The 51,728-nt window shown below is 36.9% G+C and carries 40 protein-coding genes and 1 pseudogene; 31 read left to right on the forward strand and 10 right to left on the reverse strand.

Annotated elements, in window-relative coordinates:
• Positions 1-44: 44 nt before the first annotated feature.
• Together lgt and yidD are read right to left on the reverse strand one after the other, a co-directional pair.
• On the reverse strand, positions 45-911 hold the full coding sequence (gene lgt / locus QWT87_RS16445; protein ID WP_116098081.1) for a prolipoprotein diacylglyceryl transferase: 867 nt from the start codon (positions 909-911) through the stop codon (positions 45-47).
• Between the two features lie 435 nt (positions 912-1,346).
• A complete protein-coding gene (yidD, locus tag QWT87_RS16450; protein WP_076393366.1) occupies positions 1,347-1,589 on the reverse strand; it encodes a membrane protein insertion efficiency factor YidD in 243 nt (80 codons plus the stop codon).
• 188 nt (positions 1,590-1,777) lie between these two features.
• Here yidD and QWT87_RS16455 point away from each other — a divergent pair, with 188 nt between their 5' ends.
• A complete protein-coding gene (locus QWT87_RS16455; protein WP_302717327.1) occupies positions 1,778-3,055 on the forward strand; it encodes a replication-associated recombination protein A in 1,278 nt (425 codons plus the stop codon).
• Positions 3,056-3,467: 412 nt separating this feature from the next.
• On the opposite strand, the gene QWT87_RS16460 is transcribed toward QWT87_RS16455, so the two are convergent.
• The 5 genes from QWT87_RS16460 to QWT87_RS16480 form a co-directional block, all read right to left on the reverse strand.
• Positions 3,468-3,908 (reverse strand): hypothetical protein, encoded by a 441-nt coding sequence (locus tag QWT87_RS16460; RefSeq protein ID WP_302717329.1) that lies wholly within the window; start codon positions 3,906-3,908, stop codon positions 3,468-3,470.
• Positions 3,909-4,025: 117 nt separating this feature from the next.
• A complete protein-coding gene (locus tag QWT87_RS16465; protein ID WP_302717331.1) occupies positions 4,026-6,224 on the reverse strand; it encodes a DUF2339 domain-containing protein in 2,199 nt (732 codons plus the stop codon).
• Positions 6,225-6,341: 117 nt separating this feature from the next.
• The gene (locus QWT87_RS16470) at positions 6,342-7,076 is read right to left on the reverse strand and encodes a hypothetical protein (protein WP_288461806.1); all 735 of its coding nucleotides are present in this window, start codon (positions 7,074-7,076) and stop codon (positions 6,342-6,344) included.
• 325 nt (positions 7,077-7,401) lie between these two features.
• On the reverse strand, positions 7,402-8,250 hold the full coding sequence (pheA, locus tag QWT87_RS16475; RefSeq protein ID WP_302717333.1) for a prephenate dehydratase: 849 nt from the start codon (positions 8,248-8,250) through the stop codon (positions 7,402-7,404).
• Between the two features lie 112 nt (positions 8,251-8,362).
• Entirely contained in the window at positions 8,363-8,773 is a 411-nt protein-coding gene (locus QWT87_RS16480; RefSeq protein ID WP_076393392.1) for an acyl-CoA thioesterase, read from the reverse strand.
• Positions 8,774-8,911: 138 nt separating this feature from the next.
• Here QWT87_RS16480 and dnaA point away from each other — a divergent pair, with 138 nt between their 5' ends.
• The 4 genes from dnaA to QWT87_RS16500 all read left to right on the forward strand — a co-directional run bounded on the left by dnaA (position 8,912) and on the right by QWT87_RS16500 (position 12,119).
• The gene (gene dnaA, locus QWT87_RS16485; protein ID WP_076393394.1) at positions 8,912-10,366 is read left to right on the forward strand and encodes a chromosomal replication initiator protein DnaA; all 1,455 of its coding nucleotides are present in this window, start codon (positions 8,912-8,914) and stop codon (positions 10,364-10,366) included.
• Positions 10,367-10,463: 97 nt separating this feature from the next.
• A complete protein-coding gene (locus tag QWT87_RS16490; protein ID WP_185205927.1) occupies positions 10,464-10,913 on the forward strand; it encodes a low molecular weight protein-tyrosine-phosphatase in 450 nt (149 codons plus the stop codon).
• 2 nt (positions 10,914-10,915) lie between these two features.
• Positions 10,916-11,416, forward strand: a complete 501-nt coding sequence (locus QWT87_RS16495) for a Cif family virulence factor (protein WP_302717334.1) — start codon at positions 10,916-10,918, stop codon at positions 11,414-11,416.
• Positions 11,417-11,420: 4 nt separating this feature from the next.
• Positions 11,421-12,119 carry an SAM-dependent methyltransferase gene (locus QWT87_RS16500; RefSeq protein ID WP_108411035.1) on the forward strand — a complete coding sequence of 233 codons (699 nt, stop codon included), beginning with the start codon at positions 11,421-11,423 and terminating at the stop codon, positions 12,117-12,119.
• Between the two features lie 95 nt (positions 12,120-12,214).
• Here the strand turns inward: QWT87_RS16500 and QWT87_RS16505 are convergent.
• A pseudogene (locus QWT87_RS16505) lies at positions 12,215-12,355 on the reverse strand (GxxExxY protein); the annotation flags it as partial.
• 178 nt (positions 12,356-12,533) lie between these two features.
• Between QWT87_RS16505 and QWT87_RS16510 the strand changes: the two are divergent.
• On the forward strand, positions 12,534-13,601 hold the full coding sequence (locus QWT87_RS16510; RefSeq protein ID WP_302717335.1) for a DUF2891 domain-containing protein: 1,068 nt from the start codon (positions 12,534-12,536) through the stop codon (positions 13,599-13,601).
• A gap of 182 nt (positions 13,602-13,783) precedes the next feature.
• On the opposite strand, the gene QWT87_RS16515 is transcribed toward QWT87_RS16510, so the two are convergent.
• On the reverse strand, positions 13,784-14,257 hold the full coding sequence (locus tag QWT87_RS16515; protein ID WP_087710910.1) for an Mpo1 family 2-hydroxy fatty acid dioxygenase: 474 nt from the start codon (positions 14,255-14,257) through the stop codon (positions 13,784-13,786).
• A 70-nt stretch (positions 14,258-14,327) separates the two neighbouring features.
• On the opposite strand from QWT87_RS16515, the gene QWT87_RS16520 reads away from it, so the two are divergent.
• The 5 genes from QWT87_RS16520 (at position 14,328) to QWT87_RS16540 (ending at position 20,501) form a co-directional block, all read left to right on the forward strand.
• Complete coding sequence (locus tag QWT87_RS16520; protein WP_302717336.1) at positions 14,328-15,173, forward strand: helix-turn-helix domain-containing protein; 846 nt, start codon at positions 14,328-14,330, stop codon at positions 15,171-15,173.
• Between the two features lie 89 nt (positions 15,174-15,262).
• Positions 15,263-16,573 carry a TolC family protein gene (locus QWT87_RS16525; RefSeq protein ID WP_302717337.1) on the forward strand — a complete coding sequence of 437 codons (1,311 nt, stop codon included), beginning with the start codon at positions 15,263-15,265 and terminating at the stop codon, positions 16,571-16,573.
• 22 nt (positions 16,574-16,595) lie between these two features.
• Positions 16,596-17,711, forward strand: coding sequence for an HlyD family secretion protein (locus QWT87_RS16530; RefSeq protein ID WP_302717338.1), 1,116 nt, complete (start codon positions 16,596-16,598; stop codon positions 17,709-17,711).
• A 91-nt stretch (positions 17,712-17,802) separates the two neighbouring features.
• Complete coding sequence (locus QWT87_RS16535; protein ID WP_302717339.1) at positions 17,803-19,395, forward strand: MFS transporter; 1,593 nt, start codon at positions 17,803-17,805, stop codon at positions 19,393-19,395.
• A gap of 401 nt (positions 19,396-19,796) precedes the next feature.
• Positions 19,797-20,501: a class I SAM-dependent methyltransferase gene (locus QWT87_RS16540; RefSeq protein WP_302717340.1), complete on the forward strand. Its 705-nt coding sequence runs from the start codon at positions 19,797-19,799 to the stop codon at positions 20,499-20,501.
• A gap of 247 nt (positions 20,502-20,748) precedes the next feature.
• On the opposite strand, the gene metG is transcribed toward QWT87_RS16540, so the two are convergent.
• Complete coding sequence (gene metG / locus QWT87_RS16545) at positions 20,749-22,785, reverse strand: methionine--tRNA ligase (protein WP_302717341.1); 2,037 nt, start codon at positions 22,783-22,785, stop codon at positions 20,749-20,751.
• Between the two features lie 332 nt (positions 22,786-23,117).
• Between metG and QWT87_RS16550 the strand changes: the two genes are divergently transcribed.
• From QWT87_RS16550 to purD, 20 genes are all read left to right on the forward strand, one after another.
• The gene (locus QWT87_RS16550) at positions 23,118-25,886 is read left to right on the forward strand and encodes a SusC/RagA family TonB-linked outer membrane protein (RefSeq protein ID WP_302717342.1); all 2,769 of its coding nucleotides are present in this window, start codon (positions 23,118-23,120) and stop codon (positions 25,884-25,886) included.
• A 5-nt stretch (positions 25,887-25,891) separates the two neighbouring features.
• Positions 25,892-27,472 carry a RagB/SusD family nutrient uptake outer membrane protein gene (locus QWT87_RS16555; RefSeq protein ID WP_271246875.1) on the forward strand — a complete coding sequence of 527 codons (1,581 nt, stop codon included), beginning with the start codon at positions 25,892-25,894 and terminating at the stop codon, positions 27,470-27,472.
• A 19-nt stretch (positions 27,473-27,491) separates the two neighbouring features.
• A complete protein-coding gene (locus tag QWT87_RS16560) occupies positions 27,492-28,571 on the forward strand; it encodes a SusE domain-containing protein (protein ID WP_116098171.1) in 1,080 nt (359 codons plus the stop codon).
• Between the two features lie 102 nt (positions 28,572-28,673).
• Positions 28,674-30,833 carry a glycoside hydrolase family 97 protein gene (locus QWT87_RS16565; protein ID WP_302717343.1) on the forward strand — a complete coding sequence of 720 codons (2,160 nt, stop codon included), beginning with the start codon at positions 28,674-28,676 and terminating at the stop codon, positions 30,831-30,833.
• A 164-nt stretch (positions 30,834-30,997) separates the two neighbouring features.
• The gene (locus QWT87_RS16570) at positions 30,998-32,041 is read left to right on the forward strand and encodes a succinylglutamate desuccinylase/aspartoacylase family protein (RefSeq protein ID WP_302717344.1); all 1,044 of its coding nucleotides are present in this window, start codon (positions 30,998-31,000) and stop codon (positions 32,039-32,041) included.
• A 45-nt stretch (positions 32,042-32,086) separates the two neighbouring features.
• The gene (locus tag QWT87_RS16575; protein WP_302717345.1) at positions 32,087-33,943 is read left to right on the forward strand and encodes a glycoside hydrolase family 13 protein; all 1,857 of its coding nucleotides are present in this window, start codon (positions 32,087-32,089) and stop codon (positions 33,941-33,943) included.
• Between the two features lie 99 nt (positions 33,944-34,042).
• Entirely contained in the window at positions 34,043-34,555 is a 513-nt protein-coding gene (locus QWT87_RS16580; RefSeq protein WP_302717346.1) for a nuclear transport factor 2 family protein, read from the forward strand.
• Positions 34,555-35,973, forward strand: coding sequence for an MFS transporter (locus QWT87_RS16585; protein WP_302717347.1), 1,419 nt, complete (start codon positions 34,555-34,557; stop codon positions 35,971-35,973). The genes QWT87_RS16580 and QWT87_RS16585 overlap by 1 nt, the downstream gene beginning before the upstream one ends.
• Before the next feature lie 825 nt (positions 35,974-36,798).
• On the forward strand, positions 36,799-37,701 hold the full coding sequence (locus tag QWT87_RS16590; protein ID WP_302717348.1) for a branched-chain amino acid transaminase: 903 nt from the start codon (positions 36,799-36,801) through the stop codon (positions 37,699-37,701).
• Complete coding sequence (gene ilvD, locus QWT87_RS16595) at positions 37,694-39,379, forward strand: dihydroxy-acid dehydratase (RefSeq protein WP_302717349.1); 1,686 nt, start codon at positions 37,694-37,696, stop codon at positions 39,377-39,379. Before QWT87_RS16590 ends, ilvD begins: the two co-directional genes overlap by 8 nt.
• A gap of 22 nt (positions 39,380-39,401) precedes the next feature.
• Positions 39,402-41,141 carry a biosynthetic-type acetolactate synthase large subunit gene (gene ilvB / locus QWT87_RS16600; RefSeq protein WP_302717350.1) on the forward strand — a complete coding sequence of 580 codons (1,740 nt, stop codon included), beginning with the start codon at positions 39,402-39,404 and terminating at the stop codon, positions 41,139-41,141.
• Positions 41,142-41,151: 10 nt separating this feature from the next.
• Positions 41,152-41,742, forward strand: a complete 591-nt coding sequence (gene ilvN, locus QWT87_RS16605; RefSeq protein WP_076393459.1) for an acetolactate synthase small subunit — start codon at positions 41,152-41,154, stop codon at positions 41,740-41,742.
• A gap of 153 nt (positions 41,743-41,895) precedes the next feature.
• Positions 41,896-43,377, forward strand: coding sequence for a ketol-acid reductoisomerase (ilvC, locus tag QWT87_RS16610; RefSeq protein WP_302717351.1), 1,482 nt, complete (start codon positions 41,896-41,898; stop codon positions 43,375-43,377).
• A 142-nt stretch (positions 43,378-43,519) separates the two neighbouring features.
• Positions 43,520-44,782: a threonine ammonia-lyase IlvA gene (gene ilvA, locus QWT87_RS16615; RefSeq protein ID WP_302717352.1), complete on the forward strand. Its 1,263-nt coding sequence runs from the start codon at positions 43,520-43,522 to the stop codon at positions 44,780-44,782.
• Between the two features lie 112 nt (positions 44,783-44,894).
• A complete protein-coding gene (locus QWT87_RS16620; RefSeq protein WP_302717353.1) occupies positions 44,895-45,623 on the forward strand; it encodes a pirin family protein in 729 nt (242 codons plus the stop codon).
• 232 nt (positions 45,624-45,855) lie between these two features.
• Positions 45,856-46,407, forward strand: a complete 552-nt coding sequence (locus tag QWT87_RS16625) for an NADPH-dependent FMN reductase (protein WP_302717354.1) — start codon at positions 45,856-45,858, stop codon at positions 46,405-46,407.
• A gap of 281 nt (positions 46,408-46,688) precedes the next feature.
• Positions 46,689-47,687, forward strand: a complete 999-nt coding sequence (gene purM / locus QWT87_RS16630; protein WP_302717355.1) for a phosphoribosylformylglycinamidine cyclo-ligase — start codon at positions 46,689-46,691, stop codon at positions 47,685-47,687.
• Positions 47,688-47,734: 47 nt separating this feature from the next.
• The gene (gene purN / locus QWT87_RS16635; RefSeq protein WP_302717356.1) at positions 47,735-48,301 is read left to right on the forward strand and encodes a phosphoribosylglycinamide formyltransferase; all 567 of its coding nucleotides are present in this window, start codon (positions 47,735-47,737) and stop codon (positions 48,299-48,301) included.
• Positions 48,302-48,715: 414 nt separating this feature from the next.
• Positions 48,716-50,233, forward strand: a complete 1,518-nt coding sequence (gene purH, locus QWT87_RS16640; RefSeq protein WP_076393472.1) for a bifunctional phosphoribosylaminoimidazolecarboxamide formyltransferase/IMP cyclohydrolase — start codon at positions 48,716-48,718, stop codon at positions 50,231-50,233.
• Between the two features lie 117 nt (positions 50,234-50,350).
• Positions 50,351-51,589: a phosphoribosylamine--glycine ligase gene (purD, locus tag QWT87_RS16645; RefSeq protein ID WP_288458936.1), complete on the forward strand. Its 1,239-nt coding sequence runs from the start codon at positions 50,351-50,353 to the stop codon at positions 51,587-51,589.
• Positions 51,590-51,728: the final 139 nt, after the last annotated feature.

Genomic DNA, 51,728 nt, shown 5'->3' on the forward strand with positions numbered 1-51,728 from the left:
CAACACAGTACCTTTTGTGGTTAATTCTGAAATTATTTAAAAGCTTATTCAGGTTTTTCGTTTTCAGCCTGAGTAATTTTGAACTTTTTAGAAACGATCATAATAATTACTCCTGCAATCATGAACGGAATAGATAAAACCTGACCGGTGTTTAATCCTCCAAACTGGATAAATTCGTCACCTTGCGGCTCTTTCAGGAATTCTACAAAGAATCTGATTGCCCAAAGAATAATAAAGAACAATCCGAATAACCATCCCTGCTGATATTTTTTGTTGGTTTTTCTGTACAGAATCCACAGTAAAACGAAAAGGCAAACATATCCGAAAGCTTCAAATAACTGTGAAGGATAGCGCGGAACTGTTACACCATATTCACTGCTCTGCTGTGGGAAAAGCAATGCAAAAGGAGAGTTGGGATCAACTGGTTTTCCGATGATTTCAGAGTTGAAAAAATTTCCCATTCTCACAAAAGCACCTCCCAAAGCAACCACAATTCCCAATCTGTCGTACACCCAGAAAGGATTTTTTCTGATGATTTTAAATGAATAATATAGAGTGGTGAAAATTAGAGCGATCGTTGCACCGTGACTCGCCAGTCCTGAAAATCCGGTGAACTTCAAACCGTTTTTAGTACTGATTGGTAAAAATACACTCCAGAAATCTTCTTTGAAAAGTTCGGGCTGATAAAAAATAACGTGCCCCATTCTTGCTCCCAAAATGGTTCCCAATAAAGTCCATGTGAAAAGCGGTTCTAAATATTTCTGGTTTACATTATCGATTTTAAAGATTCTGTTCATTAAAATATATCCGAAACCGAATGCAAAAATGAACATCAGACTGTAAAAATGAAGCGTAACAGGTCCCAACTGAATTCCCTTTGTGGGATCCCAGATCTTAAAAGGAGTTTCCAGACTGATGTTGTCTGATTCTGTAAGAGGTTTTGCTGTTTTTACTGCATATTTAAAGCTTCCGAGATTTTCTTTGGTTGCCGCCGCATCAATCACTTTAAAATTCTTGTCTAAAAGCTGATAATGAACAAGTTTATATTTCGTCAGTGTCGCAATACTGTAATTTACATAAACAGGTTCGAAATTAGACTCATTCAGAATAACAAGCACATTTTCTTTGATGGGTTTGTCGGCAAATTCATTCAGATCCTGAATTTCAGTGGTCGAATAAATTTTTACCGGAACATCCGTAGAGTTTACTTTTAAAGTTCCGTCGGACATTCCGTCCGGATAATTCTGCGCAACAAGACACTGGGTAATGAACGCAAAAATGACGAGATACATTCTGAAAAAAATATTACTCATTGTTATTTTTTTAGTAGTTGTTTATTTTAAATTTTACTTTTTTGGCGGTACAGGATCATATCCGCTTCCTCCCCACGGATGACATCTTGAAATTCTCTTCGCACCCAGCCAGAATCCTTTAAAAATACCATGCACCTGAAGCGCTTTCACCATGTAATGCGAACAGGTAGGCTCATAACGGCAGTTTTTGGGAAGCAGGGGCGAAATAAACCACTGGTAAAATCTGATGAGAATTACCAAAGGAAAAGTGATGATTTTATTGAATGTAAGTTTCAAAACAATGCAAAAATAGGGTAAAAAATTGAAAATTAGTTTAAATTTGTTAGAAGTTTCGGGACGGTAAAAGTCTGTTCGGAGGATTGTTTTTTAATCTCTGCCGAATTTCTGTTCTTTATTCATTCTATTAAAAATGATTATCGTTCCGGAAGATTTACATTAATATTTTACTTTTTAAATCTGAAATTTTGAACCAAAATATTCCATTAGCTGAAAAATTAAGACCCAAAACACTGGACGATGTTCTCGGGCAGGAACATTTAACCGGAGAGAAAGGCACGATCCGCAAAATGCTGGAAAACAATTCCCTGAATTCTCTGATTTTCTGGGGACCTCCCGGAACCGGAAAAACCACTTTGGCGGAAATTATTTCCGAAAAGTCGGGAAGGAAATTCTATAAGCTTTCTGCCGTTTCTTCGGGAGTGAAAGATGTTCGTGATGTAATTGAAGATGCCAAAAAGCAGAATCTCTTTTCCGGAAAATCGCCGATTTTGTTTATTGATGAAATTCACCGTTTCAATAAATCTCAGCAGGATTCTCTTCTTCATGCTGTAGAAAAAGGCTGGATTGTTCTGATTGGTGCGACAACCGAAAACCCGAGCTTTGAAGTGGTTTCGGCTTTGCTTTCCAGAAGTCAGGTCTACGTTTTAAAAGCATTAACTTATGAAAAACTGGAAGAACTGATTGATACAGCTTCCGAAAAATTCAATCAGGATGAAAAAACATCGTTCAAAATCATTGAAAAAGAAGCTTTTATCCAATATTCGGGAGGTGATGCAAGAAAGCTGATTAATTCTGTGGAATTGGTTTTAAATCAATATAAAAATTCCAAAAAATCAGAAATTAAAAATGAAGATGTGCTTGAAGTTTTGCAGGAAACAATGGCGCTTTACGATAAAAACGGAGAACAGCATTACGATATTATTTCGGCTTTCATTAAATCCATGCGCGGAAGCGATCCGAACGGTGCGGTGTATTGGCTGGCAAGAATGATTGCAGGAGGAGAAGATATTAAATTTATTGCAAGGAGAATGCTGATTCTGGCTTCCGAAGATATCGGTCTTGCCAATCCGAATGCATTGGTGATCGCCAACAACTGTTTTCAAGCAGTGAACGTGATCGGAAATCCTGAAGCAAGAATTATCCTGAGTGAAACGGCGGTTTATCTTGCGGTTTCACCAAAGAGCAATTCAACGTACATGGCGATTAATGAAGCTTTGGCATTGGTTAAAAGAACAGGAAATCTTCCCGTTCCTTTACACTTAAGAAATGCACCTACAAAACTCATGAAAGATCTGGACTATGGGAAAGAATACAAGTATGCGCATTCGTATGAAGGCAACTTTGTAGATCAGAGTTTTCTTCCGGAAGAAATTAAAGAGGTAAAATTGTACGAACCGGGAAACAACGCCACCGAAAAGAAGATCTACGAAGAATTAAAGAAAAAATGGAACAATAAATACTGAAAATCTTCATTAACCGCAAAAGTTCCAAAAGACAAACATCATAAATAACCTCAGTTCGGGATAATAAATAAATTTAAAAAAATTGATTTATAGCATTGTATTAATTTATCGCAAAGAAAAACAAAAGATTTTTTTACTTATTGAAAGTTGGTAAGCTAAACAAAGGCACTTCGTTTATTTAGAAAACACAAAAATGGTATTACTTTGATCAATTTTACGCCTTTGTATATCTTAAAAGTTGAATTCTTGATAATTGAATCTCTTTGTTTAACCTTGCGGTTAAGAAGACTTATCCCGAACTCAGGTTAAATAATAAGAATATTTAAAGTTCTCAAAAGAAAAGCTTTAAGCAATATTACTGAAAAAGGATGCTCAAATTGGGCATCCTTTTCTTTAAATATGATCTGAGAAATTACTTTTTAGCAGTCGTTACCGATACCATTTTCTTACCGTTGTTAGTAACAACCTGCGCATTATTGATGATGTCTCCGTATACCATCGTTTTTGTATTGGTAAACTCGTATCCGTCAATAAGTACCGGTGTATCTGCAGGAAGCCCGAACTGCGCATTCAGTTCGTTTACAGGCATTCTGTCTAATACAGGCTGATTGCTTTTCAGTTTGTATTCTACCAATCCGTTATCTGCAATATAATCGAATTTTTTAAGGTTCTGCGGAAGTTCTGTTGAAGATTTGTAAGCTTTAGAGCTTTGTACAGAACTTTTATAATGAGTATTAAACATATCTACCGTTCCTACAATATCATTTGCCACTGCAAATTTTGTAGCTGTATTCTTCTGAGCAAACAGCGTAGCAGAAGATAATAATAAAAAAGAGTAGAGAATTTTTTTCATAATGTTTCTTGAATAAATGACTATTAAAAACTTGATAAATATAGGTATTTTTTACAAAATGTAAATAAAAATTCATAATATTTTAACGATTGTTTATCGATAAAAGTTTTTGTAAAACTATAAATTTTCAGTTTCCGGCTTATCTTCTTTCGTTTCCACCAGATTTTTAATGATTTTCTTAAGCCTTTGAAACAGAAATGAACTTAACAATAATATGACGCCCAGAATGATAAAAGCTATAATTCTGGATACGTTATCCATTTCCCAGACATCATAGAGATACAGTTTCAGGATGGTAACGGCAACCAGTGCAAAACCGATTTTGCTGTATTCTGAAATATTATTCTTCAATCCTCTGTAAATAAAAATACAGGAAAGAACCGCCCAGATAATAGGAAGATAAAGAAGACCGAAGTGTTTTCTTAAAGCTTGGATGTCTGATGTTTTTTCGGCATTCAGCAAAATATAAATGTTGTACAATTCGAAGCTTAATGCAGTGATAACAGCAAGAGAAATCATCCAGTAAGATAATTTTACAGTTAAGAAGTGAGATCGTGGCAACACTTTCAGCATAATATAAATGAATGGAACCCAATAGAGAAGATAAAGTCCGTAAAAGGCAGAAGATACTTTATGCAGCAGAAAATTGGAAACAATTCCCGGACCTGAAATTACCGTATCCAATATAATCAATACACAGAAAAGATAAATAAGATTGGTTTCCGCAGGTTTCGGCATTTCCAGTTTTTTCCTGAACAGCAAAATGGTAAAAATATAGTACAGCGAAAAAATGATTCCGACACTGAAGATTACAATCCACGGTTGTGCAGAAAGATGATACATGATCTCCAGAAGGATTGCAAAATAGATCACGCTGTAGCTTAATATTAAAAACAAATATTCAAAAAAATCATTGATTTTATCATCGTGACCGGGATGTTTTCTCAGTAAAAATAAATTGAAAAATGTAGTAACCAACGTCACAGAACTTGTAAGAAATACAGGATTGAAAACGATATTCAGGCTTTTTGCATCGATATATTCTGTCCAGGTGATGATCTGTGCAATGATGACCAAAGGAAAGAGAACATTAAAGCATTTTCTGAAAATTTCAAGGTTGGTTTTCTTCCATATATATAAAAGGAGTGTTGCTTCAATAGCCCAAACACTCGTAATGAGATGGGTCTTGAACTGCAATGCAACAGCTAATGTTAAAAGACTCACTGTAATGGCTGCAAAAACAGAGTAGTTAATTCCAAAATTCTTCTGAGAATATTCCCTGAACAGTAAAACGGAATTCACCAAAGCAAAAATCAGCGGAAAAATAATCACCGGTTCATAGCCAAGCTGATCAAAAATATAAGCGAGTCCGATGATGTTGGTAAAGTTGATTAAGACAAGCATCAGAATATCGGATGAAGACATAACTTCTTTCCTGAAGTAATTTTTTAAGGCAAAAAAATAGAAAATAAGATACCCTGAAATATAGAAATAGATGCTAGTAAATTGCGTAGTTTCAAAAGTCCAGTAGAAAAGATAAACATACGTAAAGATAAAAGCGATCCATCCGATACTCTTCCAGTTTTTAAGAAAAGCAACGGCAAGCATTCCAAGATTAAGAACGGTAATGTAGGTAAACAGAAACAGATAGTTGCTATGTCCGGAACTTACCATTAATGGAGCTAAAAATCCTCCGAATAAAGAGAAAATAATCAGAATTTCACTTTTATAATAATAGGAGAGCGCAATACTCATTAATGTAATCAGGCAGGTTACGGAAAATGCAGTATTCTGGGAAAACAGATGATATTCGCGGAAAGCGATCGTTACCGTAAAGTACAACACAGCAATTCCGCCTCCGGTAATAATGGAAGAAAATACAGCATAGTTTTTCCTCAAAAAATGACCAAGCGAAATGATGATGGCTCCTAAAAAGAATCCGATTCCCACTCTCAACGTTTCCCCAATCCAGTTTTTATCAATCGCATATTTTACGAAATAGCCGATTCCTAAAACCAATGTGAAAATACCAATGATCGTTAAAGCATTCTGTTTCAGAAATTCAAATATGATATTCATCCAGTCCTTTCCTTCCTGTTCAGGAATAATATCCTGCTCTGCATGAAGTGTAGGTTCTGCATTCTGTACAGCCAAAGAAATTTTCTCGTGGTTTTCTTCTTTTACTTCCGGCTTTTCAGCATTTAATTTTGAACTCAGTTCTGAAACTTTTTCCTCCAGTCTGCTGATTTTGCTGTTCAGATGAGTAAAGATGATCAGAATACATAGAATGAGGAGAATAACGATCGAATAAATCATTTTTAGACTTTTGGTTATATCAAATATAACAATAAACTTAATGCCATATAATTAATCCGCCATCAACAGATGATATGGCGGATTAATTCTAAAGTAATATTTGAACTATAAAAAAAATTAATTGGATACTTTATAAATATAGAATGAACCAGTGCTTGAACCTAATAAACCTAAATCCAGCACAGAATTATTTGTAAGTCCGAAAGATATTTTGTCTCCTGCCTGAAGAGGGTATAAAGAATTAATGCTTCCTTCAGAAATTGTTAAGCTCACCAATCCCAGATTGATCCCGCTGAATTCTCTAGTATCGATAATTGTTCCTGTTCCGGCTCTGTTTCTTAAAATCGCAATACTTGGAGGTGTGGTAAGAACTCCGGACTGAAGCCCCGTTCCGTATCTGAAAGTAAAGCCAATGGCATAGATTCCTGCAGATGGAGCAGTATAACTACCATCGGAATCTGAGAAAAGAGATGAGGTTCCCGTTGTTTTTTCTGCCACTAAAAAGTTAACCGGTCTGAAACCGTTAGGCAGAATTCCGATATTAATAAGAGTAATTCCTGAAGTTTTTTTCGCAGAATATACCGAAGTATTTATTCCCGAATTAATAACATAATCTGAAATAACCTGTGGGGAAACCTGTACGACCTGAGCGTCTCCACCGGTATTCTGATTGACAGCAAGAACCTGATAACCCGGAAGAGTGGGAGCAGCAGGTGTTTGTCTGATTTTCATTGTTCCGTTAACATCAAGACTAGCCTGAGGATTCGGAGTACCAATACCAACCCATCCACTTTGAGAAAAAGCTAAAGTTGACATCGTCGCTAAAAGTAAGCTGTAGATTTTAGTTTTCATGCTATAAAATTTAAATTAGTTAATGGTTTTAGTCTCAGTTAGTTATTTTCAATTTACATCAAATAGTATGCAATAAATATGTTAAATGTTATTTTTTTTCAACAATTGATGAAGAATTATTAAAAAAACGCATTTATAACCCTGTTGTATTGCTTTTTTTGAAGATAAATTTCAATTATATTACATTATGAAAAATATGAAAATCAATATTTTATGAACATAATTATAGTAAAGTTAGTTTTTTTCCTGCTTACCACCAAAAATAACTTATTAAATCTCTTTAATATGAAATATTTTAAAAAATTTACAAATATGTACTTATAAATTAACTCGTTAGAATATATTCTCTGTAATTTCCTAAGAAATCTACCTCTACATTCAGTGCTTTAAGCTCTTCCAAAGCGTTTTTGTAAAGTGCTGATTCCCAGATTCCGGATACATTGATGTAAAAAAAGTAATTTCCCAGACCTGTTTTCAGCGTTCTGGATTCTATCTTGCTGAGGTTCATCTTTCTCCATGCAAAAACAGACAACACCTGATGAAGACCTCCCGCATGATCTTCCGGAAGGGTAATCAGCAGACCGGATTTTTCTCCCAAAACTTCCAGATTTTTATTATCATAAGTTTCCAGCTTTTTTGAAATAACAATAAATCTCGTATGGTTTTGTTCAAAATCCTGTATATTCCGGTGAATGATCTTCAGACCATATAAATTTGCAGCAAACTGATTCGCGACCGCGGCAAGATTTCTGTCCGAATGTTCAGAAACATGTTTTGCAGCAGCAGCAGTGGAAGAAAAGTCCTGTTTCGGGATTTCCTTGAATGTTTTATCCAGAAAATGAAAACTCTGCGCTAAAGCCTGCGGATGAGAATATATTTTTTCGATATTTGTTTCATCACATGTTGGATGAATCATCAGATGATGCGCAATCGGCATTACAGCTTCAGCCTGTATTTTTATATCCGGTGTTTTATAAAGATAATCCAGCGTCATGGAAACCGTTCCTTCGATGGAGTTTTCCAGCGGAACAACGGCTTTTTCAACCTCTCCGGCTTCTACCGCAGTAAAGCAGTCTAAAATATTGGTTTGTGGTAAAAGTTCTTCATTCGGGAAAAGCTGGGTGGCTGCAAGCTGTGTAAAACTTGCCTGCGGTCCCAAAAATGCAATCTTCATTATATCTCTGTTATTATTTATTTAAATATAGCGAAATTTATACGGTCCGCTAAAATTGGTATTCTAAAATTAGCCTTATAAACTAATGTTTTGTGTATTCTTTTGGTCTGAATTATTCCTTCCAGTTCTCCTCAATCAGTTTCATCAGATAATCCGGACACTTCACCACTTTGTTGGTTTTGGCATCCAAAAAGAAAAGAGTAGTGGAAGCTTCTGTGATTTTATTATTTTCTTCGTTGAAGATTTCATATTCAAATTCAATTCTCACTCCCGGAATTTTTTTTACGTACGTATGAATTTCTAATTTTTCATCATAAAAAGCAGGTCGCAGATACTTAATTTTATACTCCGAAACAGGCAGCCAAATTCCTTGATTTTCAATCTCATTATAAGACATTCCTATGCTTCGGAAAAGCTCCACTCTTCCAATTTCCAGATACTCGGCGTAGTTGCCGTAGTAAACGTATTTCATAGGGTCTGTTTCTCCGTAACGTACTCTTAATGAGTGTGTTGTGTGTATCATTTTAAGCTTCATTATATACATACAAATATATTTTTAAATAATCAATAACCACAATATTTTTTTTTGAAATAAAAAAATTAGACCTTTGTCGTCCTTCCAAAAAGTACTAACAACTAAGAATTAATCGGGGCATCAATTATGGATGAAAATTTAATGATGATATGGCAGAAGTGCCTTCAGTTCATGCGCGATAATCTCAACGCAGCTGAAGATAATTCTGATCTGAAAAAACTTGAAAAATCTTTCGATTTACTATTCGATAAGGTTCAGCCGATCTCATTGGTTGAAAACAACCTTACGCTTATGGTTCCGAGCGATTTTTACAAGGAATATATTGAGGATAATTACCTGTCCCTGCTTTCGGCTGCCCTGAAGAAAAATATAGGAAAAGGAGTGAAATTATGGTATTCTGTAATGGAGAACAAACCTGCCGGTTTGGAAAGACCTGTTACCATGAATATGAAAGGTAAATCTGTACCTACTCCGAAAGTGCAGGAAACAATGCCGCAAGGTTTTTCTGCCAATATCGTGAATCCTTTTGTGGTTCCGGGAATCCGAAAAGTAAATATTGATTCCAACTTAAAATCTGACTTCTCTTTCGATAATTATGTAGAAGGAGAAAGCAACAAATTTGCAGCTACTGTTGCAAGATCTATCGCTAAAAGACCGGGTGCAACGGCATTCAACCCATTATTTTTATACGGTGGTTACGGTGTAGGTAAAACGCACTTAGGACAGGCTGTAGGTCTGGAAGTAAAAAGCCAGTTTCCGGATAAAGTAGTTTTATATCTTTCTTCCGAAAAATTCATCCAACAGTTTATTTCGGCGGCAAAAGCACATAAACAGACCGAGTTTGCGAATTTTTATCAGATGGTTGATGTTTTAATCATTGATGATATTCAGTTCCTTTCCGGTAAATCTGCAACACAGGATAGCTTCTTCCATATCTTCGATCATTTGCATCAGAACGGAAAACAGATCATCCTTACTTCAGATAAAGCTCCTGCAGATATTCTGGATATTCAGGACAGGATTGTTTCCCGATTCAAATGGGGACTTTCTGCAGAGATCAAATCTCCGGATATTTCAACAAGAAAGCAGATTATCATCGATAAATTAAGCAGAGACGGAATCGTTCTTCCGGATGATATGCTGGATTTCCTTGCTGCGGAAGCAAAAACAAACGTGAGAGAACTTATCGGAATCATCAATTCTGTTATTGCTTACTCTACCATTTATAAGCAGGATCTGAGCTTAACTTTGTTGAAGGATACCATTAATAAGATTGCATCCAACCAGAAAAAAGTCATCAACATTCCTTATATTCAGGAAGTGGTTTGCGATTATTTCGGGATCAAAAAAGAGCAGCTTTTATCCAAAACAAGAAAAAGAGAAATTGCACTTCCAAGACAATTGGCGATGTATTTTTCTAAAGAGCTAACCAATGCCACTTTCACAAAGATCGGGGAAGAAATGGGTGGAAAAGACCATTCTACGGTAATGTACGCTTGTGATACCATCAAAGATGTTTCCAAGATCGACAAAGAAGTTAAAAAGTATGTGAAGGAATTGGGAGAGAGAATTAAACAGTAAGAAATAATTTAATTTAAATACAGAAAATGGAGAGTAATTTTATTCTTCATTTTTTTATTTAGTTTTGTTACCTGAAACATTAAAAACTGAGACTGAGATGAAAATATTAATGGTATGTCTGGGAAACATTTGCAGAAGTCCTTTAGCAGAAGGAATTATGAAAGCGAAGGCTCCTGAAAATTTTGTAATAGATTCTGCCGGAACCATTTCCATGCACGAAGGAAATCATCCCGACAAAAGAGCCATTAAAACCGCTTCAAACCACGGAATTGATATTTCGAAACAGAGATCAAGACCGATAACGTCTGCAGATTTTGAAACATTTGATAAAATCTACTGCATGGATGTCGATGTTTTGGCAGATGTGGTTTCTAAAGCTAAAAATGAAGAACAGCGAAAAAAAGTGTCTTTATTTCTTGAAGTTTTGGGCGATCATGAAAATGCTGAAGTTCCCGATCCTTATTGGGGAGATATGCAGGAATTTGAAGACGTCTATCATTTGCTGGATCGTGGCTGCGATGCTGTTTTAAATAAAATTTCAAAATAATTATGAAAAAATTTTTCGTCCTTTTTCTTTTTTACAGCAGTTTTGCTTTTGCCCAGACAAAAGATGAAATCGCCATCCGTACCATGATGGATGATTTTATGAACTGCATTAAAACCAGAGATGAGGCAAAGTTTGTATCGCTTTTTCAGGATCCGGTTCTCTGGACGGGAGTGTATACAGATCGTACCTATAAAAAAGTTGTAACAGAATATCCCGACGAAAAAAGCTATTTTACAGATAATTATAAAGCCTTCATTAAAAGTTTTAAAGACAATAAATCGGAGGAAAAATTTGATAATGTGAAAATTATCGAAGACGGATCGATTGCTTCTGCTAATTTCGATTACAGTTTCTGGCATGACGGCAAAATGCTGAACTGGGGAAAAGAAATCTGGACGCTGATGAAAACGGACGGCAAATGGAAAATTACTTCCGTTTCTTTTTCCATGGATCTTACAAAATATTACCCACAACCTTCTTTAAAAGAAAGAACAAAAAAATAAAATCATGCTTTTTTTACTTCCTGCTTATCTTTCGGAAAATACTTCTATCACGCATTTTTCACCGGTGATTAAAGAGTATATCATGCAGACCGATTACTTCTTCGTGGAAAATGAAAAAACTGCCAGAAAAGTGGTTAAATTTTTCGCTCCTGAAAAAAAACAGTCGGAGCTGAAACTTTTTTTGCTGGATAAATACACAGAAAACGCAGATATTAAAGAAGCGCAGCAACTGATGTTAAAAGGTCAGGATTTCGGCTTGCTTTCTGAAGCGGGACTTCCGTGCATTGCAGATCCGGGAAATCTGATGGTAAAATGGTGTCATGAGAAAAACATCCGCGTTATCCCGATTTCAGGACCTTCATCCATTATTTTAGCACTAATTTCCAGTGGTTTTAACGGTCAGGAATTCACCTTCAACGGCTATCTTCCGATTGATAAAAGTGAAAAGAAGAAGCAGATTCTTCAGCTCGAAAGTCTGGTTCAGAAGACAGGATATTCGCAGATTTTTATGGAAACGCCTTACAGAAATAACGCACTTTTTGAAGATCTTACGAAATTTTTATCACCCAACACAAAATTGTGCATCGCCGCCAACATCAACGATCCTGAACAGGAATTCATCAAAACCAAAACCATAAAAGAGTGGCAGAAGCAAAAACCGGAACTCCATAAAATTCCTGCGGTATTTGTTTTGGGAAAATAGAAGATTTTATAATCTTGCGCAGATTTTACTGATCAGGCAGATTTTTTTAGTGCAAATTTAATCTGCTTAATCTGCAAAATCTGCGGGAGCGATAATTATAACTTATTGACTACTCTTTTAATTCCATCTAAAATATTCGTATTATTAAAATTAATCAATAATCCGAGTCTTTTATCTGAAAGTTTCAAATAAGTCTGCAATTGCTTGTAATGAATTTCTTCAAGATTTTTTACAGATTTTAAGCTTAAAAGCGGTAAGTATTTGTAAACTTTGCGTTAAAATTTAGCACTAGAATTATTAAGGATAAGTAAAAAGCTTTTAATAAATATTCAAAACAGATAAAGATAATTTGTGAATTTCTGTTTTTAGCCTGATCACAAATGAAAAATTGAATTTATTTTATATTTTTAATGAATGAAAAAGAGTCTTTTAGCCATCATTTTTTTACCGCTTCTTGTGTTTGGTCAGGAAATTCCTAAACTTACCGATGAAATGGCGGTGAGATTATCTGAAAAGCCGCTTCACTGCATCAATCAGGAATATCCGAACAAAACGGCTCATATCATCAATAACGAAAAAGAAGTTCCTTTAAGTCCTAAAGATCTTCATCCCAGTTTTTATGGCTGCTTCGACTGGCACAGTTCTGTTCACGGACACTGGATGCTGCTTCGGTTGCTGAAGACAAAACCCGGTCTTTCCGTGGCAAAAGACATTGAAAACATTCTCGACAATTCATTTAAAAAAGAAAATCTACAGACCGAAGCCGATTATTTCACCAAATATCAGCTAACCGGAACATTCGAAAGAACATACGGATGGGCATGGTTGCTAAAATTAGACGAAGAACTGGCAACATGGAATCATCCCAAAGCAAAAGTATGGCATGAGAATCTAAAGCCTCTTACCGATAAAATTTTAGCTTCTTGGAAGACTTTTTTGCCTAAACAAACCTATCCTAACAGAACGGGAGTTCATCCCAATACCGCTTTTGCAATGGTTTTTGCACTCGATTGGGCAAGAGCGACCGGAGATAAAGATTTTGAAAATCAGCTCATTGAAAAGGCAAAGTATTTTTATCTGAACAATACCAAAACGCCTGCTTATCTTGAGCCGGACGGATCGGATTTCTTTTCGCCAAGTCTGGAAATTGCAGATCTCATGCGACGCTTTTTACCCCAAAAAGAATTTGTCGTGTGGTTAAATAATTTCTATGAAAAGCGAAGCCTGGAAAATATTGAAAAAATTCCGGTGGTGAGTGATCTTTCAGATTATCAGACGGTTCATTTAGTTGGTTTATCTTTTTCGAAGGCGTGGTGCATGAAAGGAATCGCTAAATCACTTCCCGCAAATCATCCTTTGAAACAAAAATTTGAGAAAACAGCAAAAGTATTTTTAAACAACGGATTGCCATTGCTTTTTCAGGGGAATTATGGGGGAGATCATTGGTTGGCAAGTTTTGCCGTTTATGCTCTGGAAGATTAATAAGGTTGGAAGTTAGATGTCGGAAGAGTGAAGTTTTATATGCGCGATTTCAACGGTTGAAATAACTCTTGCTGGAAACACAATACAGTAAGAGGTAAGTTGTATAGCATGAAAATCAACTTCCATCTTCAATCATCTGTTCCAGTTATCAATCATCAATTATCAATCATCATTCATTAATACTAATATCTGATTCCCAGTTTTTTAAGAATAAAACTCAACAGCCAGATCGGTCCTACCAAAAGGAACTGCAAATCTTTCAGGAATGAAGGTTTTTTGCCTTCAATCTTATGTCCTACAAACTGAAAAATCCACGTTATTACAAAAACAGCGAGGTAAACCATCCACGATTTTTCTTCAAAACGGATGTTGATTCCGTAAGCGAAACTTTCCATTAAAATCATCACGAAAAACATAATCAGACCGATTAAAAAAGAAAGTCTGGTATAAAAAATAGTCACTAAAGCGATGGCAGCAAAGCTTATATAGCTGATTTCGCCGATGTACCTGAAGCCAATTGATTTTGAAGGAATGATAGAAATAAAACCTAAAATTGTCCAGAAAATTAAAGGAACACAGATCCAGTGGATCAGCTTATTGGTCGAGTTTCTGTGGCTTTCGGCGTATTCTGCAAATAGTAAATCGATTTTTCTCATATCATTAATTTGGAAAACACTAAAATAATAAATTTTTGTGACCGCTCAAGAGATTGCTTACATTTGTACTATGTCTGTCTTAGAAAAATTTGGGGTTGAAATCTTTACGCAACATAATATTTTCGAGAGAATTTCTGTCGATAAACCATTCCGTCCTGATAATCCGGCGTTTATCTTTGTGAAAACAGGAAGTATTAAGCTGAAACAGCACTTCCGCGATCTTGAGCTTTCCGCCAATATGTTTATGGTAACAGATCCTCAGACGGTGTACGAAATGATCTCCATCAGCGATGATTTCCAGTCGAGAATGGTTTCTTACAAACGTGAATTTATCTCCGCCTTATCTTTGAAGTTCAACAGATTAATTACATACCGTTACTTCAGACAGCAGATGAACATTGGTGTTCCTTTCGAACCGGATGAACTGGAAGTGGTCTGGAAAAGTGTAAATTTCCTTAAATATATTCTCGATTCTGAGACAGAAATGACCTACAAGAAAGAAATTGTTGAACATCTTTTTTCCGTATTCTGCTATCAGATGGCGGGAATTATTTCCAAGGAAGACAGCAATTCCATGAGTCAGATGTCAAGACAGGAAGAAATTGTTTTTATTTTCCTGAATGATCTCGCGCAACACCACACCCATGAGCGAAGCGTGGAGTTCTATGCGCAGCGTCAGTCGATTACAACCAGACATCTTTCGGCGGTGGTAAAAGAGATTACGGGAAAGTCGGCAAGCCAGATTATTTCACTGATTGTGATGAACGAAGCAAAAGTGCTGCTGAACTCTTCAAATAAGCCGGTTTCGGAGATTTCCGGTATTCTCGGTTTTAGTGATCCTTATTCTTTTTCGCACTTTTTTAAAAAAAATATGGGCGAAAGTCCTTCTCAATACAGAAATCAGTTCGAAAACTAAAATCTTACATTTGAACATCTTTTTCCAATTCTTAAACATTTGTTTGAGTTTGTTGCTGCCGTAACTTTGTATCCGTAAAACAAGGTAAAATGGTTAAGAACATAAAAACAGCGCTATCACTCGTGATAGCCTTATTTCCTGCGCTGTTTTTTTCACAGGAAATAAAACAGCTCACTGCAGAAGAAGTTGCCGAACTCGCGGTGCAGAATCATCAGCAACTGAAAGTTTCGGCACAGAATATCGACATTGCCAGACAAAATACGGAAGTGGTAAAACTACAGAAACTGCCGAACATTACGGCTTCTACCAGTCAGTTCTACTTAGGCGATGCGGTTGCTATCGACAAAGATTTCTCAAATTCCACAAATGTTCCGATGCCGCACTACGGAAGTTCGTATGCAGTTCAGGCAACACAGCTTATATTTAAAGGTGGATTGGTGAACAAGTCTATTGAAATGGCGGGACTTCGTGAGCAGCTTTCCAAACTGGATCTGGAAAAGAACAAACAGGACGTGAAACTTCTGGTCATTTCAAATTATCTGGATATTTATAAAATTTTAAATCAGGAAGCAGTTTTTCAGAACAATAAAAAACTGGCTCAGGAAAGACTGAAAAATATTCAGAAATTTTATCAGCAGGGAATGGTGACGAGAAATGAGGTCATTCGTGGTGAACTGGCAATCAAAAATTTAGATCAGGGTATTTTAACGTTAAAAAACAATAAAAAAATTCTGAATTATAATTTAAGCATTGCTTTGGGTTTGCCTACTGATACGGAAATAGTTCCTGTTGAAAGTTTGCAGAACAAAGAATCGGGAATCGGGATCGAGTATTATGTAAATCTCGCTCACGACAGCAATCCTTTGCTGAAATCTGCGAAAACAAACATTGATGTTGCCGACAAAAATATTGAAATTATTAAAACCGACAGAATGCCTACGATTTCAGGTTTTGGAGGATATTCTCTGCAAAGACCTATCACTACAAGAAATCCTGTTCTGGATATGTATTCCGGTGGTTGGCAAACGGGGATTTCATTAAGTTACAATATTGATAATCTTTTTAAAACCAAAGAAAAAGTGAAGCTGGGAGAGCTGCAGAAAACGCAGGCGAATGATGCGATGACTTTAACGCAACAGAATATTGATATGGCTGTAAATGCGGCATATACCAAATATCAGGAATCGATTCAGCAGGCGGAAATTTTAAATGATGCTAAAAAACTTGCGGAAGAAAACTACAAAATTACGGAAGCTAAATATCTGAATCAGTTGGCGGTACAGGCTGAAATGATCGACGCGCAGAACCAGAAATTACAGTCGGAGCTTGATTATGCAAATGGAGAAATCAATGTGCTGTATCAGTATTATAATCTTTTAAAATCTACCGGAACACTTTAATATTTAAAATTTGAAAAACAAAATGGAAAACAAGGAACAAAATACACAAAATACAACTCAGGCTTCTGCCAATTCAGGAGCTGCAGCCAATAAAAAAGAACGAAAGAAAAACAGAATCAAAGCTGTCATTTCCAATATCGTGGTTTTTGCCGTGATTGGTTTTGGATTGTACTGGCTGATTGCGCAATATTTTCACATCGGTGATAAAACCTATACGGAAGCGGCTCAGGTTGAGGAATTTATCAATCCTATCAACACAAGAGTTTCAGCTTACATCAAAGAGATAAAATTCATTGAGCATCAAAAGGTTAAAAAAGGAGATACGCTTGTTGTATTGGATGACCGCGAAATTTTAACCCAGATCGGACAGGCGGAAGCAGCGTATCAGAATGCTTTGGCGCAAAGAGCGGCAACTAGTTCGTCTGTGAATACGGTTTCTAATAACGTGAATGTAATGGAATCTAATATTGCCGGAGCAAAAGCAAGACTCTGGAATGCAGAGCAGAATTTAAACCGTTATAAAAACCTTCTGGCTTCCGAAGCGGTGACGAGACAGCAGTACGATCAGGTAAAAACGGAGTATGATGCACAAAAAGCGGCGTATCAGACTTTAATCAACCAGAAACAGTCGGCGAATCTTTCCACAACAGAGGTGAAAAGCAAATTCGGGATCATTGATGCGGAAATTAAACGAACAAAATCTGCTCTGGATATGGCGAAAATTAATCTTTCTTATACGGTAATTACCGCGCCTTATGACGGAGTGATGGGAAGAAGAACGATTTCTGAAGGACAGTTGATTCAGCCGGGACAACAGGTGGCTACGATTGTTTTGAACGGTGAGAAGTGGGTGACTGCCAATTTTTTGGAAAGTCAGATGCCAAATGTAAAAACAGGAGAAAAAATGATGATGACAGCCGATGCATTGGGCGGAAAACAATTTGAAGGAGTGGTTACAGCTATTTCTGCGGCTACAGGTTCAAGATATTCTAATATTCCGACGGATAACTCTACCGGAAACTTCATTAAAGTTCAGCAGAGAATTCCTGTAAGAATTGAGTTTACGACTTCCAATAAAAAAGAAGATATCGAAAAGCTGAGCGCAGGAATGAATATGAATATTGTAATTAAAAAATAAGGGCAGAAAGATGAATGAGGACAACCGAGGTTAGTGTATTTGTAAAATCTTCCGTCTTCAGACTCTTAGCCTTCAAATCAAATTTTAAAATATGTATAACAAAGGATTATACCGGGATTGGGTACCGAAACCTGTTCAGCTTTTACTGATCGTTCTTTTACTGGCAATCGTAATGCCTTTGGGCGGTGTTTACACAGGAAACATCAGTTATATGGTAGGCGGAACCGGTGCGCTTTCGGAAAATTATATTTTTGCGAATTATGCTTCCACGATCGGGATGGGAGCGGCAATGCCGATTGTTCTTAGACTGAAAATGCGGTTTAAGATCAGGGATAAAATTACGGTTGTTCTGGTTCTTTTGGGAATTTTAAATTACATCAATGCAACTACACTTCAGCCTTCTGTAATCATAGGAAGTTCTCTTCTGATCGGTTTCTTTAAAATGATTGTTGCGATCGAATTATTTTTACCCGTTATGGCAATGATCGGAAACCGTGGTGTTTTTTACGGTGTTTTTTATTCTTTTATTCTGATTATGAACCAGATTGCGGGATATTATGCCGTAGAAGTTTCTGTTTTGTATAACTGGCAGCAGTTTTTCGTGCTGATTTCGATTTTGTGTTTCGGACTGGCTGTTTTGCAGTGGATTTTTATGCACGATCAATATTTTGCGCTGAAAGTTCCGCTTCATTATATTGACTGGCTGAGTATTCTGCTTTTTGTGGCAACGTTTATGTTTTCGGCTTATGTCTTTGCTTTTGGAAAGCAGCAGGACTGGCTGAATTCTAAAAATATCATCAATGCATCAATTGGCGCTTTTGTAAGTTTTGCGCTTCTGGTGACCAGACAGACGCATCTGAAGAGACCTTATTTGTCATTCAAAGTGTTTTCAAAAAGTAATGTTCTTCACGGATTGTTTATGCTTCTTTGTTTGGGAATGTTTATGGCAACGGCAACGTTACAGAATATTTTTGCCGTCGGAGTTTTGGGATATGATCAATTAACGAATGCGAAGCTGAATCTTCTGATGATTCCCGGAATTGTAGTTGCCGGAATTGTGGCGATTATCTGGTTTAAAAGAGACAAACCTGTGAAAATGTATATTTTTTCCGGATTTGCAGCGATGCTGGGATATTCAGTTATTATGTATTTCTCGATGGTTTTGGAGTTTAATTATGACAACTGGTATCTTCCTTTATTCCTGAAAGGTTTTGGGATGACGGTACTTTTTATTTCCGTTTGGTATTACACGCTGGATAAGCTTGAACTTGATGATATGATGGCTGCCATCGGATTGGCTCTAGTCTGGAGAACTTTTCTTACGATCGGTTTCTTTTCGGCGGTATTTTCATGGTTTCAGTACCGTTTTCAGGTGGAAAGTTTAGGAAATCTGGCGGTTTATATGGATGGATTAACGGTGAGTTCACAAAGTGTGGCTGCCAATCTGAAAGGAATTCAGCTCAATGCCATTATTGCTGCCAATAAAAAGATTTTCGGATATATCGTTATTGCCGGGTTTGGAATTTTAGGATATATTCTTACGCATCATTTTGGAAGAGAGCGTTTTGTATCGACAAGATTTATAAAAGTGTTAAGCGGAAAATCTGTAATTGCCAGAAGAAGACTTTTGGAAAGAAAAAGATTATCCGAAGAAATAAAAGACGCAGCAGGTCCTGCGATGTAAAGAACCTTGTTTTTCATTTACTGAGTCAAAGCTCCATTTTAATTGTTAAGTGGGGCTTTGCGTTTTTAGAATGGTTTAAAATTTTAAAGTTAAAAATTCCGAATGTTAATTTTAGTATTAAAACTTGTGATAAACTAATTTCAGAATTAACCACAAAAGGGACAAAAGATAATGTTAAAGCGAATTTCCAGAATAATCAAAGTGCTCAAAAGAATAAAATCAAAGATTTTTAAAAACTATTGTGACCTTTTTCATCAACTTGAAATAAAAATTTAGTAGATCTTTTGCACCTTTTGCGGTTAAATAAAAGTTTAAGCAGACTTTTAGTTAAGTGCGTTTTTCACAATAGATGTTCATTTAAAAATTTCAAAAAACTTATCTTTGCATCAATATATTACGCTATGAAAGATTTAATGGGGAAAGCCATTTGGGATTTTTATCACAACGAAAATCCTGAAGATCTGCAGACCGAAACTTCCATTTCCGAACTGGATGAACTTCCTGTAAAATATCTGTTCCGCGATTTTGACGGAATGAATGCAATCGAGCAAAAAGCCCTGCAGCTTGCGAAAGGAAAAACGTTAGACATTGGAGCAGGAGCAGGTTCTCATGCTTTGTATCTTCAGAATGAAAAAAATCTGGATGTTACCGCATTGGATATTTCTCCGAAATCCATTGAAGTTTGTCAGTTAAGAGGAATAAAGAAAGCAGTTGCTGAAAATATGCTTCATTTTTCCGGAGAAACATTTGATACGATTCTTTTGCTTATGAACGGCACAGGCATTTTCCAAAGTCTTCATGTGATTGATATTTATCTGAAAAAACTTTATTCGCTTTTGAATCCGAACGGTCAGATTTTAATCGACAGCACAGATATTCTGTATATGTTTGACGAAGATGAGGACGGCGGAGTTTATATTCCTGCGGAAGGATATTACGGCGAACTGGATTATATTGTTCATTATAAAGGAGAATCTGAAGATCCGATAAAATGGCTGTATCTGGATTTCAATACCTTAAAAAATGCAGCAGAGAATAATGGTTTTAAAATAGAAAAAGTGTTGCAGGAAGAGGATTCTTATCTGGCGAAACTGATTAAAAAATAATTAGTTTTTGTCATGGCGAGGAGCAAAGCGACGAAGCAATCTCAAACTTAAAAAAAATAACATTCAGACTTAACTTTTCTTAAAGCCTTAACAGAATCTTAATGGTTAAAATTTGAAACATTAAGATTTATTTATATCGTTAAGATTAATAAAAGATTGCTTCGTCGCTTAAGCTCCTCGCAATGACAAATAAAAAATCCACATGAAGTTGAATTCACGTGGATTTATTTTTTATCTCAATATCGGATTATCCGATCTCAATACCGTTTTCAATATTGCTGTCATCCGGCGTTACGAAAGATAATTTTCCATCCGGTTTTGTAGTTAAAAGCAACATTCCCTGAGATTCAATTCCTCTGATTTTTCTTGGGGCAAGATTCAATAAAATCATAACCTGCTTTCCAACAACTTCTTCCGGCGTGAAGCTTTCTGCAATCCCGGAAACTACAGTTCTTACGTCCACTCCTGTATCAACAGTTAGTTTCAGTAATTTATCTGCTTTCTCAACTTTTTCAGCTTCTAAAATAGTAGCTGTTCTTAAGTCGATTTTCATAAAATCATCAAAAGTGATTTCTTCTTTCATAGGTTTTGCGTTAGGGTTTGTTTTTTTATTGTTTTGCTTGGTGTCTTCCAATTTCTGGATTTGAGCTTCGATAATGCTGTCTTCAATAGGAGTAAATAAAAGTGGAGCATTTTCAATTTTATGACCAGCTTCAATCTGTATCTCGGAATTTTTTAAATCTTCCCAATTCTTTTTCTCAATATTAAAGTAGCCAAATAATTTCTCTGCTGAGAAAGGCATGAATGGCTCACATAATTGGGCAACTACAGCGGCAATTTGTGCTCCGACAAACATTGCTTGACCAGCAATATTAACATCTTCTTTTATTGTTTTCCAAGGAGCTGCATTTTGAAGATACAAGTTACCATAATCAACAAGTTCCATGAATGAATTCAAAGAATTTCTAAATTCATACTTTTCTAAGTGATAGCTAACTTTTTCTATCGCAGTTTTAATAGCAGTTCTACTTTCTTCATCTAAAACTCCGTTTGGAACTTTTCCTTCAAAATTTTTGTTTGTGAAAGAAATTACTCTATTAATAAAATTTCCAAATTTATTTACTAATTCAGAATTATTTTTCGTCTGAAAATCCTTCCACGTAAAATTATTATCTTTTGTTTCAGGAGCGGATGAAAGCAAGGCATATCTTAACACATCCTGTTGTCCCGGGAAATCTTCTACATATTCGTGCGCCCAAACCGCCCAGTTTCTGGAGGTGGAAATTTTATCGTTCTCAAGATTTAAAAACTCAAAAGCGGGCACATTTTTCGGCATAATGTAATCTCCGTGAGCTTTCATCATCGCAGGGAAAATAATACAGTGGAATACAATATTATCCTTTCCAATAAAGTGAACCAAATCACTTTCCTCGCTTTGCCAGTAATCTTTCCAGTTTTTTCCGTTTTTCTCCGCCCATTCTTTCGTGAAAGAGATATATCCGATTGGTGCATCGAACCAAACGTACAGCACCTTTCCTTCCGCATTCGGAAGAGGAACCGGAACACCCCAGTTCAGGTCTCGGGTCATGGCGCGAGGTTTTAGACCATCATTTAACCATGATTTTACCTGTCCGTAAACGTTGGGTTTCCAGTCATCCTTGTGACCTTCAATGATCCATTCATTCAGGAAATCTTCGTATTCATTTAATGGTAAGTACCAGTTTTTTGTGTCTTTCAAAATAGGAACGTTTCCGCTTAACATGGATTTCGGATTAATCAATTCCGAGGGTGAAAGGGTAGTACCGCATTTTTCACACTGATCTCCGTAAGCATTCTCATTACCGCAGTTCGGGCAGGTTCCGACGATGTATCGGTCTGCTAAGAATTCTCCAGCCTGTTTGTCGAAATACTGCTCAGACATTTCTTCGGTGAATTTTCCTTTTTCATAAAGAACCTTAAAGAAATCCTGACTAGTCTCGTAGTGTTTTGGAGAGGTTGTTCTGGAATATTCATCAAAAGAAATCCCCAAATCTGAAAAAGATTTTTTAATGATCTCATGATATTTGTCTACAATATTCTGTGGTGTAACCCCTTCTTTTTTAGCTCTTATGGTAATAGGAATTCCGTGTTCATCGCTTCCGCAGATAAACGCTACATCTTTCCCCAATCTTCTCTGAAATCTCGCATATACATCCGCAGGAATATAAACACCTGCCAAATGCCCTATATGAACCGGTCCGTTTGCATATGGCAATGCCGCCGTAATCATCTTTCTGTTTGACATTTATAGTAAAGTTTTAAGGTGCAAAGATAAGCATTATCCATGAAAATCTGATATTGTCTGTATTTTGAAGCTTTACGGGTAATTTGAAGATATTAAATATTACATTTGGTTAAACGAATGTTTAACTTTTTGTTAATTTTAAACCAGTATTATGTATTGCATATTTTAATGTAATGATTTGAAAAATAAATATTTAACTTAAATGGATCGTTTAATATACATAAATTTATGTTAATTTTAAATAAATTTATCATAATTATAATTTTTTTATAAATTGCAACGCAAGCAGGAATGCTTATTTAACAAGAACGAAACTATATAAAAGAAATATTGTGAAAAACTTTACAACGGTATTAAAAATTGCGCCTGCATTTTTATTGGCAAGTACAATGATTCATGCGCAAACAAAAGACTCTGCTACGAAAGAGAAAAAAATAGAAGAGGTTGTTTTGATTGGGTATGGTAAACAGAAGAAAACGGATCTTACGGGGTCTATAACTTCAGTAACAGCGAAAGATTTTAATGGTGGTGCACTTTCTGCCGGACAATTGATTCAAGGAAAAACACCAGGTGTTCAGATTACTAATAGCAGTGGAGCTCCAGGATCGGGAACTAAAATTAGAATTAGAGGAACATCTTCATTGAATGGGGAAAACTCACCTTTGATTGTGATTGATGGAGTTCCGCAGGACTTCGTTGGAATCAATGGAATTTCAGACCCTTTATCATTAATTAATCCTAATGATATTGAAACGTTTGATATTCTTAAAGATGCTTCTGCAACAGCTATTTATGGAAATAGAGCTTCTAATGGTGTTATTTTAATTACAACAAAAAAAGGGACAGCGGGTAAATTTAAAGTTAATTTTTCTACTATGACATCTGTTTCTACGAAGATGGGTAATGTGGATGTTCTTAATGCTGATGAATATAGATCCTTTGTAAATGAGATTGCAAAAACAAATCCTGCAGTTGCTGTAAATGCATCTCGTCTTGGATCTGCCAATACAAATTGGCAGGATTTAATTTATCAGAATGCATGGGGAACTGATAATAATTTAGCTTTTTCAGGAGGTGTAAAATGGCTGCCTTATCGTTTATCTATTGGTTATAATGATCAGAATGGTATTGTTAAAACCAATTCTTTTAAAAGAACGTCTGTGGGATTAAATTTGAATCCTAAATTTTTAGACAATCATCTATCTGTTAATATTAATGCAAAAGGAACTTTTACAGATAATAGATTTGTAGATTCTGGAGTTATTAAAGCAGCTACCTATTTTGATCCTACTCAGCCAGTTTATTCAGGTAATCCAAAATATGGTGGCTATTATGAGTGGACCGATCCAAATAATACAAACACAGGGTTAAACGTTAATGGTACTTCGAATCCTTTAGGTCTTATAGATGGAATACATGATGTATCATCCGCTTGGAGAGGTTTAGGTAATATTCAATTAGACTATAAATTACATTTTTTACCTGATTTACATTTTAATGTAAATGCTGGTTATGATTATTCTAAAAGTGATGGCGCAAAAACAGTAAGTCCTATTTACAGAGCAGGAATTGCAGATTTGGGAACATACAATAATTATTCAATGGAAAAAAAGAATAAATTGTTAGAAACTTATTTTAGCTATCTAAAAACAATTAATTCTATCTCTACGACAATTGATTTAACTGCAGGATATTCTTATCAAGATTTTTATACTAGCATTCCGGGATCTGTAACGTTTAAAGGAACTGGTCAAAATACTTCTACTTCAAATTTTGAGACCAAAAATGTTCTATTGTCTTTTTATGGTAGAGGAATATTTACAATAGCTAATAAATATATTATTTCTGCATCCATCAGAAGAGATGGATCATCAAGATTCTATAATGGAACAAAGAGTAATCTATGGGGTAATTTTCCAGGAGTTTCGGTTGCTTGGAAAATAAATGAAGAAAACTTCTTAAAAGATAAAGGTATTGATGCTTTAAAATTAAGAGCAGGTTGGGGAGTTACAGGGCAGCAAGAACTTCCTACTCTGGATACAAACAAGCCTAGAAATTATCCGGCATATGCAGCTTATAATATGAGTTTTGATGGAGCACAATATCAATTTGGAGATCAGTTTTTTTTCATGATGCGACCTGAAATTTATAATCCAAATTTAAGTTGGGAAACAACTACTACAAAAAATGCGGGTATCGATTTTGGATTCCTTAAAAACAGAGTTACAGGATCAATCGATATCTATCAGAAAGATACTAAAGATCTTATTGTAGATTCTCCGATTGCTGCGGGAGATTTAAGCAATCATAATCTTTTAAATGTAGGCAATATGCAGACAAAAGGTATTGAGGGTTCAATTACGATTATTCCTATTAAAAAAGAGAATACAACTTGGGAAGTGTCATTCAATGCTACACACTACAAATCAAAAATTACTAAATTGATTAATGGAGCAGATTCTACTTACAGAATTTTAGTAGGAGGAATTGATGGTGGCGTTAACAATACGGTTCAGGCACATACAGTAGGATATCAACCTAATGCTTTTTATGTTTTCCAGCAGGTTTATGATTCTAACGGTAAACCTTTAGATGGAGTATATGTTGATAGAAACGGAGATGGAAAAATTGATGTGAACGACAGATATTATTATAAATCCACGCAACCAGATGCTATTTTGGGATTCAATACAAAATTTACTCATAACAATTGGGATATCGGACTTAGTGCCAGAGCTGTTTTAGGAAATTATGTATATAATAATGCCGCTTCAAATAGTTCAATTCAGTCTTTAACTACCAATAATTATTTACAGAATGTGTATTCTAGTGCTGCTAATTACAGATTCAGCAGCCCTCAGTATAATTCAGATATATTTGTAGAGAATGCATCTTTCCTCAGGCTGGATAATGTAAATGCTGGTTATAATTTTAAAGATGTTTTTTATAAAGGAAGTAACATTAGAGTATATGCAATGCTTCAAAACGTTTTTGTTATTACTAAATACTCTGGAATAGATCCTGAAGTTTTCGGGAATATTGATAATGGATATTATCAGATGCCAAAGGTGTATTCATTAGGATTTAACTTTCAATTTTAATTAAAATGAGACAATTTAAAACAAATATAATAGCAGTTGCAGCTTTATTAAGTATTTTTACTGCAACATCATGTGTGAATGATTTAGAACAGATTCCAATTACAGATGTTACTTCCGCCAGTGTTTTTGCTGATTTTACAAACTATCCGATGGCTTTAGCTAAAATTTATGGTGGTTTTGCCAACGGAGGACAATCCTCGAATGGTGGAAATTCTGATATTAATGGTATTGATGGAAATTTTTCACAATATACGAGAGTTCTTTATACTTTACAGACTTTGCCTACTGACGAAGCGGTTATTGCTTGGAATGATGGAACATTACAAACAATTCATAAAATGACATGGGATTCTTCTAGTGAATTTATTGAAGGTGCTTATTATAGAATTTTTACACAAATAGCAACTAGTAATGAATTCTTAAGAAATGTAACTGATGAAAAGTTGGCTGCAAATAATATTACAGGAAGTAATTTAACTGAAGCAAAGTATATGAGAGCAGAGGTAAGATATCTTCGAGCACTATCTTATTATTATGCTTTAGACCTTTTTGGAAATGTACCTTTTGTAGATGAAAGTTATTTACCAGGATCTGTAACCCCTCCAAAAAGAATTACACGTGCAGAACTTTTTAATTTTGTTGAAAGTGAGTTGCTTGCAGTAGCTGGAGAGTTGAAAGATCCCAAAACTAATGTATATGCTAGAGCAGATAAGGCGGCGGCATGGTCATTATTGGCAAGATTATATTTAAATTCTGGAATTTATAACGGATCTAATCACTATACAGATTGTATCACATATTGTAATAAAGTAATTGCAGCGGGATATTCTTTAAAAACAAAATATGGAGATTTATTTTTAGCTGATAATGATAAAAATAATCCAGAAGTTATCTTACCAGTCGCATTTGATGGAATTCACATTCGTACATCTGGAGGGACAACATATCTTATCCATGCTGGCGTGGGTGGAAGTATGCCAGCTTCAAACTTCGGAATTAGCGGAGGCTGGGGAGGTCTAAGAACGACTAAGGCTTATGTAAACTTATTTTCAGGAACGCCAGCTGATCAAAGAGGTAATTTTTATACAAACGGACAAAGTTTAGAAATAAATGACTTGGGAGTTTTCACTGACGGTTATGGCTTTATTAAATTTAAAAATTTAACAAGTGGGGGTGTAGCTGGGTCTGACGCATCAGGAAATTTCTGTGATACAGATATTCCTATATTCAGGCTTGCTGATATTTATTTAATGTATGCTGAAGCTACTTTAAGAGGTGGAAGTGGAGGAAATATAACTACAGCACTAGGATATGTAAATGCATTAAGAACAAGAGCCGGTGCACCTACAGTTTCATCAATCAATACAGATTATATTTTAGATGAGAGAGGCAGAGAGCTAGGTTGGGAAATGACCAGAAGAACAGATTTAATCAGATACGGTAAATTTACAACAGCTTCATATTTATGGCCTTGGAAAGGTGGGGTAAAAGATGGTAAAGCGGTAGAAGATTTTAGAAATCTTTATCCTATTCCGGCTAAAGATATTATTGCGAATCCAAATTTAATTCAGAATCCTGGATATTAACAAAAAACACTTTTTAAAAATGAGACATTTATTTAAAATATTCACACTGTTTGCAGTAGCATTTATTATTTCTTCTTGTGAAAAAGATGAAGATTTAGCTGTTGTAAACGATGGGACGGATCCAACAGTTTCTGCAAATAAAACTTCAGTTGTTTTAATCAATAATCAGTCTGCCAATGAGGCTGTTGCATTTAATTGGGTAAACTCAGATTTTGGGGTTCCTATTCAAATTACTAATCAATTGCAGTTTGCGCTTAAGGGAACTAATTTTGCAGCTCCAAAAATTGTTGAGCTTTCAGCAGGAGCTAAATCCTACAGTATGATTGGAAACGATCTTAACAATATAATTTTAGGATTAGGAGTAACTTCTGTCACAGCTACAGATATTGAGGTTAGGATAAAGTCAACGGCTGTTGGTAAAACTCACTATTCAAATGTAATTTCATTAAAAGTTACACCATTTATTAATGGTCCTATTTATACTTATACAGATCTATACTTAATAGGTGATGCTACAGCAGGAGCATGGGACAACGTGGCGACAAATGCAAAAATTTATCCGTTACTAAAATCATCAGACCCAAATATCTATACTTACACAGGCTATTTTGCACAGGGAGGATTTAAAATTATTAAAACTCCAGGAGCTTGGGATCCACAGTACGGAATGGGTTCGTCTGCAGGAGTATTAAGTACAAGTGGTGGTTCTGGAAATATTACTATTACTGGTTCAGGATATTATAAAGTTACTATCAATATTTCTTCTTTAACATATACCGTTACGGCTGTAACACCTTCAACAACTACATATACATCTATTTCTTTAATTGGTCCTGCAGCCGGAGGATGGTCTACAGATTTAGATTTAGAAAAGTCTACTTTTGATCCTCATGTATGGGTGAAGAAAAATGTAATGCTAAGTTCTGGAGAATTTAAATTCAGAGCTAATCATGATTGGGGAACAAACTGGGGATTATCTCAGCAGTACTTTGGAACAGCGTTATTGGGTGGAGGAAATATCCCTTTAGCAACAACATTTAATTATAATGTCTATTTTAATGATATGACAGGTGATTTCTCTGTAATTCCAGCGAATTAATCAAATCTTGTTTCCAATAATAATTTTAAATTGAATTTTACATAGCAAAGTGTTGCTTTTCGGCAACACTTTCTTTATTTTTAAAGTCTATAAATAGTCATTATGAAGAAAATTACAGCAGGAGCAATCATGCTCTCTATGATGTTTGCGGGTGTTAATGCACAATCTTTAAAATCGCCGGATGGGAAGTTCGAAATGGATTTCCAGTTGAAACAGGGCGTACCTTATTACAATCTTAAATATAACGGGAAAACGATCGTTGAAGATTCCAAATTGGGACTCAGATTATTTAAAGATACTTCAATAAAATTCGCCTCAGAAATTGCAAAACCGGAAGATGTAAAATTCGATCTTAACAACGGTTTTACAAAAGTGGATGAAAAGCGTGATGCTAAGAACGAAACGTGGCAGCCGGTTTTAGGAGAAAAGAAAAACTATATCAATCATTACAATGAATTGGCGGTAACGCTTAATCAGACTTCCACAGACAGAAATATCGTGGTGAAATTCAGACTGTTTAATGATGGTTTAGGTTTCAGATATGAATTTCCTCAGCAGAAAAATCTCAACTATTTCGTAATCAGAGAAGAAGATTCTGAAATTGATTTTCCTACAGATATGAAATCCTGGTGGATTGTTGCAGATTATGATTCTCAGGAATACCAGTATCAGGAAACAAAACTTTCTGAAATTCCTGCAAGATGGCCAAAAGCTGCAGATGCAAACGCTTCGCAGACTTTAATTAAAAATGCCGTTCAGTCGCCGGTAATGTTGAAGCAGGAAGGAAAAGAGCCATTATACATCAATGTAGCTGAAGCTGCCGTTTTAGATTATCCGGCTTCTCACTTAGAAGTTGATGCACAGAATTTTAAATTAAAAACACATCTTACAGCAGACCGACAGGGTGCGAAAGGTTACATTCAGACTCCTTCCGTAACTCCCTGGAGAACCATTATCGTTGCTCCGAAAGCAGAAGAGGTGATGGATTCTAAAATGCTATTTAATCTTAACGAGCCAACAAAATATACCGATACTTCTTACATTCACCCAACAAAATACATGGGAGTATGGTGGGAAATGATCATCGGAAAATCTCAGTGGGCTTACGGACAGCCGGAATCGAATGTACGTCTTGGTGTAACAGATTTTTCTAAACTGATACCTAACGGAAAACACGGAGCCAACAATACAAAAGTGAAAGAATATATAGATTTCGCTGCAGAAAACGGTTTTCAGGGACTTTTGATTGAAGGCTGGAATGTTGGTTGGGAAGACTGGTTTGGTCACTCAAAAGAATTTGTTTTCGATTTCATCACTCCTTATCCTGATTTCGACATCAAGATGTTAAACGATTACGCACATTCCAAAGGCATCAAACTGATCATGCACCACGAAACTTCAGGTTCTGCAACGAACTACGAAAGATGGACGGATAAAGCGTATCAGTTAATGAACAAGTACGGTTATGATGCCGTGAAAACAGGGTACGTAGGAGATATGATTCCAAGAGGAGAACATCATTATTCTCAGTGGACAATCAACCATTTTTACAGAATTGCTGAAAAAGCCAACGAATATAAAATTATGGTGAATTCTCATGAATCTGTACGTCCTACAGGAGAAAGCAGAACGTATCCGAATTACATTTCTGCGGAAGCGGCGCGTGGAACGGAATATGAAGCTTTCGGAGGAAATAATCCCGATCATCAGACCATTCTTCCGTTTACAAGATGGATGGGAGGTTCTATGGATTACACGCCGGGAATTTTCCAGACAAAACTGGATTACTATTTCCCCGGAGACAAGCGTTTCGTAAAAACAACCTTAGTAAAACAGTTAGCGCTTTATGTGGTAATGTATATGCCTCTTCAGATGGCGGCAGATTTGCCTGAAAATTACAAAAAGCACATGGACGCCTTCCAGTTTATCAAAGATGTTGCAGCAGATTGGGACGATACAAAAATTTTATCGGCAGAGCCGGGAGATTACATCATCACGGCAAGAAAAGCAAAAGGAACTGAAAACTGGTTCGTGGGCGGAATTACCGATGAAAACAAACGAGATTACACTGTAGATTTTTCTTTCTTAGATAAAGGTAAAAAATATGAAGCTACCATTTACGAAGATGGAAAAGATGCGGATTACATCAACAATCCTCAAAGCTATAACATCTACAAAAAAGAAATCACAAGCAAATCTAAAATTAATTTTAAAATGGTACGAAGCGGAGGTTTTGCCATCTCTATCAAACCTGTAAAATAAATAATACAGAAACTGCTAATTCCTTAAAGGTATTTTTCCTTTAAGGAATTTTTTTGGCAGAAAATAGATAGATTAATTTAATTTTCATTAAAGAAACAAATAATAGCAAGTACTTAGCTGCTATTATTTATGATAATTTGATTATCTTTAATTATATGAAAAATATGAAGAAAGCAGTTTTGCTGATGATGATAACAACAGGACAATTAATATTTGCACAAAGCATCAGCCAGATTCTAAAAAATGAAGGAGCATTCAGAAAAGATACTGTTTTATCGGTTAAAAGTGATTCAAAAGAAACTCATTTACCGGTAATTATAATGAAAGGAAAAATAAAAGATCCCGTTTTTACTATTGTAGCAGGAATTCATGGCTGCGAATATCCTCCTATCATTGCTGTTCAGGAAATGATAAAAGAAATTGATCCCCAAAAACTAAAAGGAACACTAATCATCGTCCCGATAGCCAATGTTGAAGGATTTCAAAAACGTACCCCATTCATCAACCCTTTAGATAATAAAAATCTAAACAATGCATTTCCGGGATCAGAAGCCGGAACACCCACGGATCAGATAGCTCATCTTATCGCCAGAGAAATAATTTCAAACTCAACCGTATTTCTTGATATTCATGGGGGAGATGCAAACGAAGATCTGCTGCCCTTTATCTGCTACTATAATCGAAAAGACACCCCTGAAAACACAAAGAAGGCTTATGATTTATCACTTCGTTCTCAAATAAGACACATAGTTTCTTATCCTTACAACCTTTCACCTTCTGATCCTGCAAAATACGCATTCAAGCAGGCAACACAGCAGGGAATAACTGCATTAAGCATAGAAGCCGGTAAACTCGGAACTGTACAGAGAGAAAATGTAGAAATCATAAAAAGAGCAGTCTACAATATGTTAGAATACACAGGGAATTATAAAGAAGAAAAAATAAAAATCCAAAAAAGAAAAAACACAATAATTCTGGATCAGCAGGATTACATTAAAGTTCCGGAAAGCGGAATTTTTTACAGCCACCTCAAAAGCGGAGACAGAGTTCGAAAAAAACAGCTTTTAGGATACATTACCGACGAATTTGGAAACAAAAAGCAGAACATATTCTCAGACTCGGAAGGAACTATTTTATACAAAGTGGGAACCCCGCCAGTAAATAAAGGGGAAACCCTCTTCTGCATTGGATATTCCGAAAAAAAATGAACAGAAAATTAATAAGATTAAATAAATTCTCAGTAAAACATATAAATGAATAAAATATATACAATCATAACATTATCCGCAGCGGCATTTGCTTTTTCACAAAAGCCTCTCGATAAAGTAGAACCTGCATTCTGGTGGAAAGGAATGAAAAACCCGGAACTTCAGATTCTGGTGTATGGAAAAGATATTGCCAAAAACGAAATTGAGCTTTCAGACGGTGTTCAGATCAAAGATATTCAGAAAGTTGAAAATCCGAACTATGTTTTTGTCACCGTTAATACCAATGAAATTAACGTTCCGAAATTTAACATCAATATAAAAAGCGGAAAGAAAAAGTTAGGTTCTTACACGTATGAACTGAAGCAGAGAAATCCAAATTCAGCAAACAGAGAATCATACTCTTCCAAAGACGTGATGTACCTCATCATGCCTGATCGTTTCGCAAATGGCGATGAAAAAAACGACTCCAGCCCGAATTTAACCGAAAAAGCAAACCGAAATCTTCCTAACGGCAGACATGGAGGAGATTTGCGCGGGATCATCAACAATTTAGATTATATTCAGAACCTTGGAGCAACAGCAGTCTGGCTTACTCCCGTTAATGAGGACAACGAAAAAGTATATTCCTACCACGGATATGCACAGACAGATTTATACAAAATCGATCAGCGTTACGGAACCAACGAAGAGTATAAAGAACTTTCCCAAAAACTGAATCAGAGAAAAATGAAACTCGTGATGGATTATGTAACCAATCATTGGGGAGTTTCGCACTGGATGATCAAAGATCTGCCTACAAAAGACTGGATTCACTGGTTCAGCGATGGAGAAAATGGATTTAAACGTTCCAACTATAAAACAACCACTCAGTTTGATACAAACGCTTCTGAGGTGGATAAAAAATTAGCTTTGGACGGTTGGTTTGATACGACAATGCCCGATATTAACCAGAAAAATCCATTGGTTTTAAAATATTTAACACAGAATGCAATCTGGTGGATCGAATATGCCGAATTGGGTGGTTTTCGGGTAGATACCTATCCTTACAATGACAAAGATGCGATGGCAAAATGGGCAAAAGCCATTACAGATGAATATCCTAATTTCAATATTGTAGGAGAAGCATGGCTGTATTCCAGTGCACATATTGCAGCATGGCAAAAAGATTCTAAAATTGCAGAATTAGCAGGTTATAATTCAAACCTTCCTTCTGTAATGGATTTTATGCTGTATTCTGATCTGCCGAAAGCCTTGAAAGAAAAAGACAGTTGGGATTCCGGAATGGTAAAATTATACAATGTGTTTACCAGCGATTTCCTGTACCCGAATATCAACAATCTTTTGGTGTTTTTTGAAAATCACGATACCGAAAGATTTAACGAAGTTTTCAACGGAAATCCTGCGGAATATAAACTTGCCATGACCTTAATATCAACAGTTCGCGGAATTCCACAGTTGTATTATGGCTCTGAAGTGGGAATGCGCGGCGACAAAAACAAAGGGGGCGATGCAGATATCAGAAGAGATTTTCCGGGCGGCTGGAAATCAGATAAGATCAATGCTTTCAATCCTTCAACTCAGACTCCTGAGCAAAAAGAATTTTACGATTTTACCCAGAAGTTGCTGAACTGGAGAAAAGGCAAAGAAGTCATTCATACAGGAAAAACCAAAAATTTCGTTCCGCAGAATAATGTTTTTGTGTATTTTAGATACAACGAAAAAGAAAGCGTAATGGTCATTTTAAATAATAATGATGCCGAACAAACGATAGACGTGAAGCATTTCGCAGAATCTCTGAACGGTTTTTCAAAAGGTAAAGACATCATTTCCGGCAAAGAATTTTCGGTAAAGGACAATTTTAAAATCCCTGCAAAATCATCTATGGTTATTGAATTGAATTAAAACACGGATAACCCAAATGTTTTACAAATTTCACACTAAAATCATTAGTGTCATTCGTGAAAAAATTAGTGTCGCTTGTGTTTAAAAATAAAATTATACATGAAAAAAACAACAATATTCTTTACATTCATCCTATTTGTATTGAGTTTTACATCCATTTCTGCTCAGTCAAAATTCGATAAAGAAAAAACAGAAATCGGAACCATGCTCGACGGATTTAATGTCGCAGCAGCAAAAGCAGATTTCAACACTTACTTTAATTATTTTGCCGACGAATCTGTTTTTATCGGGACAGATGCTACAGAAGTCTGGGACAAAAAAGCCTTTATGGTTTGGGCTAAACCCTATTTCGATAAAAAGAAAACATGGAATTTTACTTCCCTGAAAAGAAATATCTACTTCAGCAAAGACGGAAAACTGGCGTGGTTTGATGAGTTACTAAATACCCAGATGAAAATCTGCCGCGGTTCAGGAGTGGTGGAAAAAATCAACGGAATCTGGAAAGTAAAACAGTACGTACTCTCTGTAACCGTTCCAAATGAAGTGGTAGACAAAGTTGTCGCTGAAAAAGCACCAATCGAAGAGATGTTAATCCAAAAACTGAAGAAATAATGGCAGAAATTGTAGGAAAAGCAGATGCAGGAAAATTTGGAAAAGTAAAAAAGCCGAATTTATCCATGGCTCAGATCATCAATATGAGCATGGGATTTTTAGGAATCCAGATGGCTTTTGGTCTGCAGAACGGAAACGCAAGCCGGATTTTGGCAAATTTCGGAGCTGATGTTCATGAGTTATCATGGTTCTGGCTCGTTGCGCCGATAACAGGATTAATCGTTCAGCCGATCATCGGTCACATGGGAGATAATACATGGAGTCCGCTGGGAAGAAGAAAACCTTACTTTTTAATAGGAGCTGTTTTATGCGCCATCGGATTGGTAATGCTTCCCAATGCCGCTTCTGCAACACAAATGATGGCTGCAAACGTTTTACTGATGGCGGTTATTTTTCTGGCAATGATGGATGCTTCTATCAATGTGGCAATGGAACCTTTCCGTGCTTTGGTGGGAGATATGCTGCCAAAACATCAGGCGACGATTGGTTTTTCTGTTCAGACAATTTTGATAGGAATTGGAGCGGTGATTGGTTCGGATTTACCAAACTGGCTTACCAAACTGGGAATTTCTAATGAAGCTCCGAAAGGTTTTGTTGCAGATAATGTCATCTATTCTTTTTATATCGGAGCAGCCGTACTTATTTTATCAATTTTATATACAATTATTACCACCAAAGAATATTCTCCTGAAGAATTTGCTTCATTTGAAGGCGGAAAGCAAATCGCAGAAGAAAAATCCAAAATGTCGGATATTTTCAAAGATTTTGCCAATGCACCCTCACAGATGAAAAAACTGGGAATTGTTCAGTTTTTCTCATGGTTTGCATTATTTACCATGTGGGTTTTTACAACCAGTGCTTTGGCGACGCATCATTTCGGGCTTTCCCCGGAAGATACCCATTCAGTGGAATTTAATAAAGCCGGAGATTTAACGGGAAGCCTGTTCGGAAGTTATAATCTCTACGCCATTTTCTTTGCGTTTGCATTAACACCGATTGCCAAATTTATAGGAAAAAAACAGACTCATGCGCTGGCTTTGGCAAGTGGCGGTTTCGGGCTGATTTCCATGTACTTTATAAAAGACATAAATTACCTCTGGATTTCCATGGTAGGATTAGGTTTTGCATGGGCAAGTATTCTGGCAATGCCTTATGCGATGCTTATTGACTCAATTCCACAAAAGAAAATGGGCGTTTATATGGGAATTTTCAATTTCTTTATTGTAATTCCTCAAATCATTAACGGAGTTTTTGGAGGACCAATTGTTAGCAGAATTTTCGGTAAAATGGCAATAGATTATATTGTAGTGGGCGGAATCTGTATGGTTTTAGGAGCTGTTCTCACTCTTCTTTTCGTTAAATCTGAACAAGACACCCCAAAAGAAATTGAAAAAGAAATTCAGCAGGTGCATTTCTGATAAAAAGAGAAATACTTCAGTTGATTTCCTAAAATTATCCAAGTTCGGAATAAAGATTATAAAAAATTTGTGATAAGCTAATTTCAGAATTAACCGCAAAAACAAAGGATAATGTTAAAGCGAATTTCCAGAATAATCAAAGCGCTCAAAAGAATAAAAATCAAAGATTTTTAAAAACTATGGTGAGCTTTTTCATTTGTAATGATCAACTTTAAATAAAAAAATTATTAGATCTTTTGTGACTTTTGCGGTTAAATAAAAGTTTAAACAGACTTAAAATATAAAAATAATAGCTTAGTTCATTCACGTTAAATTAAGGATAAGCAAAATTTAAACACTTCTTATCCCGAATTCAGGTTAAAATATAACTCTAAATCTACCGGATCCGGTAGATTTTTTTATTGATGACGATAAAAAATCAGAAAAACTTTAAAAAATACGATCCCAATACACAGTCTTTAGGTAAATTTTAGACATCGTATTTTTATCTCACTTTAAAATTTGAAATTCAACAGGTTATAGAATATTTTTGTTTTAATGAATATCGTAAAAAACACTGCTTTTTATAGATTTTTGATAATTTTTGGGCGGAATTTTTATGAAAAAGTAATTGCTTATCAAAATTAGTTTATACATTTGTATCGTTAAATACAAGCAAATGAGTAACTCAATTATTATTCTTGTCATTTTTGTCATTATCGGATTTTCGGTGATGGGCAATGGCTTGTGATAATTTTTGAAATTGAAATAATACAGACCATTCTCATCACGAGAATGGTTTTTTGTTTAAAGACCACACCAAAATAAAAATTAAAACGATATAGAATGTATTACAATGACGACAGTGTTCTCTTCTTTGATGGAGAATATGTAAAAGCAAAAGAAGCAAAGACCGATTTGTACGGTCAATCATTACACTACGGATATGCGGTTTTTGAAGGCATTAAATCCTACAAAACAGCCAATGGAACCAAAATTTTTAAAGCAGAAGAACATTACGACAGACTGAGAAAATCAGCAGAAGCAATGCATATGCCTTTTCATTATTCTACCGAAGAAATGGTAGAGGCTACTTATAAATTGTTGGAAATTAATAATCTGAGTAACGCTTACATCCGTCCTTTAGTTATCTGTTCTCCCAATATGTCCCTTTCAAAAGGACAGAAAAGCTATCTTGTTATTGAAGTATGGAACTGGGATAATGGCTATCTGGCGAACAAACTGAGAATTATGACCTCTTCCTTTCAGCGTCCTAATCCGAAAGCATTTAAAATAGAAGCTAAAGTGAGTGGACATTACGTAAATTCTATTCTGGCAAGTCAGGAAGCGAAAGATAAAGGATTTGATGAAGCACTTGTTCTGGACGAAAATGGAAATGTAGCAGAAAGTTCCGGCGCAAATGTATTCTATGAAAAAGACGGAAAACTGTATACTCCTCAAAAAGGAAACATCTTACCCGGTATTACAAGAGCTACTGTTTTCGAAATATGTAATCAGTTAGGGATTTCGTACGAAGAAAAATTATTTACACCGCAGGAATTGCAGGGCGCAGATGCCGCATTTTTCTGTGGAACAGCAGCAGAAATTGTCGCTGTGGAATCTTTGAATGATATTCCTTTCAGAATGAATTGGGAAGACAGTTTATCAGCTAAAATTCAGCAGGCTTACCGTCATTTGGTCGTAGAAGAAAATTATTCATACCTGAAATCAAACCTGCAAAATGTGTAATACAGAACTGAACAAATATTCCAAAACGCTTACAAAAGACCCGACGCAGCCTGCAACTCAGGCAATGTTTTACGGTATTGGTTTCCAGAAAGAAGACTTCGACAAAGCCCAGATCGGAATTGCAAGCATGGGTTATGATGGCAACACCTGCAATATGCATCTCAACAGTCTTGCTGAAATCGTGAAAAAAGGAGTGAAAGAACAGGATTTGGTGGGTTTAATGTTTCATACCATAGGAATAAGCGACGGAATGACCAATGGTACAGACGGAATGCGCTATTCCCTTGTAAGCCGTGATATTATTGCAGATTCCATAGAAGCTGTATGCGCAGGACAGTATTACGACGGGCTCATCACCGTTCCCGGATGCGACAAAAATATGCCCGGTTCCCTCATTGCTATGGCAAGACTGAACCGACCTTCCATAATGGTCTATGGCGGAAGTATTGCTCCCGGACATTATAAAGGTCAGGATCTGAACATCGTTTCAGCTTTTGAAGCTCTGGGAAATAAAATTGCCGGAAAAATTTCAGAAGAAGACTTTCAGGGAGTCATTCAAAACTCCTGTCCGAGTGCAGGAGCTTGTGGCGGAATGTACACCGCAAATACCATGGCTTCCGCTATTGAAGCTCTGGGAATGAGTCTTCCGTATTCTTCTTCCTATCCGGCGCTCAGTCGCGAGAAAAAAGAAGAATGCCAATTTGCGGGACATTACATCAGAATTCTTTTGGAAAAAGACATCAAACCTTCCGATATCATGACACCAAAAGCCTTTGAAAATGCTTTGAGACTGATTATGATTTTAGGCGGAAGCACCAATGCTGTACTGCATTTTATTGCCATTGCAAAATCAATAGGATACGATCTGACTTTGGATGATTTTCAGCGGATCAGCGATGAAACACCGTTTCTGGCAGACCTCAAACCCAGCGGAAAATATCTGATGGAAGACCTTCACAAAGTAGGGGGAGTGCCTGCTGTAATGAAATATCTGTTGGATCTGGGATTGCTACACGGCGACTGTCTTACTGTAACAGGCAAAACCATTGCAGAAAATCTCGAACATGTCACCTCCATTATTGAAAGAGATCAGCATATTATTCACGATATCAGAAATCCCATCAAAGAAACAGGACATATCAGAATACTATACGGAAATCTTGCCGAGAAAGGATCGGTAGCCAAAATCACAGGTAAAGAAGGAAACTATTTCAGGGGAACAGCCATTGTATTTGATGGCGAAAAAGAATTCATCAAAGGAATTGAAGACAAAAAAATCAAAGAAGGAAACGTTGTCGTTATCAAAAACGAAGGTCCGAAAGGCGCTCCCGGAATGCCCGAAATGCTGAAGCCAACTTCTGCTTTAATGGGTTCCGGCTTAGGAAAAAATGTAGCACTGATTACAGACGGAAGATTTTCCGGAGGAACACACGGTTTTGTTGTAGGACACATCACACCGGAAGCATTTGAAGGAGGACTGATCGGCCTTATACAGGACGGAGACCTCATTGAGCTCGATGCAGAGAAAAATACCATCAATGCATTGTTGTCGGATGAAGAAATTGAAAAAAGAAAAGCCGGTTTTCATCAGCCTGAATACAAAGTGAAAAGCGGAGTTCTTTATAAATATGCCAAATCTGTGGCAGATGCATCGCAGGGCTGCGTAACCGACCTGTAATCACAATTAAAATTGAAACATTATGAATACACTTGAAATAAATGAACAGAAAGATACCCGAAGTGCGGAAGCCATTGAGATATCCGGATCCAAAGCAGTTTTAGAAGCCTTATTGCAGGAAAATGTAGACACTGTTTTCGGATATCCAGGAGGAGCAATTATGCCTATTTATGATGCTTTATATGATTATTCCGAAAAACTGAAACACATTCTCGTTCGTCACGAACAGGGCGCAGTTCATGCAGCACAGGGATTTGCAAGAGTATCAGGAAAAACGGGCGTTGTCTTTGCGACAAGTGGTCCTGGAGCCACCAATCTGGTGACAGGTCTTGCAGATGCCATGATCGACAGTAACCCGGTAGTTTGCATTACAGGGCAGGTTTATGCTTCCTTACTGGGAACAGATGCATTTCAGGAAACCGATGTTATCAATATCACCACACCGGTTACCAAATGGAACTATCAGGTTACCGATGCCACAGAAATTCCTGAAGCCATTGCCAAAGCATTTTACATTGCAAACACCGGTCGTCCCGGTCCTGTTTTAATTGATATTACCAAAAATGCGCAGCTTCAGTTATTCGATTATTTAGGCTATAAAAAATGTACTCACATCCGAAGTTATCGTCCCGAACCCGAGATCAGAAAAGAATATATTGAAAAAGCAGCACAGCTCATTAATCAGGCCAAAAAACCATTCGTTCTTTTCGGACAGGGAGTAATTCTGGGGAAAGCGGAAGAAGAATTAAAATCTTTTATTGAGAAAATTAATCTTCCGGCAGCGGCTACCGTAATGGGACTGAGCGCGTTGCCTACCCATCATAAATTGCACGTAGGAATGTTGGGAATGCATGGAAATTATGCCCCCAATGTAATGACGAATGAATGCGATGTATTGATCGCTGTAGGAATGCGTTTTGATGACCGCGTTACCGGACGTCTCGATAAATATGCAAAACAGGCAAAAGTAATTCATCTTGATATTGATCCCGCAGAAATTGATAAAAATGTAAAAACAACAGTTCCTGTTTGGGGTGACTGTAAAAAAACACTCCCTTTATTGACAGCACTTCTCGAAGAAAATGACCATTCAGAATGGGTGGAGAAATTCCGCGAACTGGAAAAAGAAGAAATAAAAGAAGTCATACATAATGAACTGAATCCCACTACAGACGCCATGACGATGGGAGAAGTTATCAGAGTATTAAACGAGCTTACTAACGGAGACGCCATTATCACAACAGACGTCGGTCAGCATCAGATGGTAGCCTGTCGATACGCCCGGTATAACCGTTCAAAATCCAGTGTCACTTCCGGAGGACTGGGAACAATGGGATTTGGTTTGCCGGCTGCTATCGGAGCATGGTATGGCGCTCCCGAAAAAACAGTCGTGGCAATCATCGGGGATGGCGGATTTCAGATGACACTTCAGGAATTGGGAACGATTATGCAGTTTGGGGCAAAAGTGAAAATTCTCATCCTCAATAACGAATTTTTGGGAATGGTGAGACAATGGCAGCAATTATTCCACGACAGACGTTACTCATTCGTAAATATTACAAGCCCTGATTTTGTGGTAGTTGCCAAAGGATATTATATTGAAGGTGAAAAAATATCCGAAAGAAAAGATTTAAAAGCTGCCCTCGAAAAAATGCTCAGTCATGATGGAGCATACCTTCTGGAAGTGATGGTAGGAAAAGAAAACAATGTATTTCCGATGGTAGCACAGGGAACCTCAGTTTCGGAGATCAGACTAAAATAAAAAAAAGAAAATGGAAAAACAGGAATTTACCATCACACTATACACCGAAAATTCAGTGGGATTAATCGGCAGAATATCGGGAATCTTCTCACGGAGAAAAATCAATATCGAGAGTCTGAATACCTCACCTTCAGAAGTAGAAGGCATTCACAGATTCACCATCGTTATCCAGGAAAACGAAGAAGTAGTGAGGAAACTCTGCCGACAACTGGAAAAACAGATTGATGTAATGAAAGCCTATTACAATACAGACGATGAAATTGTATGGCAGGAACAGGCACTTTACAAAGTACCCGCAGATGTGGTTACCGAAAAAGTATATGTAGAGCGGCTGCTTCGTCAGTATGGCGCATCAACTGTAGTTATCCGTCAGGATTATATCGTGTTTGAAACAGCCGGACATCGTGAAGAAATAGACAGATTAACCGAAGAACTTAATAAATACGGTCTCATAGAATTTGTTCGCGGTGCCAGAATCGCCATCATTAAAAACAGTGCGGGAATCCACCAAAAAGTACTTCAGTTTGAAAACCGAGAACCCTCTCCGCATATTGTAGAGAACGAATATCTCGATAAGCGGGATGATGTTTTTACCATGTAACAGATTAGTCAAAACATTCAAATCCCGAAATTGAATACAATGTTTTATTGTTTCAAAAAACATTCAGAACAAAACCTAAAATAAAAATATTAATCCTGAAAAGTAGTTACAGTAAACATTTTACTTAATACTTTTTACATTTTACCCAAAAATATGGCAAATTACTTCAATACCCTATCACTAAGAGAACAGCTCCATCAGCTTGGACAGGCAGAATTTATGGACAGTACAGAATTTTCCGATGGTGTAGTAGCTTTAAAAGGAAAAAAAATAGTAATCGTCGGATGTGGCGCTCAGGGACTTAATCAGGGGCTTAACTTAAGAGACAGCGGACTAGATGTTTCCTATGCCCTCAGAAAAGAAGCCATCGACGAAAAAAGAGATTCATGGAAAAATGCCACAGAAAACGGCTTTCACGTAGGAACATATCAGGAACTCATTCCTACGGCAGATTTAGTCATCAATTTAACCCCCGATAAACAGCATACTTCCGTAATCAGCACCGTACAGCCACTCATGAAAGAAGGGGCTACATTGTCCTATTCCCACGGATTCAACATCGTAGAAGAAGGAATGCAGATCCGTAAAGACCTCACCGTAATCATGGTTGCCCCGAAATGCCCCGGTTCCGAAGTCCGTGCAGAATACCTTCGAGGTTTTGGAGTACCCACACTTATTGCCGTACATCCCGAAAATGATCCTCAGGGAAAAGGATGGGCAGAAGCAAAAGCCTATTGTGTGGCAACTGGCGGACACAAAGCAGGAGTATTAAAATCATCCTTTGTAGCAGAAGTAAAATCAGATTTAATGGGAGAACAGACCATTTTATGCGGACTTTTGCAGACTGGCTCCATTCTTTCCTTTGACAAAATGGTAGAAAAAGGTATTGATGCAGGTTATGCTTCCAAGCTCGTTCAGTACGGCGTTGAGGTGATCACAGAAGCACTGAAACACGGCGGTGTGAGCGGAATGTTAGACCGACTTTCCAATCCTGCAAAAATCAAAGCATTTGAACTTTCCGAAGAATTGAAACACATCATGCGACCGCTTTTCCAGAAACATCAGGATGATATCATCTCCGGAGAATTCTCCAAAACCATGATGCAGGACTGGGAAAACGGAGATGCCAACCTTTTGAAATGGCGTGCGGAAACCGGCGAAACAGCCTTTGAAAAAACTCCGGCGGGAGACGTAAAAATCTCCGAACAGGAATATTTCGATCATTATCTCCTCATGTCCGCATTCATAAGAGCAGGCGTAGAACTCGCTTTCGAAACCATGGTGGAAGCAGGAATAAAACCGGAATCTGCCTATTACGAATCCCTGCACGAAGCTCCCCTCATTGCCAATACCATCGCAAGAAAAAAACTATTCGAGATGAACCGCGTGATTTCAGATACGGCAGAATATGGCTGCTACCTCTTCGATCAGGCTTGTAAACCCCTTCTGGCAGACTTCATGAAAAAAGTAGACACAGACCTCGCAGGAAAAAACTTCAACGAAGGAAAAGACGCGTCCGTAGACAATGCGCAATTGGTTCACGTTAACGACACCCTCAGAAACCATCCGGTAGAAATGGTCGGCAGAAAACTTCGTCAGGCAATGACGGCAATGAAATCCATAAAAACCGTATAAAAATTTTTGGGCAGCTATTTCCGCCCTCCGTTCCCGCTTTTTTCTTTTCTCGAAAAAGAAAAAGAGCTCCACTCAGGTCGGGCTGCGAGACATTTCCGCTTTCAGGAAATAAAGACCATAAAAACCGGTAAAATAAATGAAGATGAATAAAACACTCACACTTCCCACACTCGAATCCGCCATACAGGCAAGAAAAAGCATCGAAAACGTGGTGAATTATACCCCTTTGCAATACAGCACTCGTTTGTCGGAAAAATTTGATGCGCATATTTACCTTAAAAGAGAAGACTTACAGCCGGTGCGATCCTACAAATTAAGAGGCGCTTATCATAAAATAAAAACCCTTTTCAACGAAGGCAGAACTTCAGAAGGAATAGTTTGTGCAAGTGCAGGAAATCATGCTCAGGGAGTTGCTTTTTCATGCAAGCAGCTCCAGATTAAAGGAACCATTTTTATGCCCGTAACCACACCAAAACAAAAGCTGGAACAGGTAGAAATGTTTGGCGGTCATTTTGTAGACATTAAACTCTTCGGAGACACCTTTGATGCATCCAAAAAAGCCGCTTTGGATTTTGCAGAAACTTCCGGTGCTGCCTTTATTCATCCTTTTGATGACGTTCAGATCATTGAAGGACAGGCAACAGTCGCACTCGAAATTTTAGAACAGAAAAAAGAAGCAACAGACTTTGTTTTTATTCCGATTGGCGGAGGAGGACTCGCTTCGGGAATTTCCACCGTATTTAAAGAACTTTCCGCAGAAACCCAACTCATAGGTGTAGAACCGAAAGGAGCGCCCTCCATGAAAACATCCATAGAAAACAAAATCAATACCGAGCTTACTGAAATTGACAGCTTTGTAGACGGAGCAGCCGTAAAAAAAGTAGGAGATTTAACATTTGAAATTTGCAGAAATACACTTTCCGGATGCATTTCCGTAGATGAGGGAAAAATTTGTGAAACCATTCTTCAGCTTTATAATAAAGATGCTATTGTACTTGAACCCGCGGGAGCATTATCAATTTCTGCACTCGAGCAGTATAAAACGCAGATTAGAGGAAAAAATGTGGTGTGCATCGTCAGCGGAAGCAATAACGATATTACCCGGATGGAGGAAATTAAAGAACGCGCTTTGCTCTACAATGGTCTTAAGCACTACTTTATGGTGAAATTTCCGCAGCGTCCCGGTGCTCTTAAAGATTTTGTCCTCAATGTATTGGGAACAAACGATGATATTACTCATTTTGAATACACCAAGAAAAACTCCAGAGAAACAGCTTTGGCAATCGTCGGAATCGAGCTTTCCGATCCATCAGACTTCGAAGGACTCAGACAGAGAATGCAGAGTCTGGATTATTTTGAATCGTATCTCAATGAAAACCCCGATGTTCTCAATATGTTTGTGTAATATCAAAAACAAACAATAAATCCGCTGAAAAGGCGGATTTTGTCGTTCTTATCTTACATCAACAGTTTAGCCGTTTATCTCCTGTATATTTGTATCATAAAATAAAAACATTATGAAAACAGTATATCATAAAGCAGACACAAGAGGTCACGCCAATCACGGATGGTTAAACTCTTATCACACATTCAGTTTTGCCAATTACCAGAATCCTGAAAGAACACACTTCGGAGTATTGAGAGTGTTAAATGACGATACCGTCACTCAGGGAATGGGATTCGGAACGCACCCTCACAGAGACATGGAAATTATTTCCATTCCGTTGGAAGGAGATCTGGAGCATAAAGATTCTATGGGAACTACAGCAGTCATTAAAAAAGGAGAAATTCAGGTAATGAGTGCCGGAACCGGAGTAATGCACAGCGAATACAACAAAAATAAAGATCAGGCAGTAAAATTCTTACAGATCTGGGTATTCCCGAGAGAAGTAGGAGTAGAACCAAGATACGATCAGCAAAGCATTAAAGAAGGCGAAAAAATAAACGGCTTCCAGCAGATCTTATCTCCCGATAAAAATGACGACGGCGTTTGGATTCACCAGGATGCATGGTTCAATCTTGCCAATTTTACCAAAGGAAACGGCAAAAACTATATGCTGAACAAAAAAGGAAACGGAGTCTATGCTTTTGTACTGAAAGGAAGCGCGAAAATCGGAGACCGTATTTTAAATGAAAGAGACGGCTTAGGAATCTGGGATACTCAAAGTTTCAACATTGAAGCCGTAGAAGACACAGAAATATTATTTATGGAAGTTCCAATGGAATTACCGTCATATCTCAAATAAACCCTTAATTTTGCACAACGAAAATTCCCCGCCTTTGGAGGGGTGGCAAAAATTCAGAATGAATTTTTGACGGGGTGGTTAAACAAAATTTAGTCGGACTTCTCATCTTTGCTGAGTGAAACGCCTTTGCGAACGAAAAAATAGAGATTTGCCAATAAAAAAAATCTTAGCGACCTTAGCGTTAAAATTCGGACAAAATAACAAAAACATACTTTAAAATAGATAAAAGACAATGAAAGTTTTAGCAATAGCAGGAAGCAATTCCGATACATCAATCAATAAAATGCTGGTTACTTACGCAGCTTCATTAATTCCAAACGCAGAAGTGGAAATCGTAGACATGAACGCTTTTGAAATGCCGATCTACAAACACCAGCGTGAAGTGGAAAGCGGAGTTCCGCAGGAAGCAAAAGACTTTGCCTCAAAAATCGACGGAGCAGATGTTTTACTGGTTTCTCTGGCAGAACATAACGGAACCTACTCTTCAGCATTCAAAAATGTATTCGACTGGACATCAAGAATTAAAGACAGAGCAGTATGGAATGAGAAACCAATGTTGCTAATGGCAACAGCTCCCGGTGCAAGAGGCGGTTTAGGCGTTTTGGAAGCTTCAGGAAAACGTTTCCCTCTTCACGGCGGAAATATTGTAGACACCTTCACACTGCCTTTCTTTAATGATAATTTTGATAAAGCGGCTCAGAAAATTTCTAAAGAAGAGAAAGACAGTGAATTAAAAGAGAAAATTCAGAAAATTTCTGCCTTAGAATCTATTCTTGAAAAATAGATTTGAAAATTAATATAAAATTAATATCTTTGCAAAAAGGAAAAAAGATGAAAATTCAGACCACTTTTAAAGAATGTTTCTCCAAGAAAGGGAATATTGTGGACTCTGAAATTCTGAGATAAAACAACGGCCGATAATCTACCAAGATTGTCGGCTTTTTTGTTTTCTGAATTTGAATAAAAAGTAAAAATAAAATGTACCAATTCAGTAATGCAGAAATTTACCAATTCAAAACATTGTTACATTGCTAAACTGATACATTGTTAGATTATTAAAATACTATGAGCAACACGTACAAATCAGCAGGAGTAGACAAAGAAGAAGGATACAAAACCGTTGACAAGATCAAGAAAGCGGTCGGCGAAACACATAATTCCAATGTGTTGAACCATTTGGGAAGTTTTGGGGCATTCTATGAGATCGGAGGATACAAAAATCCTGTATTGGTTTCCGGAACAGACGGAGTGGGAACAAAGCTTAAAGTAGCTTTAGACTCAAAAAAATACGATTCTATCGGGGTAGACTGCTTTGCTATGTGTGCCAATGATATTCTTTGTCATGGTGCAAAACCATTATTTTTCCTTGATTATCTGGCTTGCGGAAAACTGGACTCCGAAATTGCTGCTGAAATCGTTTTAGGAATGGTAGAAGCCTGTAAAGACAACAACTGTGCATTAATCGGCGGAGAAACCGCAGAAATGCCCGGAATGTACCAACCTGGAGATTACGATGTTGCCGGATTCTGCGTAGGAATCGTTGAAAAAGACCAGATTATTGATGGTTCAAAGATCAAAGCAGGAGACAAAATCATTGCGCTTCCAAGTTCAGGATTCCATTCAAACGGATTCTCTTTGGTAAGAAAAGTGTTCCCTGATTTCAACGAAGAATTCGAAGGAAAGCCTTTGTACGAAACCCTTTTGGTTCCAACAAGACTATATTACAAAGATATTCATAAAATTCTTGAAGAAGTAGCAGTTTCAGGGGTCGCGCATATCACAGGAGGTGGTTTGTACGAAAATATTCCGAGAATCATCGGTGACGGACTTTGCGCTTCAATCGATGCTTCAAAAATCCAGATTCCAACGGTTATGTTAGAATTGGAAAAAAGAGGAGGAGTTGCGCGTGAAGAAATGTTCGGAACATTCAACATGGGAGTCGGAATGATCGTTGTAGTGGATGCACAACATGCAGAAAAAGTATTGCACCTTTTAGACGATGCTTACGAAATCGGAGAAATTACAGAAGGAAGCGAAAAAATCAACTTGAAAATTACCAATTAGATAATGTATTCCATTTTCAAATTAACTAATTTTCAAATTGACTAATCATGAAGAATCTTGTCATACTCGTTTCAGGTTCAGGAACCAATCTTCAGAGAATCATCGATACCATTGATAATGGAGAAATCCGGAATGCAAAAGTATCTTTAGTGATTGCCGACAGAGAATGTTACGGACTGGAAAGAGCGAAAAATCATAACATAGAAAATATTCTGATTCCGAGAGGGAAAAACTTCAGTAATGAACTGGCTGAAAAAATTCCTCAAAATACAGACTTAATCGTTTTAGCAGGATTTTTATCCATCCTGAAACCCGAGTTCTGTGAAAAATGGAACGGAAAAATAATCAATATTCATCCGGCTTTGCTTCCGAAATTTGGAGGAAAAGGAATGTGGGGACATCATGTTCACAATGCCGTAATTGAAGCAAAAGAAAAAGAAAGCGGAGCAACCGTACATTTCGTAACTTCAGGAATCGATGAAGGAGAAGCCATACTTCAGAAATCATTCGAAATTACAGAAGACGATACTCCCGAAAGCATAGCGGAAAAAGTTCACTTAATAGAATATGAAATTTTCCCAATCGCGATAAACAAAGTATTAAATAATAATTAGACATTAATTATTAGCGATACAAAAAATTCCCCTCCTTTGGAGGGGTGGCAAAAATTCAAAGAATTTTTGACGGGGTGGTTAAAAAACTAACAACAATGAAAGGCTTCGACAAGCTCAGCCTGACAACGCAAAATCTAGCCACTCAGTTTGTCATTCCGTAGGAATCTAAGCTTAGTTGAGATGCTTTCAGCATGACAAACAGAACAGAAAATAGTTAATATTAGAGATGCAGCGCAGAGTCAAGAGTTTATTCTGAGCTTGTCGAAGGAAATCATCTCTTTAAAGAAAAACACATTTAGATTTTAATTATTTCGAAAAACAAGAAAAATCTAAGTAAAAAATAAAACAGACCGGAGGTGAAAGAACCGGTCTACAGTTTGAAATAGCTGTAAAAAGTAAAAAATCGAAAGTAAAATGAGCAAAAAGAGAGTTTTAATCAGTGTTTCTGACAAAAGCGGATTAACCGAATTCGCGCAGTTTTTGGAAGCCCAGAATTATGAATTGATTTCTACAGGAGGGACGTTCAAACATTTGAAAGACGCTGGTTTAAATCCGATTCAGATTGATGAGGTTACCAATTTCCCGGAAATGTTGGATGGAAGAGTGAAAACATTACACCCGAAAGTTCACGGTGGTTTGTTGGCGGTTCGTTCCAACGAAGAACACATGAATACCGTTCAGGAACACGGAATTGGACTGATTGACATGGTAATTGTAAATCTTTATCCTTTCTTCGAAAATGTAAACAAAAACATTTCTCTTCACGAAAAGGTAGAATTCATCGACATCGGAGGACCTTCAATGCTTCGTTCTGCAGCGAAAAACTTCGATTCGGTTACGGTAATCACGGATGTTGAAGATTATGCAACCGTAAAAATCGAAATGGAACAAAACGGCGATACATATATCGAAACACGTAAAAAACTGGCAGGAAAAGTATTCAACCTTACTTCGGCTTATGATGCAGCGATTTCAAGAATGCTTTTAGAAGAAGAATATCCAACCTATCTTAATGCTTCTTACAAAAAAGTTTCTGACTTAAGATATGGAGAAAACCCGCATCAGACAGCAGCTTACTACGTTTCTACTTTCGAAAACGGAGCAATGAAAGATTTCGAACAGTTGGGAGGTAAAGAATTGTCTTTCAACAACCTTCGGGATATGGATCTTTGCTGGAAAGTAGTGACCGAGTTCAAAGAAGAAATGGCTTGTTGTGCAGTAAAACACTCTACACCTTGCGGAGTGGCGATCGGAACTTCAGCTCTGGAAACCTATCAGAAAACTTTCGAGTGCGATCCGGTTTCCATCTTTGGCGGAATTGTTGCTATGAACTACAAAATCGATGCAGCAACCGCAGAAGAATTAAATAAAACCTTCCTTGAAATTGTAATGGCTCCTGAATTTGATGAAGAAGCACTTGAAATTTTAAGAAAGAAAAAGAACTTAAGAATTATAAAAATTGTCAATCCGGTTTCAGACAAACAGACCTGGGTGAAAATCGACGGAGGAATTCTGGTTCAGGACAACGACAGCATCTTTTCGGATGACATCAAAGTTGTCACAGAAACACAGCCTACGGAAGAGCAGAAAAAAGCATTATTATTCTCTCAGAGAGTAGTAAAATATGTAAAATCCAATGCCATTGTCGTTTCCAACGGAATTCAGGCTTTCGGAATCGGAGGAGGACAGGTAAACAGAATCTGGGCAACTCAACAGGCGATCGAAAGAGCCAAAGAAAAATTCTCCGGCGACTTAGTATTGGCTTCAGATGCATTTTTCCCGTTCCGTGACGTAGTAGATTTCTGCGCTCAGGAAGGAATTACAGCAATCATCCAGCCGGGAGGAAGTGTAAAAGATCAGGACAGCATAGATGCTGCCAACGAACACAAAATCCCGATGATGTTTACCGGAATCAGACATTTTTTACATTAATAGTAAAGCAATTCGCCATTGGCTATTAGCGATTGGCTAAAATTATATTTTGAGATTGTATTTATAGCATCCAAAATTATATATTTGTAAATTATAGACTAGTTAATTAAATAAAGTATGAGAATATTAATCATAGGTGAAGGTGGAAGAGAATCTGCTTTGGCAGCAAAACTTCAGAATGACCCAAGAATTTCTAAAATGTTTTTTGCCAACGGAAACGCGACCACTGATGTTATTGGAAAAAATGTTCATTTATCAGAGATTAAAGAACTTAGAGATTTTGCCATCAAAGAAAAGGTAGACTTAACGATTGTTGGTCCTGAAGCTCCGCTTGTAGCAGGTTTGAAGGACGAATTCAAAAAACACGACCTTAAAGTTTTTGGTCCGAATCAGAAAGTTGCAAGTTTGGAAGGAAGTAAGGCTTTCTCTAAGAAATTCATGCAAACCTATGATATCAAAACGGCAAAAGCAGTAGTATTCGATTCCTATAATGAAGCTAAAGAATATGTGCAGACACAGCAATATCCATTAGTGGTTAAAGCAAGCGGTTTGGCAGGCGGAAAAGGCGTGGTAATCTGCGATACTTTGGAAGAAGCTGAAGCAACGATTCATGATTTTATGATCAGAAGAATCTATGGAGATGCAGGAATCCGTTTGGTAATCGAAGAATATTTAGAAGGATTTGAAGCCTCTATCATCGCATTCTCAAACGGGGAAAAATTATTCCCTTGTATCGCGGCGAAAGATTATAAAAAAGCCGGAAATGGCGATACAGGACCCAATACAGGAGGTATGGGAACCGTAGCTCCAAGTCCCGAATTTACTCAGGAACACTACGCAGATTTCGAAAAAAATATCTTAGAACCTACCATTAAAGGTCTTAAAGGAGAAGGGTTCAGCTTCAAAGGAATCATTTTCTTCGGATTAATGGTAACGAAAAACGGAACTTATCTTTTAGAATACAACATGAGATTCGGAGATCCTGAAACGCAGGTTTTAATGGCTTTAATGGAAAACAATCTTCTGGATGTTATTCAGGATTGTATGGACGGAAAAGACATAGAGCTTAAATTTAAAGACGAAAAAGCAGTTTGCCTTGTCATGTGTTCAGGAGGTTACCCAAGAAACATCGAAACAGGTTTCGAAATCGTGGGCGAAGATAAACTGAAATACAGCAAACTTTTATACGCAGGAGCCATCAGAAAAGGAGATAAAGTAGTTTCTAACGGTGGAAGAGTACTGAACATCGTGGCTACAGGAGCAACGTATGAAGATGCCCGCAAAAAAGTGTATGAAGATGCAAGTCATGTACATTTCGATTACGGCTTCTACAGAGAAGACATCGGAAAGTTTTAAAATAATGCCCTGATTTTTCGGGGCTTTTTTTGTTAGAAGCTATTTCCCGCTTTCCGCTGTATCTTTTTTGTCATTGCGAACAAAGAGAAGCACTCAATGGAACTTGTCAGCAATCGCAATAACAAAAAAGGATGTCGCT

The organism is Chryseobacterium urinae (genome assembly GCF_030518295.1).
Lineage (GTDB): Bacteria > Bacteroidota > Bacteroidia > Flavobacteriales > Weeksellaceae > Chryseobacterium > Chryseobacterium mucoviscidosis.

Excerpts from the sequence above, each read along its gene's own strand:
- QWT87_RS16460 (WP_302717329.1), bottom strand. The coding sequence starts at position 3,908 with ATGAAAAAAATTCTCTACTCTTTTTTATTATTATCTTCTGCTACGCTG.
- QWT87_RS16465 (WP_302717331.1), bottom strand. The coding sequence starts at position 6,224 with ATGATTTATTCGATCGTTATTCTCCTCATTCTATGTATTCTGATCATC.
- QWT87_RS16470 (WP_288461806.1), bottom strand. The coding sequence starts at position 7,076 with ATGAAAACTAAAATCTACAGCTTACTTTTAGCGACGATGTCAACTTTA.
- pheA (WP_302717333.1), bottom strand. The coding sequence starts at position 8,250 with ATGAAGATTGCATTTTTGGGACCGCAGGCAAGTTTTACACAGCTTGCA.
- QWT87_RS16480 (WP_076393392.1), bottom strand. The coding sequence starts at position 8,773 with ATGATACACACAACACACTCATTAAGAGTACGTTACGGAGAAACAGAC.
- dnaA (WP_076393394.1), top strand. The coding sequence starts at position 8,912 with ATGGATGAAAATTTAATGATGATATGGCAGAAGTGCCTTCAGTTCATG.
- QWT87_RS16490 (WP_185205927.1), top strand. The coding sequence starts at position 10,464 with ATGAAAATATTAATGGTATGTCTGGGAAACATTTGCAGAAGTCCTTTA.
- QWT87_RS16495 (WP_302717334.1), top strand. The coding sequence starts at position 10,916 with ATGAAAAAATTTTTCGTCCTTTTTCTTTTTTACAGCAGTTTTGCTTTT.
- QWT87_RS16500 (WP_108411035.1), top strand. The coding sequence starts at position 11,421 with ATGCTTTTTTTACTTCCTGCTTATCTTTCGGAAAATACTTCTATCACG.
- QWT87_RS16510 (WP_302717335.1), top strand. The coding sequence starts at position 12,534 with ATGAAAAAGAGTCTTTTAGCCATCATTTTTTTACCGCTTCTTGTGTTT.
- QWT87_RS16515 (WP_087710910.1), bottom strand. The coding sequence starts at position 14,257 with ATGAGAAAAATCGATTTACTATTTGCAGAATACGCCGAAAGCCACAGA.
- QWT87_RS16520 (WP_302717336.1), top strand. The coding sequence starts at position 14,328 with ATGTCTGTCTTAGAAAAATTTGGGGTTGAAATCTTTACGCAACATAAT.
- QWT87_RS16525 (WP_302717337.1), top strand. The coding sequence starts at position 15,263 with ATGGTTAAGAACATAAAAACAGCGCTATCACTCGTGATAGCCTTATTT.
- QWT87_RS16530 (WP_302717338.1), top strand. The coding sequence starts at position 16,596 with ATGGAAAACAAGGAACAAAATACACAAAATACAACTCAGGCTTCTGCC.
- QWT87_RS16535 (WP_302717339.1), top strand. The coding sequence starts at position 17,803 with ATGTATAACAAAGGATTATACCGGGATTGGGTACCGAAACCTGTTCAG.
- QWT87_RS16540 (WP_302717340.1), top strand. The coding sequence starts at position 19,797 with ATGAAAGATTTAATGGGGAAAGCCATTTGGGATTTTTATCACAACGAA.
- metG (WP_302717341.1), bottom strand. The coding sequence starts at position 22,785 with ATGTCAAACAGAAAGATGATTACGGCGGCATTGCCATATGCAAACGGA.
- QWT87_RS16555 (WP_271246875.1), top strand. The coding sequence starts at position 25,892 with ATGAGACAATTTAAAACAAATATAATAGCAGTTGCAGCTTTATTAAGT.
- QWT87_RS16560 (WP_116098171.1), top strand. The coding sequence starts at position 27,492 with ATGAGACATTTATTTAAAATATTCACACTGTTTGCAGTAGCATTTATT.
- QWT87_RS16565 (WP_302717343.1), top strand. The coding sequence starts at position 28,674 with ATGAAGAAAATTACAGCAGGAGCAATCATGCTCTCTATGATGTTTGCG.
- QWT87_RS16570 (WP_302717344.1), top strand. The coding sequence starts at position 30,998 with ATGAAGAAAGCAGTTTTGCTGATGATGATAACAACAGGACAATTAATA.
- QWT87_RS16575 (WP_302717345.1), top strand. The coding sequence starts at position 32,087 with ATGAATAAAATATATACAATCATAACATTATCCGCAGCGGCATTTGCT.
- QWT87_RS16580 (WP_302717346.1), top strand. The coding sequence starts at position 34,043 with ATGAAAAAAACAACAATATTCTTTACATTCATCCTATTTGTATTGAGT.
- QWT87_RS16585 (WP_302717347.1), top strand. The coding sequence starts at position 34,555 with ATGGCAGAAATTGTAGGAAAAGCAGATGCAGGAAAATTTGGAAAAGTA.
- QWT87_RS16590 (WP_302717348.1), top strand. The coding sequence starts at position 36,799 with ATGTATTACAATGACGACAGTGTTCTCTTCTTTGATGGAGAATATGTA.
- ilvD (WP_302717349.1), top strand. The coding sequence starts at position 37,694 with ATGTGTAATACAGAACTGAACAAATATTCCAAAACGCTTACAAAAGAC.
- ilvB (WP_302717350.1), top strand. The coding sequence starts at position 39,402 with ATGAATACACTTGAAATAAATGAACAGAAAGATACCCGAAGTGCGGAA.
- ilvN (WP_076393459.1), top strand. The coding sequence starts at position 41,152 with ATGGAAAAACAGGAATTTACCATCACACTATACACCGAAAATTCAGTG.
- ilvC (WP_302717351.1), top strand. The coding sequence starts at position 41,896 with ATGGCAAATTACTTCAATACCCTATCACTAAGAGAACAGCTCCATCAG.
- ilvA (WP_302717352.1), top strand. The coding sequence starts at position 43,520 with ATGAATAAAACACTCACACTTCCCACACTCGAATCCGCCATACAGGCA.
- QWT87_RS16620 (WP_302717353.1), top strand. The coding sequence starts at position 44,895 with ATGAAAACAGTATATCATAAAGCAGACACAAGAGGTCACGCCAATCAC.
- QWT87_RS16625 (WP_302717354.1), top strand. The coding sequence starts at position 45,856 with ATGAAAGTTTTAGCAATAGCAGGAAGCAATTCCGATACATCAATCAAT.
- purM (WP_302717355.1), top strand. The coding sequence starts at position 46,689 with ATGAGCAACACGTACAAATCAGCAGGAGTAGACAAAGAAGAAGGATAC.
- purN (WP_302717356.1), top strand. The coding sequence starts at position 47,735 with ATGAAGAATCTTGTCATACTCGTTTCAGGTTCAGGAACCAATCTTCAG.
- purH (WP_076393472.1), top strand. The coding sequence starts at position 48,716 with ATGAGCAAAAAGAGAGTTTTAATCAGTGTTTCTGACAAAAGCGGATTA.
- purD (WP_288458936.1), top strand. The coding sequence starts at position 50,351 with ATGAGAATATTAATCATAGGTGAAGGTGGAAGAGAATCTGCTTTGGCA.